51 protein-coding genes (1 of these 51 running past the window's edge) are annotated in these 56811 nt (G+C 56.8%); 26 read left to right on the forward strand and 25 right to left on the reverse strand.

What is annotated here, in order from left to right:
• The 8 genes from ACMGEE_RS02625 to ACMGEE_RS02660 all read left to right on the forward strand — a co-directional run.
• On the forward strand, positions 1-979 hold the 3' portion of the coding sequence (locus tag ACMGEE_RS02625) for an MFS transporter (protein ID WP_301729569.1). The gene continues 335 nt to the left of window position 1, outside the view; only the last 979 of its 1314 coding nucleotides appear in the window; its start codon lies off the left edge, out of view; its stop codon occupies positions 977-979.
• Between the two features lie 20 nt (positions 980-999).
• Complete coding sequence (gene otnC / locus ACMGEE_RS02630; protein ID WP_253454251.1) at positions 1000-1638, forward strand: 3-oxo-tetronate 4-phosphate decarboxylase; 639 nt, start codon at positions 1000-1002, stop codon at positions 1636-1638.
• 27 nt (positions 1639-1665) lie between these two features.
• A complete protein-coding gene (locus ACMGEE_RS02635; RefSeq protein WP_436829623.1) occupies positions 1666-2811 on the forward strand; it encodes a lactonase family protein in 1146 nt (381 codons plus the stop codon).
• 49 nt (positions 2812-2860) lie between these two features.
• On the forward strand, positions 2861-3568 hold the full coding sequence (locus tag ACMGEE_RS02640; protein WP_436829624.1) for a hypothetical protein: 708 nt from the start codon (positions 2861-2863) through the stop codon (positions 3566-3568).
• Positions 3569-3696: 128 nt separating this feature from the next.
• Complete coding sequence (locus ACMGEE_RS02645) at positions 3697-5055, forward strand: c-type cytochrome (protein WP_436829746.1); 1359 nt, start codon at positions 3697-3699, stop codon at positions 5053-5055.
• Positions 5042-5551, forward strand: a complete 510-nt coding sequence (locus ACMGEE_RS02650) for a sorbitol dehydrogenase family protein (protein ID WP_253454258.1) — start codon at positions 5042-5044, stop codon at positions 5549-5551. Before ACMGEE_RS02645 ends, ACMGEE_RS02650 begins: the two co-directional genes overlap by 14 nt.
• Positions 5548-7182 carry a GMC family oxidoreductase gene (locus ACMGEE_RS02655; protein ID WP_369894744.1) on the forward strand — a complete coding sequence of 545 codons (1635 nt, stop codon included), beginning with the start codon at positions 5548-5550 and terminating at the stop codon, positions 7180-7182. Before ACMGEE_RS02650 ends, ACMGEE_RS02655 begins: the two co-directional genes overlap by 4 nt.
• A gap of 387 nt (positions 7183-7569) precedes the next feature.
• On the forward strand, positions 7570-8280 hold the full coding sequence (locus ACMGEE_RS02660) for a hypothetical protein (protein ID WP_436829625.1): 711 nt from the start codon (positions 7570-7572) through the stop codon (positions 8278-8280).
• A gap of 143 nt (positions 8281-8423) precedes the next feature.
• Here ACMGEE_RS02660 and ACMGEE_RS02665 read toward each other — a convergent pair whose 3' ends face one another.
• The gene (locus tag ACMGEE_RS02665) at positions 8424-10796 is read right to left on the reverse strand and encodes a membrane-bound PQQ-dependent dehydrogenase, glucose/quinate/shikimate family (protein ID WP_301250871.1); all 2373 of its coding nucleotides are present in this window, start codon (positions 10794-10796) and stop codon (positions 8424-8426) included.
• 506 nt (positions 10797-11302) lie between these two features.
• Positions 11303-12454, reverse strand: coding sequence for a glycosyltransferase family 4 protein (locus ACMGEE_RS02670; protein WP_394148650.1), 1152 nt, complete (start codon positions 12452-12454; stop codon positions 11303-11305).
• A gap of 998 nt (positions 12455-13452) precedes the next feature.
• Here ACMGEE_RS02670 and ACMGEE_RS02675 point away from each other — a divergent pair.
• Positions 13453-14349 carry a LysR family transcriptional regulator gene (locus ACMGEE_RS02675; RefSeq protein ID WP_253454264.1) on the forward strand — a complete coding sequence of 299 codons (897 nt, stop codon included), beginning with the start codon at positions 13453-13455 and terminating at the stop codon, positions 14347-14349.
• 60 nt (positions 14350-14409) lie between these two features.
• On the opposite strand, the gene ACMGEE_RS02680 is transcribed toward ACMGEE_RS02675, so the two are convergent.
• From ACMGEE_RS02680 to ACMGEE_RS02710, 7 genes are all read right to left on the reverse strand, one after another.
• The gene (locus ACMGEE_RS02680; protein ID WP_253454265.1) at positions 14410-16059 is read right to left on the reverse strand and encodes a methyl-accepting chemotaxis protein; all 1650 of its coding nucleotides are present in this window, start codon (positions 16057-16059) and stop codon (positions 14410-14412) included.
• A 105-nt stretch (positions 16060-16164) separates the two neighbouring features.
• Positions 16165-16695 (reverse strand): PadR family transcriptional regulator, encoded by a 531-nt coding sequence (locus ACMGEE_RS02685; RefSeq protein WP_369894747.1) that lies wholly within the window; start codon positions 16693-16695, stop codon positions 16165-16167.
• A gap of 64 nt (positions 16696-16759) precedes the next feature.
• The gene (locus tag ACMGEE_RS02690; protein ID WP_253460984.1) at positions 16760-17542 is read right to left on the reverse strand and encodes a siderophore-interacting protein; all 783 of its coding nucleotides are present in this window, start codon (positions 17540-17542) and stop codon (positions 16760-16762) included.
• Between the two features lie 257 nt (positions 17543-17799).
• Entirely contained in the window at positions 17800-19116 is a 1317-nt protein-coding gene (locus ACMGEE_RS02695) for a PQQ-dependent sugar dehydrogenase (RefSeq protein ID WP_394148646.1), read from the reverse strand.
• Between the two features lie 9 nt (positions 19117-19125).
• Complete coding sequence (locus tag ACMGEE_RS02700; protein WP_253454268.1) at positions 19126-19551, reverse strand: DUF2231 domain-containing protein; 426 nt, start codon at positions 19549-19551, stop codon at positions 19126-19128.
• A 117-nt stretch (positions 19552-19668) separates the two neighbouring features.
• Positions 19669-20382, reverse strand: a complete 714-nt coding sequence (locus ACMGEE_RS02705; RefSeq protein ID WP_436829626.1) for a GNAT family N-acetyltransferase — start codon at positions 20380-20382, stop codon at positions 19669-19671.
• Between the two features lie 72 nt (positions 20383-20454).
• Entirely contained in the window at positions 20455-20883 is a 429-nt protein-coding gene (locus ACMGEE_RS02710; RefSeq protein ID WP_253454270.1) for a thiol-disulfide oxidoreductase DCC family protein, read from the reverse strand.
• Between the two features lie 110 nt (positions 20884-20993).
• Between ACMGEE_RS02710 and ACMGEE_RS02715 the strand changes: the two genes are divergently transcribed.
• Complete coding sequence (locus tag ACMGEE_RS02715) at positions 20994-22763, forward strand: sensor domain-containing diguanylate cyclase (RefSeq protein ID WP_253454271.1); 1770 nt, start codon at positions 20994-20996, stop codon at positions 22761-22763.
• Between the two features lie 101 nt (positions 22764-22864).
• Here ACMGEE_RS02715 and ACMGEE_RS02720 read toward each other — a convergent pair whose 3' ends face one another.
• Complete coding sequence (locus ACMGEE_RS02720; RefSeq protein WP_301250878.1) at positions 22865-24256, reverse strand: NAD-dependent succinate-semialdehyde dehydrogenase; 1392 nt, start codon at positions 24254-24256, stop codon at positions 22865-22867.
• Between the two features lie 116 nt (positions 24257-24372).
• On the opposite strand from ACMGEE_RS02720, the gene ptrR reads away from it, so the two are divergent.
• The gene (gene ptrR / locus ACMGEE_RS02725; protein WP_253454273.1) at positions 24373-25236 is read left to right on the forward strand and encodes a putrescine utilization regulator PtrR; all 864 of its coding nucleotides are present in this window, start codon (positions 24373-24375) and stop codon (positions 25234-25236) included.
• 47 nt (positions 25237-25283) lie between these two features.
• Positions 25284-25829, forward strand: coding sequence for a sterol desaturase family protein (locus tag ACMGEE_RS02730; protein ID WP_369894751.1), 546 nt, complete (start codon positions 25284-25286; stop codon positions 25827-25829).
• On the opposite strand, the gene crtB is transcribed toward ACMGEE_RS02730, so the two are convergent.
• The 7 genes from crtB to ACMGEE_RS02765 all read right to left on the reverse strand — a co-directional run bounded on the left by crtB (position 25726) and on the right by ACMGEE_RS02765 (position 33843).
• Positions 25726-26682 (reverse strand): 15-cis-phytoene synthase CrtB, encoded by a 957-nt coding sequence (gene crtB, locus ACMGEE_RS02735; RefSeq protein WP_436829627.1) that lies wholly within the window; start codon positions 26680-26682, stop codon positions 25726-25728. The two genes, ACMGEE_RS02730 and crtB, sit on opposite strands and share 104 nt — an antisense overlap.
• Entirely contained in the window at positions 26679-28160 is a 1482-nt protein-coding gene (locus ACMGEE_RS02740) for a phytoene desaturase (RefSeq protein WP_436829628.1), read from the reverse strand. The genes crtB and ACMGEE_RS02740 overlap by 4 nt, the downstream gene beginning before the upstream one ends.
• Positions 28160-29320: a lycopene beta-cyclase CrtY gene (gene crtY / locus ACMGEE_RS02745; protein WP_436829629.1), complete on the reverse strand. Its 1161-nt coding sequence runs from the start codon at positions 29318-29320 to the stop codon at positions 28160-28162. The genes ACMGEE_RS02740 and crtY overlap by 1 nt, the downstream gene beginning before the upstream one ends.
• A complete protein-coding gene (locus ACMGEE_RS02750) occupies positions 29317-30588 on the reverse strand; it encodes a glycosyltransferase (RefSeq protein ID WP_301250882.1) in 1272 nt (423 codons plus the stop codon). The genes crtY and ACMGEE_RS02750 overlap by 4 nt, the downstream gene beginning before the upstream one ends.
• Positions 30585-31628, reverse strand: coding sequence for a type 2 isopentenyl-diphosphate Delta-isomerase (gene fni / locus ACMGEE_RS02755; protein ID WP_436829630.1), 1044 nt, complete (start codon positions 31626-31628; stop codon positions 30585-30587). Before fni ends, ACMGEE_RS02750 begins: the two co-directional genes overlap by 4 nt.
• A 21-nt stretch (positions 31629-31649) precedes the next feature.
• On the reverse strand, positions 31650-32561 hold the full coding sequence (locus ACMGEE_RS02760; RefSeq protein ID WP_253454280.1) for a polyprenyl synthetase family protein: 912 nt from the start codon (positions 32559-32561) through the stop codon (positions 31650-31652).
• 592 nt (positions 32562-33153) lie between these two features.
• The gene (locus ACMGEE_RS02765) at positions 33154-33843 is read right to left on the reverse strand and encodes a hypothetical protein (RefSeq protein WP_436829631.1); all 690 of its coding nucleotides are present in this window, start codon (positions 33841-33843) and stop codon (positions 33154-33156) included.
• Positions 33844-34333: 490 nt separating this feature from the next.
• Between ACMGEE_RS02765 and ACMGEE_RS02770 the strand changes: the two genes are divergently transcribed.
• Genes ACMGEE_RS02770 through ACMGEE_RS02780 form a run of 3 tightly spaced genes read left to right on the forward strand, consistent with a single transcriptional unit; the run spans position 34334 to position 37258 of the window.
• The gene (locus tag ACMGEE_RS02770) at positions 34334-35095 is read left to right on the forward strand and encodes an alpha/beta fold hydrolase (RefSeq protein ID WP_301250888.1); all 762 of its coding nucleotides are present in this window, start codon (positions 34334-34336) and stop codon (positions 35093-35095) included.
• A gap of 22 nt (positions 35096-35117) precedes the next feature.
• Positions 35118-35792 carry a heavy metal response regulator transcription factor gene (locus ACMGEE_RS02775; RefSeq protein ID WP_370734023.1) on the forward strand — a complete coding sequence of 225 codons (675 nt, stop codon included), beginning with the start codon at positions 35118-35120 and terminating at the stop codon, positions 35790-35792.
• On the forward strand, positions 35789-37258 hold the full coding sequence (locus tag ACMGEE_RS02780) for a heavy metal sensor histidine kinase (RefSeq protein ID WP_436829632.1): 1470 nt from the start codon (positions 35789-35791) through the stop codon (positions 37256-37258). The genes ACMGEE_RS02775 and ACMGEE_RS02780 overlap by 4 nt, the downstream gene beginning before the upstream one ends.
• A 170-nt stretch (positions 37259-37428) precedes the next feature.
• On the opposite strand, the gene ACMGEE_RS02785 is transcribed toward ACMGEE_RS02780, so the two are convergent.
• From ACMGEE_RS02785 to ACMGEE_RS02800, 4 genes are all read right to left on the reverse strand, one after another.
• Positions 37429-40503 (reverse strand): efflux RND transporter permease subunit, encoded by a 3075-nt coding sequence (locus ACMGEE_RS02785; protein WP_436829633.1) that lies wholly within the window; start codon positions 40501-40503, stop codon positions 37429-37431.
• Positions 40487-41650: an efflux RND transporter periplasmic adaptor subunit gene (locus tag ACMGEE_RS02790; RefSeq protein WP_436829634.1), complete on the reverse strand. Its 1164-nt coding sequence runs from the start codon at positions 41648-41650 to the stop codon at positions 40487-40489. Before ACMGEE_RS02790 ends, ACMGEE_RS02785 begins: the two co-directional genes overlap by 17 nt.
• Before the next feature lie 98 nt (positions 41651-41748).
• Entirely contained in the window at positions 41749-42921 is a 1173-nt protein-coding gene (locus tag ACMGEE_RS02795) for a sensor histidine kinase (RefSeq protein WP_436829635.1), read from the reverse strand.
• Positions 42918-43613 carry a response regulator gene (locus tag ACMGEE_RS02800; RefSeq protein WP_436829636.1) on the reverse strand — a complete coding sequence of 232 codons (696 nt, stop codon included), beginning with the start codon at positions 43611-43613 and terminating at the stop codon, positions 42918-42920. The genes ACMGEE_RS02795 and ACMGEE_RS02800 overlap by 4 nt, the downstream gene beginning before the upstream one ends.
• 120 nt (positions 43614-43733) lie before the next feature.
• On the opposite strand from ACMGEE_RS02800, the gene ACMGEE_RS02805 reads away from it, so the two are divergent.
• From ACMGEE_RS02805 to ACMGEE_RS02815, 3 genes are all read left to right on the forward strand, one after another.
• Positions 43734-44516, forward strand: coding sequence for a MipA/OmpV family protein (locus ACMGEE_RS02805; protein ID WP_125290026.1), 783 nt, complete (start codon positions 43734-43736; stop codon positions 44514-44516).
• Positions 44517-44621: 105 nt separating this feature from the next.
• Complete coding sequence (locus tag ACMGEE_RS02810; protein ID WP_436829637.1) at positions 44622-44996, forward strand: helix-turn-helix domain-containing protein; 375 nt, start codon at positions 44622-44624, stop codon at positions 44994-44996.
• 440 nt (positions 44997-45436) lie between these two features.
• Positions 45437-46519, forward strand: coding sequence for a mechanosensitive ion channel family protein (locus ACMGEE_RS02815; RefSeq protein ID WP_253454289.1), 1083 nt, complete (start codon positions 45437-45439; stop codon positions 46517-46519).
• Between the two features lie 160 nt (positions 46520-46679).
• On the opposite strand, the gene ACMGEE_RS02820 is transcribed toward ACMGEE_RS02815, so the two are convergent.
• Both ACMGEE_RS02820 and ACMGEE_RS02825 read right to left on the reverse strand, forming a co-directional pair.
• On the reverse strand, positions 46680-47939 hold the full coding sequence (locus tag ACMGEE_RS02820) for a diguanylate cyclase domain-containing protein (protein WP_436829638.1): 1260 nt from the start codon (positions 47937-47939) through the stop codon (positions 46680-46682).
• Positions 47940-48409: 470 nt separating this feature from the next.
• The gene (locus ACMGEE_RS02825) at positions 48410-48793 is read right to left on the reverse strand and encodes a nuclear transport factor 2 family protein (protein WP_369894759.1); all 384 of its coding nucleotides are present in this window, start codon (positions 48791-48793) and stop codon (positions 48410-48412) included.
• A 295-nt stretch (positions 48794-49088) separates the two neighbouring features.
• Here ACMGEE_RS02825 and ACMGEE_RS02830 point away from each other — a divergent pair, with 295 nt between their 5' ends.
• The 5 genes from ACMGEE_RS02830 to ACMGEE_RS02850 all read left to right on the forward strand — a co-directional run bounded on the left by ACMGEE_RS02830 (position 49089) and on the right by ACMGEE_RS02850 (position 53079).
• On the forward strand, positions 49089-49727 hold the full coding sequence (locus ACMGEE_RS02830) for a TetR/AcrR family transcriptional regulator (protein WP_301250900.1): 639 nt from the start codon (positions 49089-49091) through the stop codon (positions 49725-49727).
• Positions 49728-49794: 67 nt separating this feature from the next.
• Complete coding sequence (locus tag ACMGEE_RS02835; protein ID WP_369894760.1) at positions 49795-50376, forward strand: TetR/AcrR family transcriptional regulator; 582 nt, start codon at positions 49795-49797, stop codon at positions 50374-50376.
• Positions 50377-50431: 55 nt separating this feature from the next.
• Positions 50432-51535 (forward strand): alkene reductase, encoded by a 1104-nt coding sequence (locus tag ACMGEE_RS02840; protein WP_369894761.1) that lies wholly within the window; start codon positions 50432-50434, stop codon positions 51533-51535.
• A 57-nt stretch (positions 51536-51592) separates the two neighbouring features.
• The gene (locus ACMGEE_RS02845; protein ID WP_369894762.1) at positions 51593-52336 is read left to right on the forward strand and encodes an SDR family oxidoreductase; all 744 of its coding nucleotides are present in this window, start codon (positions 51593-51595) and stop codon (positions 52334-52336) included.
• 263 nt (positions 52337-52599) lie between these two features.
• The gene (locus ACMGEE_RS02850) at positions 52600-53079 is read left to right on the forward strand and encodes a glutathione peroxidase (RefSeq protein WP_253454291.1); all 480 of its coding nucleotides are present in this window, start codon (positions 52600-52602) and stop codon (positions 53077-53079) included.
• A gap of 162 nt (positions 53080-53241) precedes the next feature.
• On the opposite strand, the gene arsH is transcribed toward ACMGEE_RS02850, so the two are convergent.
• Complete coding sequence (arsH, locus tag ACMGEE_RS02855; protein ID WP_301250905.1) at positions 53242-53940, reverse strand: arsenical resistance protein ArsH; 699 nt, start codon at positions 53938-53940, stop codon at positions 53242-53244.
• Positions 53941-54026: 86 nt separating this feature from the next.
• Here arsH and ACMGEE_RS02860 point away from each other — a divergent pair, with 86 nt between their 5' ends.
• Genes ACMGEE_RS02860 through arsC form a run of 3 tightly spaced genes read left to right on the forward strand, consistent with a single transcriptional unit; the run spans position 54027 to position 56119 of the window.
• Positions 54027-54347 (forward strand): transcriptional regulator, encoded by a 321-nt coding sequence (locus ACMGEE_RS02860; RefSeq protein ID WP_301250906.1) that lies wholly within the window; start codon positions 54027-54029, stop codon positions 54345-54347.
• Between the two features lie 44 nt (positions 54348-54391).
• Positions 54392-55681, forward strand: coding sequence for an arsenic transporter (locus tag ACMGEE_RS02865; RefSeq protein WP_301250907.1), 1290 nt, complete (start codon positions 54392-54394; stop codon positions 55679-55681).
• Between the two features lie 12 nt (positions 55682-55693).
• Positions 55694-56119 carry a glutaredoxin-dependent arsenate reductase gene (arsC, locus tag ACMGEE_RS02870; RefSeq protein WP_436829639.1) on the forward strand — a complete coding sequence of 142 codons (426 nt, stop codon included), beginning with the start codon at positions 55694-55696 and terminating at the stop codon, positions 56117-56119.
• Between the two features lie 34 nt (positions 56120-56153).
• On the opposite strand, the gene ACMGEE_RS02875 is transcribed toward arsC, so the two are convergent.
• Positions 56154-56690, reverse strand: coding sequence for a GNAT family N-acetyltransferase (locus ACMGEE_RS02875; RefSeq protein WP_436829640.1), 537 nt, complete (start codon positions 56688-56690; stop codon positions 56154-56156).
• Between the last annotated feature and the right edge of the window lie 121 nt (positions 56691-56811).

Consider the following 56811-nt stretch of genomic DNA (forward strand, 5'->3'; position numbering starts at 1 on the left):
ATCGGGCGGCTATCCGGGCTGCGCCAAGGTGGTTTACTCCTGGTTCGCCAAAAAGGAGCGCGCCACCGCCAGCGGTATCTTCGATGCTGGCCCGCGCGCGGGCAGCGCCATCGCCCTGCCGCTGGTCGCCTGGCTGATCAGCACCTGGGACTGGGAAACCTCGTTTATCGTCACCGGCGCGCTGGGGCTGATCTGGGTAGCTATCTGGCTGGTTTTCTACCGTGAACCGGAGGAGATGAAAGGCCTGAAGGAGCAGGAGCGCCAGAATCTGCTGGCCGACCGCAGCGTACAGACGCTGGGGAAAAACGAAAAAGTGCATATCGCCGGTCTGTTCCGCTACCGCACCGTCTGGGGAATGATGATCGGTTTCTTCTGCATGAACTTTGCTACCTACTTCTTCGTCACCTGGTTTCCGACCTACCTGACCATGGCGCATGGCTTTTCGCTGAAGGAGCTGGGCACGCTGGGCGCGATCCCGGCGCTGATGGGCATCCCCGGCAGCCTGCTGGGCGGCCTGACCTCTGACTGGCTCTATCGCCGGGGCTTTTCGCTGACCACCGCCCGTAAATCCTGCCTGATTGGCGGCATGCTGCTTTCTTCGGTGATCGCCTTCGCCGCTTTCACCAACAGTATCCCGGTGATCCTGACGCTGTTCTCACTGACCTACGCAGGCCTGGCCTTTACCGCCGCCAATATCTGGACCCTGCCCGCCGACGTCGCGCCCAGCGCGGGCTATGTCGGCACCCTGGGCGGCATTCAAAACTTTGCCGGCAATCTGGCCGGGATCGTCACCGCCTCCTTTACCGGACTGATGCTGACCCTCAGCCACGGCTCTTTCGTGGTGCCGCTGCTGGTGGCGGGCGGTATCTGCCTGTTCGGCGCGCTTAACTTTATGTTCATCATGGGCAAAGTGGAGCCGCTGGCGATAAAAAAAGACGAAACGGCCGGTAAGGTAATGACGGCCGATCACAAAATTTAACCCGGATGCGGAGAGAAGCAATGACTACTGAACAGCAGCTGCGCGAAGAGATCTGCCAGGCAGGCAGAAGCCTTTACGAGCGCGGCTATACCGTCGGCACCGCAGGAAATATTAGCGCTCGTCTGGAAGATGGCTGGCTGATCACCCCTACCGATGCCTGCCTGGGTCGCCTGGTGCCGCAGCAGATCGCTAAGGTCAGTCGTGAAGGCGAATGGCTGTCGGGCGATAAGCCTTCGAAAACGCTGCTGCTGCACCGTCAGGTTTACGACCGTAACCCGGAGGTTCAGGGCGTGGTGCATACGCATTCCACTAACCTGGTCGGGCTGACGCTGGAAGGGGTCTGGCAGCCGGAATGCATTCTGCCGCCGATCACGCCTTACCAGGTGATGAAGGTCGGCCGCATTCCGCTGATCCGCTACTGCCGTCCCGGCGCGCCGCAGGTGGCGGAACAGGTGGCTCAACTCGCCTGCGAAGTGCGCGGCGTGATGCTGGAACGGCTTGGCCCGGTCGTCTGGGGCCGTTCGGTGCTCTCCGCCTGTTTCGCGCTGGAAGAGCTGGAAGAAACCGCCCGCCTGTGGCGGCAGGCAGCGGTGAAACCCCAGCCGCTCGGCGACAGCGACGTCGCGGAACTGTGCGAAGTTTTCGCCGCGCGCTGGTAAGGCTTTTTACCCTACAAGGAAATAATAATGAAAAAAATTTACGCAGGCGTGCTGCTTTCTCTGGCAGCCCTGACGGGCGCGGCTCAGGCGCAAAGCCTGGTGTATGTTTCCAATGCCGAAAGCGGCACCGTTACCGGCTACCAGCTGGATAAAGCGAAAAAAGCGCTGGTGCCGATCGGCAGTTTCCCGGCGGGCGCAAAGGCGATGTCTTCCGTTGTCTCACCCGATAAGAAAATGCTGTATGTCTCGGTACGCAGCAAGCCTTACAGCGTGGTGGCTTATCATATCCAGCCCGATGGCCAGCTGGTTAAGGCCAGCCAGTCGCCGCTGCCGGAGAGCATGGCCTATATCTCGCTGGATAAGCAGGGGCGCTTTTTGCTGAGCGCCTCTTACGGCGGCGATCTGTTCAGCATTAATCGCATCGACAGCAACGGTCAGGTGCAGGCGCAGCCGGTACAGGTCGTGCACACCGGCAAGCGCGCGCACGCTATCCAGGTCGATCCCGGCAACCATTTCCTGTTCGTCACGCTGCTGGGTGCCGATCAGCTGTTGCAGTACCGTTTTGACGCCGCCAGCGGCAAGGTAACGCCCAACGATCCGCCTTTTATTAACATCCAGAGCGAAGCGGCGACCGGCCCGCGCCATTTTGTTATCGCGCCCAACGTGGACAAACAGGGCAAGCGCAGCCTCTACGTGCTGACCGAGATGGCGGGCAATATCAGCCAGCTGACGCTGAACGCCGACGGCACCACGACGCCGATCGCGACGGTAAATTCCGTCTCGCCAAAGGAGGATATGCAGCGCGGCGAAGCGCGACCGCTAACGGGTGACGACGATCTGCCGCCTTCGCATAAGCCACGCATCTGGCAGGCGGATATCCATATCACGCCGGACGGCCGCTTTCTTTATTCCACCGAGCGCACCAGCAGCACCCTTTCCTCTTTTTCCGTCGATCCCCATGACGGGCATCTGACTTACCTCACCAGCATTAAAACCGAGCAGCAGCCGCGCGGCTTCGCTATCGACAGCAGCGGGCGCTTTCTGATCGAGTCCGGACAAAAATCGACCCAGCTTTCGCTCTACTCTATCGATCCGTCCTCCGGCGCGCTGACGCTGAACGGCCGTTATGCCACGGGCAAAGGCGCCAACTGGGTATCGCTGGTCGAAGAGTAATTACTACGGGCCCGGACGGGCCTGAATGGCAGTCATAACAGGAGAGAGTATGAAACGCAGACATCCCTTCCTTTCCGCCCTGTGCGCTACGGGCCTGTTCGCCCTGACGGTACCAGCCGGACACGCCGCGGAAAAAGTGGTCGCCACCGATCTGGAGCCGCTGCATCACGTGATCCTGGAAAATCAGTACGTCACCGTGATGCGCGTCATGATCCGGCCCGGCCAGTCCACGCTGTTTCATGAGCAGCACCTGGATTATGTGAACACCCATATCAACGGCAGCCTGGTGCATATTTCCTATCCCAACGAGCCGGCTAAAGATACCGAGATGAAAACCGGCAATGTGAAGTTCGGCGCGCATCAGGGCAAATCCGATACCGATAAGGTCACCAACACCGGCACCACGCTGAACCATCAGGTGGCTTTTGAGATTAAACAGAACGGCCCGCAAAACTTTGGCGGCGCGACCCGGCCTGAGCTGCCCGAATTCCAGCAGGTGCTGGATAAAAAAACGGTCAAGGGCTGGAAAGTCACTCTGCAACCGGGCGAAAGCACCACGCTCTATAGCCAACACGGGCCGGGCGTCCGCGTCTTTTTTACCGAAGGCCGCATGCTGGAATCGGTGCCCGGTCAGCCTAACCACAATAAAGAAGTCTGGCTGCATCGCGGCGACGCCATCCTGACCCAGCCAGGCCAGGTAGAACTGATCAACGGCGGAGAAACGCCGCTGATCTTTAACGATTACGAGCTGCTTTAACCCGATTGAGGGCACGCGGCACGGCCGTTTGCCCCTGTCCATGATGACGAACCGCCCGGCTACAGGGCGGCAGCATTTTTCTTTTTACAGGAGCATGTCAGGTGAGACGATTAAGTCTGCCTTTGGCGATGAGCCTGATCCTTTTCACCGGGATAACGTCTGCCGCCGTGCAGCCTTCGGGTGATCAAGATCTTATCGCTAAGGGAAAATATCTTGCGCTGGCCGCCGACTGCGGCGCCTGCCACACGTCGCCACAGCAGGGCGCGCCGATGGCGGGCGGCTATGCGATCCACTCACCGCTGGGTGATATCTATGCCAGTAATATTACGCCTTCAACCCGTTACGGCATCGGCGAATACAGCGAGGCGGAGTTTGCGCGGGCAGTGCGTGAAGGCATCGATAAACAGGGGCGCCATCTCTATCCCGCTATGCCTTATACCGCCTACAACAAAATCAGCGACGAGGATATCCACGCGCTGTATCACTATTTTATGCACGGCGTTGCGCCGGTAGATCGCGCCGCGCCGCAGACGCACCTGCCTTTTCCCTTCAGCATCCGCGCGTCAATGCTGGTCTGGAACTGGCTGTTTGCGGAGAACCAACGCTTTGTGCCGCAGCCGGATAAGTCGCCGGAGATCAATCGCGGCGACTATCTGGTCAACGCGCTGGCCCACTGCGATACCTGCCATACGCCGCGTAATTTTTTGCTGGCGCAGGACAACGATCGCGCCTTTTCCGGCAGCAGCCTGGGTAGCTGGTATGCGCCCAATATCACGCCTGATGCGCAGTCCGGCATCGGCAGCTGGAGCCACGACGAGCTGGCGCGCTACCTGAAAACCGGCCATATCGCCAAAGCCCAGGCCGCCGGGCCAATGGCGGAAGCGGTTGAGCACGGTCTGGCGCATCTTAGCGATGGGGACATCCAGGCGATTACCGCCTGGTTGCGCCAGGTTCCGGCGGTCAACAGCGGCACCGGCCGCGCGCGCGACAGCTATGGTCAGGCTTCGGATGCCGAACAGCGGCTGCGCGGCCAGAGCGGGCAAAGTGATGCCGGCTGGCAGGTTTTCAGCGGCAGCTGTGCCAACTGTCATCAGGCCCAGGGTCAGGGTAACGATCGCTACCCTTCCCTGTTTCACAACACGGCCACCGGCGCGCCTCAGCCCGATAATCTGGTTTCCGCCATCCTGTTTGGCGTTCGGCGGGATGATATCGCTATGCCCGCTTTCGGCCCTGATGCCGAATTTACCAATCGCCTCAGCGATCGGCAGATTGCTGACGTCAGCAACTACGTACTGAAAAACTTCGGCAATCCGGCGGTAGTCGTTACGCCTGAACGGGTGAAGCAGCTGCGTGAAGGCGGCGATACGCCTTTACTGGTCAAATTAACCCGTCCCGCCGCGTTACTGGGGTTACTGCTTGTGGTGGTACTTATCGTCGCGGGCCTTGTATTACGTCGTCGAAACAGGAGGCAACATGCAGCCCACTAATCCCGGCCGCCGCCGGCTGCTGAAAGGCATGGCCGCGCTCTCCCTCAGCGCCTGCTGCGCCACTCTTTTTCCGCGTCAGCTTGCCGCACAGCCCGCTGCCGCCGATTTTAACGCGCTGTCCGCTTTTCTGGTCAGCCGCCCGGTCAGCGCCATTCTCAGCCAGCGTTATTATGCCGCGTTGGAGCGTCACTATGCGGACTTCCCGTCCCGCTTCGCCGCGCTGGCGGATTATCTCGCCGAACGGCGCTTTGCCCACGTCGATGACTTTTTGCAGGCCACGGCCAGCGATACGCCGCTTTTCCGCACCGCCTCGCTGATTATTGGCAGCTGGTACACCGGCGTGGTCGGCGAAGGTGCGAAAAGCGAACTTATCGCCTACGCCGACGCCATGATGTATCAGCCAACGCAGGGCATTCTGGTGGTGCCGACCTATGGCAGCGGCCCGGATTCCTGGGGCAGCAATCCCGAAACGGTTAAAATGGAAGGTCAGCAATGAAAAATATCGATGCCGATGTGATCGTCATTGGCTCCGGCGTCATGGGCGGTCTGGTCGCGACCCAACTGGCAAAGGCGGGAAAATCGGTGATTATTGTCGAAGCCGGCCCGCGCGTTAAGCGTCAGGAAATCGTCGAGCGCTTTCGCAATTCGCCTTTTAAGATGTCCCTCACCAATATGAAACTCCAGGGCGTAGGCTCACCCTATCCCGATTTGCCCCACGTCCCTTCAACCTATGGCGACTACTTACAGCAGGCCGGCCCGGTAAAATACCCGACCAAATACTTGCGCGTGGTTGGCGGCACCACCTGGCATTTTGGCTCCGCGCTGTGGCGCATGATCCCGAACGATTTCAAACTGCAAAGCCTGTATGGCCGCGGTCGCGACTGGCCCATCGCCTATCAGGATCTGGAGCCCTGGTACGGCGAGGCCGAACGAGAGCTGGGCGTGTCCGGCATGGACGGCCAGGATGAGAGCGGACACGGCGGCGAAGCCTGGCCGCCGCGCTCCACGCCTTTTCCGATGAAGGGGCTGGAGCCCAGCTATCTTTTTAAACGGCTTTCCGTCCTGCTGGGCAAAGGCGGCTATCATCCGGTGATGGAGCCGAACGGTCGCGCCACGCGGCCTTATGGTCAGCGCCCGGCCTGCGCGGGCAACAATAACTGCAATCCGGTTTGCCCAATCGCGGCAAAATATGACGGCTCAATGCATATTGATGAGGCGGAGCGTCACGGCGCGAAGCTGCTGGATAACTCGGTGGTTTATAAAATAGAAGCCGATGAGCAAGGTAACATCAGCGGCATCTGGTATCGCCGTCCCGATGGCAGCAACCATCACCTGACCGCTAACTACTTTGTGCTGGCCGCCTACGGGATTGAGTCGCCCAAGCTGCTGCTGATGTCCGCTTCCGAACGCTATCCGCACGGCATTGCCAACAGCTCCGACCAGGTGGGTCGCAATCTGATGGGCCATACCGGCATCAGCATGAACGTAATGATGAATGAGGATGTCTGGCCAGGCCAGGGGCCAACGGAACTGCTGGTTTACCTCAACAATCGCGACGGTGATTTTCGCAAGGATTTCCCCAGCTATAAAATAAAAGTGCGTAATACGGTGCCAACGGCGGACTATGCGGCCTCGCTGATTAAGAAAGGCGTGCTCGGCTCAAAGCTGGATGAGGAATTAAAAAGGATGTCGGCGCGTTCGCTTAATTTCGCTATCGACTTTGAGACGCTGCCGCTCGCGGAAAATCGTATCGTCCCCAGCAAAACCAAAAAGGACGCAATAGGGATACCTGTACCAGAAATATATTACAGCGTCACCGACTACTGGCACGCAGGAAAAGAACAGGGCCTGAAGGATTTTGATAAATTTGCTCAGCTACTAAATGCGCATATATCAAAAATTGATACGGGTTATCAGGATCGCCAGCATATTATGGGCACCACAATTATGGGCGATAATCCGGCTGATTCCGTGGTTAACAGACAGTGCCAGAGCCACGACCACCCTAACCTGTTTATCGCCGGCACCAGCGTGATGCCTTCTGCCTCCTGCATGAACCCGACGCTGACCGGCGCCGCGCTGAGTCTGCGCCTGGCCGACTATATGCTGAATACCGTTAAGGTTTAAATTAACGGGTTAGCGTTATTATACGGGCAGCATTAATACCGACTGCCCGTTATTTCCTGTGCGGCCCATTTGAGCATTTGGGCGTTTGGGCATTTGGGCATTTGGGCATTTGGGCATTTGGGCATTAATATGAATCTGCTTCAGAAAAAAATGTAAATCTCATGGCAGTGTTGCAAAAAGCTGAAGCCATCTCGAATATCCAGTGTTAAACTCCCTGGCAGCAGTAAATTCCTTTTTCATTCTTCTCTCGCCGCAATAATATAGCGGCAGGACAGAAAAAGGAGTTCTGCTATGTTTTACGATCGCGTTGCGTTAAGGAAATCGCCGCTCGTGTCCGGGAAGGAAAAACGAGCGCGCGCAAGGGCTAAACCACAGGGAGGAGAGCCGATGAGCAGGCAGGTTAACCGTTTTGACCGGCTGGAACAGGATACGCATCAGATAAAGCTCAATTTAGCGATATTAACCGAGCGGGCCGAAACTTTCGTTACTAAAAACGATTTTAACGCGCTGGCCTCGCGTGCCGATAACTTCGCCACTAAAAGCGATATTCACGAGCTGGCTTCGCAAGCCGAAACGAATACGATTAAAAGCGACCTACAGACGCTGATTGCGCGTGCCGACACCTTTGCGACTAAAAGCGATATTCGCGAGCTGGCTACGCGAGCCGAAATGCACGCTGTCAAAAGCGATCTGCAGGTACTGGCTAAACGCGCCGACACCTTTGCTACCAAGAGCGATCTGCAGGTGCTGGCTGAACGCGCCGACACCTTTGCCACTAAAAGCGATCTGCAGATGCTGGCTGAACGCGCCGACACCTTCGCCACCAAAAGCGATCTGCAGATGCTGGCTGAACGCGCCGACACCTTCGCCACCAAAAGCGCTCTGCAGGTGATGGCTGAACGTATGGAGACCTTTGCCACTAAAAGCGATATCCTCGGACTGGCTACGCGTGAAGAGCTGGCTGAGGTCAGGAACGATCTGAACCTGTTGCGGGTCGAGATGTATAAAGCGCTAACCGGACAGACTAAGTGGCTGACGGCCTGCATGTTTACGGTAGCGATCCTGAGCCTGACTGCTGCAAAGCTGATTTTTGTCTGACGGAGCGGACGTAAAGCTGCGGTTTTTTGCTGACGGAGCGGACGTAAAGCTGCGGTTTTTTGCTGGTGTGACGGTGATGTCGACATCGTTATGAACAAATGAATAACGGACGGCATCCTGCCGTCCGTGTTTTTATTACGCCACTATTGCTTCAGGCGCCAGGCGACAACGCTGTCCCCTGCTTTGGTGCCCAGCGAACCGTGACCGCCTGCGGCGATAATCACATACTGCTTGTTATCCGCGCCCATATAGGTGGCTGGCGTCGCCTGACCACCTGCCGGCAGCTCGGTTTGCCACAGCAGCTCGCCCGTATTGATGTCGTAAGCGCGGAAGAAGTTATCCGCCGTTGCGCCATGGAACACCAGATCGCCCGCCGTAGTCAGCGGCCCGCCGTGCGCCACCATGCCCATAGGGAAGCCAATCGGGAAGCGGCCCGGCAGGAAGGTGGTTTTCAGGTTTTTGGTAGTGCCCACGCGGCGCAGCCATTCGGTTTTACCGGTAGTCAGATCGACACCGACCATACGGCCCCAAGGCGGAGCAATGCACGGGATCCCCAGGCTGGAGGCGAACTGCTGAATATGGATCGCGTAATCCCCTTCAAAGTTCTCGTTCCAGTATGGCGTGCCGTCTTTAGTAAACAGACGTTTGTTTTCCGTTTCCGGGGTACGCTTGATCAGGTTGTACTTGTAAGCCAGACGTACCGGCGAAGCGATCAGAATTTGACGTTCCGGATCGATGGCCACCGAGCCCCAGTTAAATACGCCGATATTGCCGGGGAAGACAATGGTGCCCGCTTCGGTAGAAGGCGTCCACGGGTTGCCGTCATAGCGCATAGATTTAAATTCGATGCGGCAGGCCATCTGATCGAACGGCGTCAGCCCCCACATCGACTTCTCTTTCAGCGGATCCGGGATAAAGTTCAGCGCCGAAACGGGCTGAGTCGGCGAAAACTTCTCGCCCTGCACGCCGCCTGTAGTAGAAACATCTACCTGATTAACAGGATAGACGGCCTGACCGGTCAACCGGTTCAGTACAAACAGGTTGCCGGTTTTGGTTGGCAGGATCACCACTGGCTGACGGCTGCCCTGATAGTCGATATCCAGCAGCGAAGGCTGGGAAGGATTATCACGATCCCACAGGTCGTTTTTGGATGACTGGAAGCGCCACTTAAAGGCACCGGTTTTTAAATCCAGCGCTACCAGGGTATCGCGGAACTTCTCTGTATTGCTGTTAGCGTCGCGGCGATTGCCCAGCTCGTCTGGCGATGCGTTGCCGAACGGCACGTACACCAGGCCATTTTTCAAATCGGCGCTCAGCGTAGCCCACGCAACCGGCGTGTCCTGAGGATAGGTCTGGCCTGCCGGCAGCGGCTGCGTCTGCTGCGGATTAGCCGGATCGAAGTTCCAGACCAGGCGACCACTGGTGACGTCATAAGCACGAATAACGCCGGATGGGTTACCGCTGTTAAAGCCGTTATCCATCACCGAGCCACCAACGATCACCAGGTTACCTGCAACCAGCGGTGCAGCGGTCTGCATCAGCGCGTGTGGACGAATGTTGCCCATATTCGCACGCAAATCAACGATGCCGTTTTCGCCAAAGTCAGCGCATGGCTTGCCGCTGTCCGCATCCAGCGCGATCAGCTTAGCGTCGGTCGTCGCGTTAAAAATGCGCTTGCGGCACATGGCCGGCGCTTCTGCTGCTGACGCTGGCTGCGCTTCTGGCGCATAATAGCTGACGCCGCGACAGGTCTGGTGCTGCTGCAGATAAGAACGATCTTTCGCAGGCTGATATTTCCACTTCAGCTCGCCGGTTTCCGGATTCAGCGCGTGAACTTCATTATGCGGCGTACAGAAATAAACGGTGTTGTTCACCTTCAGCGGCGTGGCTTCAAAAGTGTACTCCGTCGCATCCTTTTCGGTGCGCAGATCGCCGGTGTGATAGGTCCAGGCCACTTCCAGATTACTGACGTTATCCTTAGTGATCTGCTTCAGATCGGAGAAGCGCAGGCCGTTGCTGGTGCCGCCGTAGGCCGTCCAGTCATTGCTCGCCACGGCGGTATCAACCGGGGTGCGTTTGTTGGTCAGCTTGCCTGCCTGCGGATAAGGGTCATAGAAAGCCAGACCGATAACGAGAGCGATAATAACGATAACTGTCGTGCCGAGAAAAGGATGGAAGCCGGCAGGTTTAGCTGCGCCCTGCGCTTTTGACAACGGGCGTACAATCCAGGGTAAAGCCAGCCAGACGCCGAGCAGGCCAATAATGTCGCCGCGCGGGATCCACTGCCACTTATCAAAACCAACCTCATAAATGGTCCAGGCGACCACCAGCCACATTAAAATTGCATAAATCGACAGCGCAATTTTTTTATTTTTGAACAGCGCAATAGCCGTCAGCAACAGGCCAATCGCTATCACCACATAGAATGGCGACCCGCCCAACAGCAGCAATTTCCCACCCATGTAAAGCATAGCAATACCGACGATTGCTATAACAATACTCGTTAGCTTTATCATTTTCGTCTCTCGAATTAACCACAGGGATAGTTGATTTCAAATTACAATTACGCAACGTAAAATTAACCAAATTCAGTCAAAAAGAAAATACCATTTAATTAATGTATTTTAGGTGATAATTCAGGAGCGGAAGGATTATGTCGCGTACGCATTGCTGTCTGCATAAAGCGGGTAGTTCAGTTATGCGTTGTTGAGTGCATAAAGCGGGCATAACGGGTACGCATTACTCAGTGCATAAAGCAGGCATTTCAGGTATGCGTTGCTGAGTGCATAAAGCAGGCATTTAAGGTAGGCATAACTGAGTGCATAAAGCAGGCATTCCGGGTACGTATCACTGAGTGCATAAAGCAGGCATTCCGGATACGCATTACTGAGTGCATAAAGCAGGCATTTAAAGCGCGGAAATCGTCAGCGTTTGTTTATTGCGCATGCTGAAAAGGGATAAGGCGGCGTTGTACAGACCGGGAGACTGAGCATGCTCCCGGCGTTGTTTAAGCGTGGTGAGGTTATTTGCTGTAAAGCTTCTTCAGCCTGGCCTGATACGCTTCTACGTTATGCTCAGACTGGATCCTGGCGATAGCCGCATTGGCTTTATCGTGGATCTGTTCAGGATGGCGAATAATATCCTCAATAATGTTTTTCATGCGGTCGACCGTTTTACGACGCAGGGCATCGCGCTCTTGCAGAGAAGTAATGGCATAGTCGCAATCGTCGTTCAGCGGATGGCTAATCAACCAGCCCGCCTCTTGCGGATTGATTTCCGGCAGCGCACGCACGTTAGTGGTGATCACCGGACAGCCGCAGGACTGCATCTCCAGCACGGAAAACCCATAGGTTTCAGCCCAGGTTGGCAGCAGGCCGACATCCGCTTTTTGCAGCAGCTGCATCACTTTATCATTCGGCATGGCGCTGTGATGCTCGAAAAGATCGTAGCGGGCAATGGTCGCTTCCGTCTCACGGGCAAACGCCGGATCGTCCTGATAAGGGCCGAACGCGTAGTTGTTCGTTTTCTCAAGATCGCCTATCAGCGTAACTTTGATTTGTTCCGGCTGGATAGCGTTGGCGGCCAGCAGTTCGCCGAAGGCCTGCACGATTTCGCCGCCGCCTTTGCGATAAAAGTCTTTGCCAATAAAAACAAAATGAACCGGGTCGGCGGCATTACGCGCCGGTCGCTCGGTCATATAGAGCTTTTGCGGCGGATGCATAACCACCATCTTGTCGCGCAGCACGCGCGACAGCTCCGGGCTGTCGTTGAACAGCTTCATTTCCATCTTATAGGCCGCGCCGGAAAGCGCGATCAGCGCTAAACAATTATTGGCTGTCAGCGCTGAAGAGAGCCGTTGCAGCTTTGCGCGATTGTCCTCTTTGCTGCCGTTTTTAGGCGGCAGGATGCGTGGCAGCTCGGTTTCAAACGTCGCCACCCATTTACGGTCGGTTATTGCTATCTCGTTGAAAACGTGAAAGACATCAATGTTTTTTTTCTGCGAACCGACCAGCGGTCGAAACAGGAAAATTTTGTCTTTTTTAAGAAACTTCATGTTCAGAAGATTTATATAAGAATAAATATTCTTGTTTTTGAAGTTCACATATTCCACGTCAGCATCAACAATTATCGTCCGTTTCTCCGGGTAGTTATCGTTAGATACGCCGACTCTCATACCGCCACCTCATAGAAAATAATGCTAACCGCACTGAGTAATGTTATTAGAATTCAAATTTGCCCTGGTATTCATTCCATGACGCCCCGGTACTCCATCACATCGGCCGTCGCAAGTAAATACAGGCATATTCTTAATATCAAAACTGGCAAAATAGTTGCTGCTAAAAGCGGTGATGCTTACGCAGGTAATAGTTAATATTTAGTTAAAATTTGTCGTCAATCTGGCGAAGCACTCCGGTTAATACTGGCTGCAACAATATACACAGAAAGACACCCAGTGAAATAAAATATTACATTTACCGTCTCATATTTTTTTTTGGAAAGTAAGAAGCCAGGCATCACGGGCCTGCTGGCGCATTACAGCCTCCTTCTCTGACACAAGGGCTCTATCCAACACGTAAAATAGAGACCAGCCTTAATCAGAAAAAAGTAAACAAAAGGTTAAAAAAATTGAGTAAGATCAATAAAAATATAACAGCCGCTTATATAAGATTTGGTCGACCCGAACCGGACCAGGACTTTTCTTCTGCCCTACATTTAAAGTATTAGTATTTGTAAAAATGATGTCCGGTTAATATCTGCGCCACTGCCGCTTTTATTTGCTCACCTGAGATAGGTTGTAGCGATTTTGTAATTAAGATAGTTCTGTTTTCATCGAGAGCACTTTCTGGATTGCGCCGAATTTCCCGGGCAAAAAGAGAGGTAAAAAACAGGGTAACTGAATAAGAAATTTCTGATTAAAAAACGCCGGGGCAACATTCAGATTAGCGGAAAAAAGCGCCTGAAAAGTACCAATAATGACCAGAATAAAGCGAAAATGCCGCACGCGCGACGGATTCAAAAACCTGGCCCGCTTTTGCCGTAAAGATAAGCCTGCCTTTTTTGCAGTGCTTTGATTTAATTTAGAATTACTCAGGTGAATGGCAGGAAGCCGTCGCACCCCGGCCCCAGCCAGGTTACACTTGGTTCCCTGCCTTGTTCACCTCTGAGATAGCCATGCTGAAAGAAAATTTTAACGACCTTATCTCGCTGATGGTGATCGCTCGCGAGAGAAGCTTTACCCGCGCGGCGGCCAGGCTGGGCGTTTCCCAGTCCGCTTTAAGCCATGCCATACGCGGGCTGGAGGAGCGGCTGCAGCTGCGTCTGTTAACCCGAACCACGCGCAGCGTCGCCCCTACCGAAGCGGGCGAACGCCTGATAAAAACCATTGGCCCGCACCTTGAAGAGATTGAAAACGAGCTGGCTGCCCTGCATGAACTGCGCGACAGGCCCTCAGGCAATATTCGCCTTAACGTGGGCGAGCACGCCCTTACCTTCGCCCTGTGGCCCGCAGTAGAACAGTTTTTACAGGCGTGGCCGGAAGTGAATATCGAAATTATGTCCGATAATTCCCTGACGGATATCGTCAGCGGCCGTTTTGACGCGGGCGTACGGCTGGGCGAACAGGTTGCAAAGGATATGATTGCCGTCAGGATCGGGCCGGACTGGCGGATGGTTGTAGTGGGCTCGCCCGCTTATTTCGCTCGCTACGGCAGGCCCGCTACGCCACAGGATCTGCAGCAGCACAACTGCATCAATATGCGCCTGCCGACCATGGGCAGCATCTATGCCTGGGAGTTTGCCAAAGCGCAGCGCGAAATCCGCGTGAAGGTGGACGGCCAGCTGACGCTGAATAATCTGCAAACCCGAATTAAAGCTGCCGTGGCAGGGATTGGCCTGGCGATGGTGCCTGAGGATACCGTTGAGGAAGCGGTTAAGGCAGGCCAGCTGGAAAAGGTGCTGGAAGAGTGGTGCGCTCCTTTTCCGGGCTATTACCTGTACTACCCCAGCCGCCGCCAGCATACCTCCGCCTTTGCGAAGTTTGTTGAGGCGGTTCGCTACAGCGAGATCTGACGGCAAACGCAAAGGCCCGAAGACAGATCGGGCCTTTGATTAATAACGTTTAAACGCCGGTCAGAAGGCTTCCCAGTTATCCGTTGAGGCGGTCGCCAGCACCGGCGATTTCAGCGCTGTCACGCCAGAACGACGGGCTACCTCTTTCCTGCCGGCCAGGCGAAACACGGCTACCGCTTCGTTCAGGCGAGCGGCCTGCTCTTCCAGCGAGGCGGCGGCTGAAGAAGATTGCTCCACCAGTGCGGCGTTCTGCTGCGTCACCTGATCGAGTTCCGACACCGCGATGCCGACCTGACTGATGCCCCGGCTCTGCTCCTCAGAGGCAGAGGAGATCTCATCCATGATATCGCGTACCTGCTGTACCGAGCTAAGGATACCGCTCATTGACTCTTCCGCCTGTCCGGCCAGCCGGGAACCGTTGTCAACGCGGGCCGAGGATTCAGCGATCAGCGCGTTGATATCTTTCGCCGCTACGGCGCTGCGCTGCGCCAGGTTGCGCACTTCTCCCGCCACCACCGCAAAGCCACGGCCGTTTTCGCCAGCGCGGGCGGCTTCTACCGCCGCGTTCAGCGCCAGAATATTGGTCTGGAAAGCGATGCTTTCAATTACGCCGGTGATTTCCGCGATTTTTTTAGAGCTTTCCTGTAGCCCAAAGATGCTTTTTATCACACCGTCCACGATAGCGCCGCCCTTCTCCGCCGTTTGCGCGGCAGAAAGCGCCAGCTTCGCCGCCTGATGCGAATTGTCCGCGTTCTGCTTCACCGTGGCGGTGATCTGTTCCATGCTGGCGGCGGTTTGCTCCAGCGAGGCTGCCTGCTCTTCCGTACGGGATGAGAGATCGTTGTTGCCCGCCGCAATTTCGCTGACGCCGGTTAAAATCGTATCCGCGCCGTTGCGCACGTTACCCACGGTTTTCACCAGCGACTGTTGCATTACCGCCAGGCCGGAAAGCAGATGGCCCATCTCGTTACGGGCGCGCGGATCGACCGCTATCTGCTCCGTCAGATCGCCCTGTTCAATAGCGTTGATATGCCCCAGCGCGCGCGCCAGCGGCTGGATCAGCACGCGTTTGATCACCGACCAGCTCACGATCACAGCGCTCAGCACCACCAGCAAAATAGCGCCCATCAGCCACAGCATCTGCGTGAATACCTGCTTGCTTTCAGCGGAGGTGGTCTTTGACAGCTGGCCAACGGCGGCGCGCCAGCGATCGTAATCGCCCTGCATAATCTTCTGGTTGCCCGCAACGTTAATGCTGAACAGGCCGGTTAAATCGCGGCGTGAAGCGATTTCCATCAGCTGATTAAGCTGTCCGGCGTACGCCTGGTAGCTTTGCGCCAGCCTGCTGTTAAGCGTGGCATCGAGTCCGGGAATAACCGGCCCGTTCTGGTAGTTTTTAAAATCGCGATCGGCCAGCGCCAGCTGCGCTTTGCCGTGCGCGACCATACCGCCCACTACGCTGCTGGTCGGCCCCTCTTTTTGCAGCCAGATCACCACGCGGTTAACGTCCGCACGCGCCGCGTTAAGTTCATACCAGGCATTGGTCAGCGCGGTCACCTGATCGCTGGCCGTCGAGGCGGTTTCGAAGCTCTCTTTATTGTGATCCAACGCGCTGAGGAAGAGGATGCCAGCGACAAGCTGTAGGGTGCCGAAGGCAATGATCGTGCTGAGCAAGAACGAGGAGGTTTTGATTCGGGAAAAAACGGACATAGCCACACCTGATTATTGTTTCAGAAGCGACTTATATCGGCAAGGTTACCGGTAACATTAGAAAAAAAACGTGATTATTTATGTTGATAGCCAAACGGGCCTGTATCAGCTGCGCTCGATTTTACGCGCGGCTTCATCCAGCGCATCGATGATGTCGTACAGCGTCTGCTGCGGCAGCGCCGACTGGGAAAGGCGCATATTCAGCGCCATACGCATATTGTTGATGGCCCGCTCCACTTCCGGAATGCTGCGGTTATTGACGAGGATCGCCATCGAGCTGAGTCGGTTAATGATGTCATGCAGCGTTTCCTGCCCTTCTGCCAGCTGGCGCTCTCCTTCCCGGGTCAGGCTATAGGCCTTGCGCGCCGCCTGCGGATCGCGGGATTCGATGCATTCCATTTCCTCCAGCAGCGTCAGGTTGGGATAAATAATGCCGGGGCTGGGGCTGTATTCGCCTTTGGATAGCTCTTCAATCGTCTTGATTAGCTCGTAGCCGTGTGCGGCGCCCTGCGCGATAAAGTGCAGCAGCAGCAGGCGAACGTCGCTGGCGTCCAGCATCTTTTCGCGCCGTTTTCTCCGCGCGGCGCTGGCCGGGCCGCCGGATAAGTCATATTGAGAACTGCGCTGTGATTTCATCGCCTGCCCGAGCCTGTTTGAAGGGGATTGATAGTAAGTTAGCCCCCTGAAAAATACAACAACCCTACTTATCGTGCCAGTAAGCCACCGCACGGACGAAATCGGCGTCGCGCTCGCGCTTGCCGATAAAGTAGTCGCTGAGCTGCTTCACCGCCGCGCCTTCGCCCGTCAGCCAGATAAAGTAGTCGTCCGTCGGTAAGGCAACCTTATCCAGGTCGGCGATAAGCGATCCGACGCCAGCCTGCATTTTGCCGCTACCCAGCCAGACGATTTCCACGTTTGGCGGATCGCCAAGATAGGCTTTGCCCTGCGCTGCGTCGACAAAGGCATAAAGCCTTACCGGCCTGTCCCCAAGCGAGGTCAGCCGTCGTTTGAACGCGGGCAGCCCTGTTTCATCGCAGACGTAAAGCTGGAAAGCGTAATCCTCCGGCACGATCAGCGAGCCGCGCGGGCCGCCGATAGCCAGCCTGTCGCCAGGGTGCGCCGTAACGGCCCAGTCGCTGGCTACGCCCGACTCGTGCAGATAAAAATCCAGCGTCAGCCTGTTTTTCTGCGCGTTAAAGTACAGCGGCGTGTAGTCGCGCGCCAGCGGACGAATGCCGTCTTTCCAGACGATGCCCTCTTCCGTGACCTGGGGCAGATAAAGCTCGCCGGTGGCGGGATCCGGGAAAAAGACCTTAACGTGATCGTCGAAGCCCGCCGAATTAAAACCGGCCAGCGCTTCGCCGCCGAACTCAATGCGGTAGAAGCTGTTGGCTACGAAAGTTTTCGCAATCACTTCTACCGGACGAAAACGCAGTTCATTTCTTACGCGACGGGGAGCGCGACCTGTTTTTTCGGTCAAAATAATTCTCCTGACGGGGGCTGGCCCGTAATAGTAAACCGTAATTATTCTCAATAGCGGAGGAAAATATATCTATGATATATCTTAACCGCAAGCGGATATTTGCTCAGCGTCTGACCACCCGCACAAATAGTCCCTGGAAAACCGCGCAAAAAAAGCCGCCGGGCAGAATGCCGGGCGGCTTGATAGTGATGACAAATTTAAAAGGACGCGCCGCCGTTTTTACAGCGCCACCACGGCGGCAGAGGTTGATAATAAAGTTAAGGCGCAGTCGCGCCGGTGACGCGCCAGACCACGTTTCCGGCATCGTCGGCAATCATCAGGCCGCCCTGTTTATCCATGGTCAGGCCTACCGGCAGGCCGCGAACCGATTTTTGATCGTCAGTGAGGAAGCCGGTGACCACCGGCTCTGGCTGACCCTGCGGCATACCGTTGCGGAAGGCGACCCACACCACCTGATAGCCGTTCAGCGGCTTGCGGTTCCAGCTGCCGTGCTCGCTGACAAAAGCGCCGCCACGGTATTTCTCCGGCAGGTTGGTGCCGGTATAGAACCACAGTCCCAGCGGCGCCACGTGCGAGCTGAGCGCATAGTCAGGCTTAATCGCTTTTTTCACCAGATCCGGGCGCGGCGGCTGCACGCGTTCGTCCACGTGCTGGCCGAAATAGCTGTAAGGCCAGCCGTAAAAGCCACCTTCCTGTACCGAAGTCAGGTAGTCCGGCACCAGATCGGCACCGATTTCATCGCGCTCGTTAACGATGGCCCACAGCTTGCCGGTTTGCGGCTCCCACTGCATCCCGGTGGGGTTGCGCAGCCCGCTGGCGTAGATCCGGCTGGCGCCGCTAGCCGCATCGACTTCCAGGATGTCGGCCCGACGATACTCCGCGCCGATGCCGTTTTCAGTGATATTACTGTTGGAGCCGACGCCAACATAGAGTTTGCTGCCGTCCGGGCTGGCCAGCAGCGACTTGGTCCAGTGATGGTTAATAGGCCCGCCCGGCAGCTCGGTCAGCTCGGTGCCGGGATCGGTAATCTTCGTCGCGCCGCTCTCATACCGATATTTCATCAGCGAGTCGGCATTCGCCACATACAGCGTGTCGCCGATCAGCTGCACGCCAAACGGCGAACGCAGGTTTTCCAGGAAAGGATATTTTTGCCAGCTTTTGCCGTCGCTGCTGCGCAGCAGCGTTATGCGATTGCCGCCGGCGCCGCCCTTGCCGGAGGCCTTTTGAACCAGACCGGTCACCAGCTGCTTCGGCTGGCTGGTCGGCGCTGCCGGAGCGCTGCCTTCCACCACCAGGATATCGCCGTTTGGCAACGTGTAGAGCTGGCGCGGATGCTGAAAACCGTCCGCAACTTTCTCTATCTTCAGGCCATCCGCGACTTTGGGCTTTTCACCCTCCTTCCATGACGTACCGTTCGGGACCTTCATGGGCGGGACAAGGAAGTTTTTTGCCGTCGGCAGCTCCGGATTTGCACCGGTTTGCTTTGCAGGATCGATTTTAGCGCCGTCGTCACAGCCGGCGAGCAGCAGCGAAACCGATACGGCCAGCAGTGAGAGTGTGGTTGACGTTTTCATAACTCCTCCTTAAGCGGTGCGATCGCGCACGGCGAGCTGCACGTTGGCGAACAACATCAGAACCACCGCCAGGGTGGAGAGAATAACGCCGGCAGGCACTACGGCCCACGCGTCGCGGCTGTGTATAAACGCGTTAAAGATTTCCAGGATAATAGCCAGCAGATAAGCCCAAAAATGCACTTTTATCGCCGATCCCTGCGGATAAGAGACGCCTACCCAAACCTGCACAAGGTTAATCAGGCGAGGAATAATCGCGATTATCAACCCGATAGCGATCAGCCAGCTCGCCGCCTGCGTCCAGAAGATTTCGGTACTGTAGAGATAAATAATGTCGAAGATCCAGCCCGCCACAAAAAAGCCGAGCGGGACAGGATGAAACAGCGAATAAACGGCCACCGCAAAAGTCGAATGGCGGGATGTTACCTGGGAAGTCATTTACCGGCTCCTTAAACAGGGAAAATGCGCGCGGCCCGAAAGCAATGCGGCAGCGCAGACTGTAAAAGGTTAGTAAAGTTAATGACTTCTTGTTTAATAATATGAAGAAAATTAGGATTATGCCCGCTGCTGGCGTAAATCGGCCAGCGAATGCCGCTGCACGCCTGCCGCGTCAAAATTGCTGACGTCCAGCCAACGCTCAAAGGCTTCGCGCAGCGCGGGCCATTCTTTATCAATAATGGAAAACCAGGCGGTATCGCGGCTGCGACCCTTATAGACGATGGCCTGACGGAACAGCCCTTCATAGCGAAAGCCGAGGCGCTCCGCTGCCCGCCGCGAAGGCGCGTTGAGGCTGTCGCACTTCCATTCGTATCGACGATAGCCCAGCCGATCAAAGGCGTAACGCATCAACAGAAAATGGCTTTTGGTAGAGAGCGGCGTGCGCTTCAACGCGGGCGAAAAGGTCACGTATCCCACCTCCATCACGCCGTGCGCTGGCTCAATTCTCATCAGCGCCAGCGTGCCGACCGCGCGGCCGCTTTGTCGATCAATCACCGCGAAATGCAGCGGATCGCGGCTGGCTTCGGCCCGGGCAAGATAGTCACGAAGCTCCTCCGCGTTAAAAGGGCCGGCAGGCAAATAAGTCCAGTCCCGATCGTCTTCGGCGCTGCGCCACGCGGCCAGCAGATCCTCATAGTGACGGGCGCTTTCCAGCGGCTCCAGCACGCAGAAGCGCCCCGCCAGCGCCATACGTTCAGGCAAAGGGCGCGGCGTCCATTCGGGAAGCGGTTCACCAACCGGCTGTTGAAATTCATTTAATCGCACGGACAATTTTCACCTCAGGCAATAACTACATTGATTTTCCAGCATAACCTGCCGCACAACGAAAGCCAGTAGTGTTTGTTACCTGTCGATAAACCGGCCCGGATAGTCCGCCGGCGGTTTTTGTCGCTCATTAAATCGGCCAAACAGCCGATAACGGTTTTGTGCGATCAGATTGTAGCAGCGGTCGCTGATGAACTTTGGACAGAAGCGCAGTACCGAAAGCGCTCGCCACGGCCACGGCAGCCCAAGCATAACGCGGAAAATAGCGTCGGCGCGCAGATAAACCTGCCCCCGTTCAAGCAGCACAATGGTATTGATTTCGTCAGGCGACATACCGGCGGCTTTCAGCAGGGATTTGCCTTTTTCAGTCTGAACCGCGGCCAGGCGTACGGTGCGGCGTCTGTCATAGCGCAGCAAAAAATTGACCCAGCCGTTACAGAGTTTGCACACGCCGTCATAGAGCACAATGCGCTCCTGCGACGGCAGAGTTTCAGCAGTATCGGACATAGCATCACCAAAGTCAGATAAAAATAAAAAGCCGCTTGTATGCGACCAGACCTTAAGCCTGGCCTGAAAAGCGGCATACATCCATTTTGAATCGTTTCAGGAACACCAGAATGCCGACTCCTCAAGGCGAAACCCGCTACCAGCTGGCGTTAGAGATGCTGACAGCAGACGACGCGGGACGGGATGAAATTCTCAGCAAGTTCACCCGGCTCACCAGCGAGCTGCTGAATATTCCCGGTAGCTTCGTGTCGATTATGAACGAGCACCAGCAATACATTAAGGCGGCGCGGAATTTCTCGCTACAGCAAAGCTCGCTGGAAGACGCGCTCTGTCGGCACACGCTCGCCAGCGGCGAGGTCATGGTCTGTCCCGACACCCATCTGGACGAACGGTTTAAGGCGCACCCGCTGATTAAAGACTCGCCCTATATCCGTTTTTACGCGGGCGCGCCGCTGAAAATGCGCGACGGCGCCATTGTCGGCACCCTGTGTGTTACGGACGTGCTGCCGCATATTTTCACTGAGGAACAGGTGAAGCTGCTGGAGCTGCTGGCGGAGATCATGACCGCCTGGCTGGACGCCTGGTATCACACCAGCCTGCGTGACGTTGTCACTCTTTTGCCCAATCGTCAGAGCCTGCTGCGTGATTTGGAGCAGCTGGAGGATGGCGGCATTATTCAGCCCTATAGCCTGGTACTGATTGACTGCATTGATATGGCACGCGCCTACGACATCGCCCGCGCGCTGGGGATGTATGCGCTGGAAGCTCTGCTGCAAAACATCGCCGCCCTGCTGCGTACGCGCCTGCAGCTCAGAGACGATGACCGGCTTTATACCGTGTCGAAAGGCCGGTTTGCGCTGCTTTCCGCCGGTAAAACGTCCGGCTGGCCAAAACAGCTGAGCGAAAAGCTGGGTCAGGTACGCGCGCGTATAGGCGAAGAGATTGCTATCGATCTGACTCTTCACCTGGGCGAAGTCTCTTTTGCGCCTGCGCTCTGCCCGCCGGTTGAAGCGCTGCGGCGCGGCGTCAGCGCGCTGCATGAGGCTATCGGCCAGGGCCTGCCCTACGCCGCTTTCGATCTGGAGAGCGATAACCGCCGCAAGCTGGATTTTCTGCTGCTGCACGATCTGGCGGAAGCGCTGCGCAGCGAAGGCGGGCTTTATCTGGTTTATCAGCCGCAGATCTCGTTGCACAGCGGCCTGCCGGTAGGCATGGAGGCGCTGCTGCGCTGGCAGCATCCCCGCCTCGGCAACCTGCCGCCGTTACAGTTTCTGCCGCTGGCGGAGCAAACCAACCTGATGGCTGGCGTCACCGACTGGGTGATCGTCAGCGTGCTGGCGCAGCTTAAGCTCTGGCGGGCAAAAGGCATTAACCTGCCCGTGTCGGTCAACGTCAGCGTCAGCGATCTGGCCCGTGAAGGCTTTGCCGACTGGCTGGAAAGGATGCTGCTGCGGGCGGGCCTCTCCAGCGATTTGCTGAGTATCGAGTGCCTGGAAACGGAAAAGCTGCTGGAAAGCCCGGATGCGATGCGCGGCCTGAATCAGCTCAAGCTGCGCGGCTTCACGCTGGCACTGGACGATTTCGGCAGCGGCTACAGCAATATTAACTATCTGAAGCGCATTCCAATGGACGTCATCAAGCTGGATCGTTCGCTGATCGCGCCGCTTGCTGCCGACGGCGGCAGCCAGATTGTGGCGCGCCACGTGATAACCATGCTTAAGGAGCTGAACTATATTGTGCTGGCGGAGGGCGTGGAGGATGAGGAAACGCTGCTGATGCTGCGCGGATTCGGCTGTGATGAAATTCAGGGCTACTTTTGCAGTAAACCCCTTCCGGCGGAAGGGGTTGAGCAATGGCTTAAGAGCGGGAAAACGCCTTAGATCAGGCGCCTGCGCAGACGATCGGCTCAGGATGCAGCCCAAAGGGTCAAATCAGGCGCCTGCGCAGACGGACAGCTCAGCGTCCTGCCCAAAGGATCCAATCAGGATTCTGCCCAGACGGTCTGCGCGTTGGTAAATTCCCGAATACCAAAGTGGGACAGCTCGCGACCGTAGCCGCTGTGCTTAACGCCGCCAATCGGCACGCGCGGGTCGGAGAAGCTCGGCGTATTGATAAACATGCCGCCGGTTTCCACCTTCGCGGCCAGCCTGCGGGCTTTCGCCACGTCGCGGCTCCACAGGCTGCCGCCCAGGCCGAACTCGGAGTCGTTAGCCAGCGCAATCGCGTCGTCCGCGTCCTTCGCCACAATCAGCGAAGCAACCGGGCCAAACAGCTCCTGCTTAAAGCTGGTCATGCCGGGTTTGACGTTGCTCAGCACGGTAGGCGCATAGAAGTTCGCCTTGCCCTGCATCACGTGGCCACCCAGCAGGCACTCCGCGCCTTCGGCGATGGTAGCCTGAACCTGAGAATCCAGCTCGTCGCGCAGATCGAAACGGGCCATCGGGCCGATATAGGTCGCCTCGTCACGCGGATCGCCCACCACCAGCTCTTTTACCGCCGCCACGAATTTGTCGCGGAACTCGGCAAAAACGGCCTCCTCCACGATAATCCGCTTAGCAGCCATACAGACCTGGCCGCCGTTCATAAAGCGACCCGCCACCGCGCCTTTCACCGCCGCATCGATATCGGCGTCGGCCAGCACGATAAAGGCATCGGAACCGCCCAGCTCCAGCACGCTTTTCTTCACCGCCGCGCCCGCCAGCGCCGCAATAGCCGCGCCTGCGCGCACGCTGCCGGTCAGGGTCACGGCCGCGATGCGTGAGTCTTTGATAATAGTAGCGACGGCGTCGTTATCGGCATTCAGGACGCTAAACAGTCCCTGCTGCACGCCCGCTTCCGCCAGCACGGATTGCAGCAGCAGCGCGCTGCCCATAATGCTTGGGGCCGGTTTCAGCAGATAGCTGTTGCCCGCCATAATAATCGGCACCGCGCCGCGCAGCACCTGCCATACCGGGAAGTTCCACGGCATCACGGCCAGGATCGGGCCAATCGGCAGATAGTTGACGTGCGCTTTTTCGTTTTCAACCAGCGTGGCTTCCGGCGCCAGGATTGTTGGCCCCTGTTCCGCATACCATTCACACAGGCGCGCGCATTTTTCCACTTCGGCCAGGCTCTGGGTAATCGGCTTGCCCATTTCGTCGGTCATCATTTCCGCCAGCGCGCGAGCATGTTTACGCAGGCTGGCCGCCATGTTCAGCAACAGCTGGCTGCGTTCCGCCACCTCGCTGTGACGCCAGTGCTGAAACGCGCCGTGGGCCTGCGCCAGCGCGGTTTCCACCTCGGCGGCGGTAGCGAAAGGCGTCTGGCGAATGATGTCGCCGGTAAAAGGGTTACGGGATACGGCGCCCGCCTGAACTGCTGATGAAGTCGTCATAAGATCCTCCGTCGGCCTCTCAGGCCGGTTGGTGATAGTGACGCTATCTTAGCCTTGCGCATCCTTCCTGAAAAATGAATAATAATGAAAATATCCTGCTCAAAATGAGAATGTTTATGGATCTGACTCAGCTGGAAGTGTTCCGCGCCATCGCGGAAGAAGGCAGCGTGACGGCGGCAGCGGGTAAACTGCACCGCGTTCCTTCTAATATTTCTACCCGCCTGCGCCAGCTGGAGGACGAGCTGGGCACGGCGCTGTTCAGCCGCGAAAAACTGCGCCTGCATATTACCGACGCGGGCCGCACGCTGCTGGATTACGCCAACCGCATCCTGGCACTGACTGAGGAGGCGCGCCTTCAGGTTTCCAGCCAGCATCCTGCCGGCGTCTTTACCCTTGGCGCGATTGAGAGCACCGCCGCGGTGCGGCTGCCGCCGCTGATTGCCCGCTATCATCAGGCCTGGCCGGAGGTAGAGCTGGATCTCTCTACCGGGCCGTCCGGCGCGATGACCGACGGGCTGCTGGCGGGCGAGTTCAGCGCGGTGTTTATCGACGGGCCGCCGAAGCATCCGCAGCTGGAAGGTATCCCGGTTTTTAACGAGGAGATGGTGCTGATCTCTTCGCTGAACCATCCGCCGGTCACCTGCGCCAGGGAAATTTCAGGTGCCACTATTTACGCTTTCCGCGCCAACTGCTCCTATCGCCGTCTGTTCGAGAACTGGTTCGCCCGTGAAAACGCGTCGCCCGGCAAGATTTTCGAGATGGAGTCCTATCATGGCATTCTTGCCTGCGTCAGCGCGGGCGCCGGGCTGGCGCTGATCCCGAAAAGTATGCTGGAGAGTATGCCCGGCAGAGACAGCGTCAGCGCCTGGCCGCTGAGCGACAGCATGGGCGAGCTGGCGATCTGGCTGGTATGGCGCAAAGGCAGCGGCTCCGCCAATCTGCGGGCGATGGTGAAGATGTTAGAAGCCGTGCAGGAGTAATAGCGCTGAACTACGCTTAACCCACCTGATACCGGATGGAAAAAACTATGTTGTGGCTGTACAACACATTGATTGTGCTGGCGACTATCGCCGCGATGGAGATTATCGCGGCGCTGGCGCACAAATATATTATGCACGGCTGGGGCTGGGGCTGGCACCTTTCCCACCACGAGCCGCGCAAGGGCTGGTTTGAAGTAAACGATCTGTACGCCGTGGTGTTCGCCGTGCTCTCTATCGTGCTGATCTATCTGGGCAGCATCGGCTACTGGCCGCTGCAATGGATCGGCGCAGGCATGACCGCCTATGGCCTGCTCTATTTTATGGTGCACGACGGTCTGGTGCACCAGCGCTGGCCTTTCCGCTACGTGCCCCGCCGTGGCTATCTGAAACGCCTGTATATGGCGCATCGTCTGCATCACGCGGTGCGCGGCCGGGAAGGCTGCGTCTCTTTCGGTTTTCTCTATGCGCCGCCGGTAGATAAACTTCAGGCTACGCTGCGCCAGCGGCACGGTCGCCGCCGCCGCCGGGACGCTGCCACAGGGCCGCAGAACGAGGCGGCGCAGCCTGCTTCCCGCGAGAAGCCAGCGCGCTGACCGCCCCGCCCGCCAGCAGGCCCAGCTTTTCCGCCTTGCTGGTGCCCTGGCGGCGATCCCAGGCTTTGCTGCCGGCGCGATCGACCTTCACGCCGATTTCCCGATAGACGCCGCGCGCGGTGGCAATAGCCCAGGCGGAGCGCAGCGGCAAACCGGCCAGGCCCGCCTCGGCCGACGCATAGTAAGGTTCAGCCGTCGCCACCAGCCGCTGCGCCACTTTCGCCAGCCGGTCGCGACTGGCCGGTTGCGCATAGTTTTCCAGCGTCAGTCCTTCTTCAGCCAGCCAGTTAATTGGCAGATAGCAGCGGCCGTTTCCGGCGTCCTCAACGATATCGCGGGCGATATTGGTCAGCTGAAAAGCCAGCCCCAGATCGCAGGCCCGATCCAGCACCGCTTCATCACGCACGCCCATCACTCGCGCCATCATCAGGCCGACCACGCCCGCTACGTGATAGCAGTAGCGCAGCGTATCGTCCAGCGTGGGGTAAAGATCGCCACGCACGTCCATGGCGTAGCCTTCCAGATGATCGAACGCCTGCTGCTGCGGAATGGCATGGGCCAGCGCCACCTCCTGAAACGCGGCGAAAGCGGGATCGCTCATCGGCTCGCCCGCGCAGGCGCGCAGCGTTAACGCCTTCAGCGTTTCCAGCCTTTGCAGCGGCGTGCTTTGCGCGGCGGCGGCCTGAAAGCCCAGCTGCTGATCGTCGATCACGTCGTCGCAGTGGCGGCACCACGCGTAAAGCATCAGCGCGCTGCGCCGGGTGGCCGGATCGAACAGTTTGGCGGCGGTGTCGAAGCTTTTCGATCCCGCCGCCATGGTTTCCGTGGCATGGCTGAGCAGCGCCTCATTCATCGTGCCCTGTCCTCCAGCATCAGGCTGGCGGTCACTTTCGCAGAAGCGATCACGCCGGGAATGCCCGCGCCGGGATGAGTGCCCGCGCCGACCACATAGAGGTTATCGATTTTGCTGTCGCGATTGTGCGGCCGGAACCAGGCGCTCTGCGTCAGCAGCGGCTCTACGGAGAAGGCGGAGCCCAGATGCGCGTCCAGCTGGTCGCGGAAATCAAACGGCGTAAAGATGCGCTGCGTCACCAGCTGCTCGCGCAGGCCTGGCATGTAGTGCTCCTCCAGATAGGCGAAGATGCGATCGCGCAGGCGCGGCCCCTCCACGTCCCAGTCCAGGTTCGCCGTTCCTAAGTTAGGCACCGGCGCCAGCACATAGAAGCTGCCGCAGCCCGGCGGCGCCAGCGAGGGATCGGTTACGCACGGCGAGTGCAGGTAAAGAGAGAAGTCATCCGCCAGCTTGTCATGATGGAAAATCTCCTCAATCAGCTCTTTGTAGCGCGGCCCGAAGCAGACCGTATGGTGCGCCAGCTGGCTGTGCGGATTGTTCAGGCCAAAATAGATCACAAACAGCGAGTTGCTCATACTTTTTTTCTTCAGCGCGGCGGCCTGCGCAGCGCCATGAGGATGATGACCAAGCAGTTTGGCGTAGGTTTGCACCACATCGGCATTGGAAGCGACGGCCGCGACTTCAATCCGTCGACCGTCGGCGGTGATCGCCGCCGTAATATGGTCGCCTTCCGTTTCCAGCTTTTTAACCGGCGTGTTCAGTTCAAGTTGACCGCCCAGCTCGCAAAAAAGTCGGGTCAGGCCCTGGATCATCGCGCCGGTGCCGCCGCGCGCAAACCAGACGCCCCATTCGCGCTCCAGCGCGTGGATCAGCGTATAAATGGACGAGGCCGCAAAAGGATTGCCGCCCACCAGCAGCGAGTGAAAAGAGAACGCCTGGCGCAGATGTTCGTTTTTAATAAACTTCGACACCATGCTGTAAACGCTGCGCCACGCCTGTAAGCGGATTAGCTGCGGCGAGACTTTAACCATGTCGCCGACCGAGAGAAAAGGCACGCTGCCGAGCTTAAGGTAGCCTTCTTTGAAGACCTCGCGCGAGTAGGCATGAAAGCGGCGATAGCCTTCTACGTCATCCGGATTGAACCGTGCGATCGCCTCTTCCAGCTGCTGCTGATCGTTGTCGTAATCCATCACCTCGCCCGACTCCCAGCAGAGGCGGTAAAAAGGCTTGACCGGCAGCATATCGATAAAGTCTGCGGTGCGCCGTCCGGCCAGCGTAAACAGCTCTTCAATGGCCGAAGGATCGGTGATCACCGTTGGCCCGGCGTCAAAAGTAAATCCTTGATCTTCGTAAACATAAGCGCGGCCGCCGGGCTTATCTCGCGCTTCCAGCAGCAGCACGGGCACGCCCGCCGTCTGTAAACGGATAGCCAAAGCCAGGCCGCCAATACCGGCGCCAATTACAAGTGTTTTTTTCATCAGAAAGCTCGCAGCCGGGGAGATTTTTTTAACACGGCCAGCAACGCCTCGCCGACCGGTACCGGGGGCTTGCCTGTAAGGATCCGTGCCATATCTAAAGGTTTGAGACGACCGGCGTAAAATCTGGCGATCAGCCCATCGTCTAACTGATAGAAGCGCTGCATAACCTGCCAACGCCGCTCCGGCCGTCCGGCCAGAAACAGCATCCGGTTGAGGATGCGAAAGAAGCGCTGACGCCGCCACTGCCGGGCCATAAACTGCCCGATTAGCGGGTGCAGCCGCTCGTGCGTCGGCCTGCCGTTGTCGGCAATCAGGTCGGCCAGCGTCGCCGCCAGCGGCAGCGAGTAGCCGGTAGTAGCATGAAAGAGGCCCGCGCGCAGACCGCTGCAAAGCTGTTCCCGTTCCTGACGGAAAGCCCGTGGCTGCCCCTGGAGCGTGATCGGCAGAACGCCCTGCTCTTCGCGCTGGAGATGTTGCAGCGTCCAGCCCTGATCCTGCGCATAGTCGGCGATCCGCTGCCGCGCCTCGTTGGCGTCCAGCGCCGTACTGTCCTGATAGTGTGTGTCCTCGATCAGCAGCGTGTCTGCCGACAGCGGCAGCGTATAGACGAAACGGTAGCTCTGCTGCTGATCCACGGTGGCATCCATCAGCACAGGCCGCGTCAGTCCGTGCGGCGCCGCCAGCCGCCATTCCTGTCCCAGAAAGGCCTGTAGCCCTACCGTCAGCCAGGGGCTGGGCTGATAGCCGCGCCCGTCAATCACCGCAGCGGCGTGCAGCGTGCTGCCGTCCGCCAGCGTGACGCCGTGTGGCGTGATGTCGCTTACCTCGCACGACGTTAAGAGATTTTCGCCCAGCGCCGTTTCCAGCGCCTGCGCAAAGCTTTCCGCCGTCACGCTAAGGTAGTCGCCCGGCAGCGTGCGCGTGTAGCGAGGAAAACGCACCTCGTAGCCCTGCCAGCGGTGCGCCACCAGCGGACGCAGCCATTCATGCTGTGCGGACGTTAAGTCATCTTCATGAAAAGACCAGGTGTGATTGCCGCCCGTGCGCTCGCCCGCCTCCAGCATCAGCACCTTTAGCCCTGGCTGCCGCTGGCGTAGCCGCCAGGCTATCAGCCCGTTGGCCAGCCCGCCGCCCACCAGAATTACATCCCATTTCGTCATCCTGTCGCCTTAATCCTTTCCGAACGCGAACCCAGCGCCTGTTCTACGATATCCGCCGCCCTTTGCGCGCCGCCTGCCTGACTTAGCTGGCGCTGCGCCTCTTTCATCCTGCTGTGACAGCCTTTGTCCTGCAGCAGCGCGGCCAGCTGTTTCGCCATCGTTTTGCTGCTGGCGAAACGGGAAACGCGACGGCCCAGGCCATTCCAGACAACGCGCGAGGCGACGCCGGGCTGATCGAAAGCGACAGGCACCGCCAGGATCGGCGTCGAGCTGCTGACGGCGTCCGCCACGGTATTCAGGCCGCCGTGAGTGATCACCGCCTGCGCCTGCTGCAACACGCTCAGCTGATCGGCAAAATCCGTTACCCAGTAGGCGCCGCAGGCTTCCAGCTCCGCCTCCTGGCCGGGCGTCAGGCCGCCGCAGTGGGCGATCAGCAGCTGGACATGCAGACGACGGCAGGCGCGAGCGATGGTCCTGAACAGGCGGAAGCGGTGCCCCTGTAACGTGCCCAGCGAGGCGAAAACAAAGGGGCGCGAAGAGAGCAACGGCCAGAAGCGCCGTTCCGTGGTGGTCGGACGCAGCGGCCCGACCTGGTAAAAATGCGCCGGCAGCGCGTGGCGCGGAAAATCCAGCGCGGGCACGGTCTGGCTGATTTGCGCCAGCGGCGACAGACATTCATGCAGCCCCGTGCGCGGCGCCAGGCCAAAGCGCTCGGCGTGGCGCGCAATTACGCGGCCGTGGCTGCGCATCATCCAGTCATAGATGCGCTGGCTGGTGCGAAACAGCTTTTGCGCCCGCGGGTCGGTGCCGTAGCCAAACGACATTACCGGCAGCGGAATGCCCGGCTCGCGGTTGACCGGCAGCGCGCAGGCGACGGAAACAAAAGGCAGCGCCATGCCTTCCGCTACCAGTCCGCCAGCCGCCTCCATCTGATCGACGATCAGCCCGTCGACCCGCAGCTGCTTTAATACGCGCGGCAGCTCGCGGCACAGCATATCCGTGGCGCGGGACATATCTTTAATCAGCGCGAACAGCGACATGCCGGCAGGCGAAGCGGCCAGCCTGAGCGTGCGGGCCAGGCTGCCGGGCGGATGGGAATCCTCACCGACGGGCTGAAAAGCGATGCGCGGATCGTTGAGCAGCGCGCCCGCCTCCGCCTGATGAATAAACGTAACCTGATGACCCCGGTCAATCAGCGCCTGCGCCAGCGCCTGTAAAGCCTGCCAGTGGCTGTACAGCGGCGGCGCAACCACGGCGTAATGACTCATGCTTCGCTCCTGTTGCGGGAAAGCTTTGCCTGGCGCAGTTCGTTCAGGCTGGCGCTGCCGGTGCAGAAGCAGGCGATCCTGAGCTGGGCGATAACGGTCTGGAAGTGCGTGACGGTCGCCTCATAAGAGGCATTGGCGCTGGCGAGCACCGCCGCTGCCTGCCCCACCAGATCGGCGCCCAGCGCCAGCGCTTTTGCGACGTCGATACCGTTGGCGATACCGCCGGAGGCGATCAGCGGCAGGGTCGGCAGCGCGGCGTGAACGCTGCACAGCGCGTCGGCCGTTGGAATGCCCCAGTCGGCAAACGCCATCGCCATGGCGCGCATTTCAGGGCGCGACGCTCTTTCCGCCTCTACCGCTGCCCAGCTGGTGCCGCCAGCGCCCGCGACGTCAATCATCGCGACGCCCGCCTCGCTCAGACGGCGCGCCACCGCGGGTGAAATACCTGCACCGACCTCTTTCACCACGACCGGCACCTCAAGCTGCTTCACCAGCAGCGCGATGGCGTCCAGCACGCCGCGCCAGTCGCGGTCGCCGCCTTCCTGTAGGGCTTCCTGCAAGGGGTTAAGATGCACGATCAGCGCATCCGCCTGGATCATATCCACCGCGCGACGGGCATAGTCCAGCCCGCGCTGGCCGTGGATCTGCGCCGCGCCAAGATTAGCCAATAGCGGCACATCCGGCGCTATCGCACGCAGCTCGCTGGTCAGGCCAAAGCTGACGTCGCTTTCCAGCGCCACGCGCTGCGAGCCGACGCCCATCGCCAGGCCCAGCGTCTGCGCGGTACGAGCCAGATTAAGATTGATGTCGCGGGCGCGGGCCGCGCCGCCGGTCATCGAGCTGATCAGCAGCGGCGCGCGCAGCTGACGGCCAAACAGCGTAGTGCTGAGATCGATGTTGTCCAGATCCAGCTCGGGCAGCGCGCAGTGCTCAAAGTGCCAGTGTTCAAATCCGGTGCGGCTTTTACGGGCGTCGGCAGCCGGGTTGAGTACGATATCAAGATGATCGTTCTTACGCTGTATAAGGTTCGCGTCCTTCATTCACGCTCCGTTTGTGAATACTTAGCTAAAGGTCGCCAGCTGCTGGCTGAACCAGCTATGCATAAAACGCCGCGTCGCCAGACCGTGCTGGCAGACGGAGAGATGCTGATCGGCGCTGTGCAGATGCTCGTGCAGGCGTGAGCGCACCGCCTCGGCGCCCAGCAGCGCCACCAGCGTCGATTTTCCGGCGTCCTTGTTAATATCTTTTCCCGTGCCGCTACAGCCGTCCGCCAGATCGTCGAGCAGCTGAAAAGCCTGGCCCAGATCGCGTGCGAAACAGCCCAGCTTCTGGCGCACGGCTGGCGTTGCATCCGCCGCCAGCGCCGCTATTTGCAGTGTGGCGCTAAATAGCATGCTGGTTTTCAGGTCGTTGGTATCGGCTATTGCTTCTTCGCTGCGCGCCGTCGCGCCTTCGTTAAGATCGCGGAACTGTCCCTGCACCAGCCCTTGCAGACCCACGGCGGCGGAAAGCTCCGCCACGGCCTGGGCACGACAGGCATCCGACAGCCCTTCGGCGCCAGCCACCACGCCAAAAGCGTTGCTGAGCAGCGCAACTGCCGCGAGGATCGCCACGTCCTGGCCGAACTGACGATGGATAGTGGGCCGTCCGCGCCGCAGCGCCGCGTTATCCATACAGGGAATATCGTCCAGCATCAGCGAAGCGGCATGAACCATCTCCACCGCACAGGCGAGATCGAGCAGTCCCGGATGATTTTTGTCGCAGCCCAGGTCGTATGCCGCCAACAGCAGCAGCAAAGGACGAATACGTTTGCCTGGCGCCAGTGCGCCTTCACGCATCGCCGCGCCAACCCGGTCGCGTTCGCCACCCGCGGGCAGGAGCTGGTCAAGACGCTGATGCAGCGCGTCGCGCAGCGCCCGCAGCTCGCTTTCCTGACTCAGTGATTCTTTCGCGTTGGTTATAGTTGCCGTCACTGGTTTTCCCGTCATAACGAGTGAATTAAGAGACCGTCGTGGCCCGCTCGCCCTTTTTTCGTCGTCGGGGCGACGACGGTCATGCTCATAAGAGCTAACGCTATTTCCGTTAAGCCTGGATGATGCTTAGCGAAAAAACAAAAACATTGCATTAATACTTTTAAAAACAAGTAATTAATCAGCAAGGCCCGCTATTTTTGGCTTTTATGTCTACAAAATAGCTAAACAGACAGCTTCTTTACTGCCTGTTGACATAAAAAAACCCGCCTGGCGGGCTTTTTTAGTGTAGTTCAATTAACAAGATAGCGAAGGCTATTGTTCTTTATGGGTAAAAATTGGAACCCCGTGCTCAGGGCTGGCGGAAAATCCATCGGCACGGAGCTTGTTATATGTGCTGTACGTACAGGTTTAGCGGCGGCCGAGCCGTAAAGTGCTGTTAAGTGCATAGCGGTATGGATCGTGGGCTTGAACCTGCGGGCTATAAATGGGATGAACCGCCGGTTAATACTGGCGGTCGTTTTATTGGCTGTATAAGCCGCTTTAGTGGTCATCACCACCTGATTAAAGCGCGCATGTCATCGTCAGCTTTATATCAATCCCAGGCGCAAGCTTCACACATATGATCCACATCCAGTCCCAGCTGCGTAAGAAATGCCCCCATGATGACTATTTCTGCCACAAATGCTAACCCATCGCTTAAGAAAAGCGCGGCCAGCTGCGCTGAAATAACAGTGCCCATAATGACCCAGTTATACCAGGCGAAATTTGTTTCAAGCGCGCCGAGAAATTGTCGAATACCCGTCAATTTCCAGATAGCGCTGAGCAGGTTGAAAACCGCCTGACCTGTCGCGCGCGCGCCCTGCGCATTACGGAACGCCTGAAGTAACAGCTGCAAGCCATTTAGCTGCGCTGCATTCAACTGACTGGCAATCTGTGCCGCCGCCCGTTGAGCCGGTGCTCCCGCTATGCCGCAATACTGTAGCCCAACAGACAGGACGTCACAGATGACGGTAATTTCCCACATAGTGCATTCACTAACGCCCGTCTTATTTGGTGCAGAGTCAAGTTCCACCTCTGCGGCGGCGGCGGGTTCTGCTGATTCAATGTCATAGCGGCCATTTACCAGATCGTACATGTCATGCACCGCTTTATCCCTGTCAAAAGTCTGCCCTGGGGGAGGCGGATTATCTGCAAGAAGTTGATCGAGATGGGGTAATACGGTTGCCCTGAAAGTATCAAAGTCCTGATCTTTCAATTGATCGGATGCGGTTGGCTCAGTCATGACTGGCTATCCTCTGATGAGATATAAACAATTGATAAGTATTAAATAATTAATTGTTATACGGAAAATATTTGAATGAAAATTAATCAGACGGATGTACTTTAAAAGGAATCATTAATAATTCTATAGGATGGTCGTTGGTGTGCAAGTCAAGGGGCCGCTTTAAGTGATAGTCGTCCTCACCTGGCCAAGGGTCGCATGAAAGCAGACAAAGAAAACTCGCTATGTCTTTATCAGCAGGCTAACGGGAGCCGCACCGCAAATGCGGCTTCCCGCGAGGCTATATAAGCGCAACGGCTTTCGGCGACATACGCCTGTCAGAGGTCACCGCTATTTCAGCCTTGCGCGAATCTGCCTCTGCCGTTAATCAGTACCAGATCACCTACATCCCCTTCCCTCCGGCGTCATTTTTTTGTCATCACTCCCTCACCCTGATGTCAGCGCCGGTTTCGTATCCTGTAGACGAACTTTCCTAATCAGGAGCACGATCATGAAACTGAAAAAAGTTGTTCTTGCAGTGAGTATGCTGGTGGCAATCGCAGGCGGCACTGCGCAGGCTCAGGCGCAGCCGGTCAAGAATATTGTGCTGGTTCACGGCGCTTTCGTCGGCGGCGCGGGCTGGCGCGCGGTGTACGATCGGCTGACGCATGATGGTTATAACGTGACGCTGGTGCAGGAACCGCTGACCAGCTTTGCGCAAGACGTGGCCGCGACGCGTCGCGTTCTCGATCGACAAAACGGCCCGGTGATTTTAGTGGGGCACAGCTACGGCGGCGCGATTATCAGCGAAGTGGGCAACGACAATAAAGTGGCTGGTCTTGTGTATATTGCCGCGCACGTGCCGGAAAATGGCGAAACCGAAGCCGATAACGGCAAAAAAATCCCCAATAGCGCGCATCCGTTTGTAAAATCGAGCGATGGCTATCTCTCTATTGCCCCGGAATATTATCATGGCGATTTCGCTGCCGACCTGCCTGCCGCCCAGGCCGATTTCGAAGCCCATGCGCAGATGCCGACCAACGCGGCAGTGTTCACCGCCAACATTCCCCATCCGGCATGGAAAACGCGACCCAGCTGGTACATGGTGGCGAAAGCTGACAAAATTATCAGCCCCGATCTGGAACGTCTGTACGCCAAACGCGCACACAGCCATACGGTGGAAATTGCCGGTGCCAGCCACTCGGTGTATCAGTCGCATCCTGATGAGGTTGCGCGGTTGATCGAGCAAGCCGCGCAGCATGCACTGCCTTAACAGAGTTCACAGGGAGAAGCGCATGAAAATTTTAGTGATTGAAGATGAAGTCAAGGCACGCGAATACATGCGCAAAGGATTGACGGAAGCGGGGTTTATCGTCGACGTGGCGGAAAACGGCCAGGACGGCCTGTTTTACGCGCAGGAGCATCATTACGATTTGATTTTACTCGACGTAATGATGCCCTGTATGGATGGCTGGCAGGTGATGACGGCGCTCGATAAACAGATCCACACGCCGGTGATCTTCCTGACGGCCAAAGGCACGCTGGAAGACCGTATTAAAGGACTGGAGCTGGGCGCGGATGATTATCTGGTCAAGCCCTTTTCGTTCGCCGAGCTGCTGGCACGCGTCCGCACGCAGCTGCGACGCGGCAGCCTGCAAAAGCTGCCGGATGTGCTGACGCTGGCCGATTTGCAGCTCGATATTGTTAAACGCCGCGTCGAGCGCGGCGGTCAGCGAATCGACCTGACCAACAAAGAGTTCAATCTGCTGCATCTGTTTCTGCTGCATCCTGGCGAAGTGCTGACCCGCACCCTGATTGCTTCCCGCGTGTGGGATATGAATTTTGACAGCGACACCAACGTGGTGGATGTGGCGGTAAAACGCCTCCGGCAGAAAATTGATGGCCCCTTTGCCCAACCGTTGATCCATACCGTGCACGGCGTGGGCTATCGCTGCGAAGCAGAACCGTGAAAAAATACTCTCTCGCGGCGCGTCTGTCGCTTATGTTAAGCGCCACGGTGATGGCGATTTTTGCGCTCATTGGCCTTGCGCTTTATCACTCGCTGGCCATACAAATTGGGCTACGCGACGATGGCGCATTGCTGACGCGTATCGATCAGATCCGCACGCTGTTACGCGATGAAGATGCCATTACGCTTATCCAGCAGAAACCGCGTTTGTTTGCCAATATGCTGGGTAACACCGAGTCTTTACTGGTGCTGCGTTTTCCCGGCCAGCCACCGCTGATTGCGGTCAATCCCGGCCGGCGCCCTCTTCCCGTTATTACGCCTGTCGCCGCTGACCAGCCGCTGACGCTGTCGTCCGTTCATCACTTTGCCAGCGACGACGGCACGCCTTTTATCGCGGCGTCGGCACTCACGCCCACGCGCGACGGCAGCGGACAGATTGAGATCGTCACCGGTCGCCTGATGAACAATCGCACGCAAACGCTGCACGGCTACCGTAATCAAATTATCCTGGCGACTTCCCTGGCTGCCTTACTGGTGGCAGCCATAAGCGTCTGGCTGGTGCGGCGCGGTTTATCCCCACTCCGCCGCCTGACAACCGAGGCGAACGCGATCGATGTGCGTCATTTGTCACGCCGTATGCCCGATCAGGCTCAGGCTGAACTGCAGCCGCTTATCGCTGCTTTTAACCAAATGCTCGGTCGCCTTGAAGGCGGCTACCAACAGCTGAGCCAGGTTGCTGCGGATATGGCGCACGAGCTGCGCACGCCGATCGGTACGCTGATCGGCCAGACCGAAGTGGCGCTGAGCCAGACGCGCAGCCTTAGCGATTATCAGGCGTTATTAGGCTCCAATTATGAAGAGCTGGAGCGTCTCGCCAGGATGATCGACAACATGCTGTTTCTTGCCAGGGCGGAAGACGCCAGCCAGTCGATAGCTATTCAGCGCATCGATCTGGCGCAGCCTGGTGAGAAATTGCAGAGCTATTTTGACAATATGGCGGAAGAAAAGGCGATGCGGCTTGAGATAAGGCTGGATGGCGAACTGTCTGCCGACCCGCTGCTGGTGCAACGCGCGCTGGCGAATCTGATAGCGAATGCGCTGAGCTATGGCGAGCGTAACACCACAATCCACGTCTATAGCAAGGCGCAGCCGCACGCCATCGAACTGGTAGTGGAAAACAATGGCCCGGTGCTGAGCGCCGAGTACCAGTCGCGCATTTTTGACCGTTTCTGGCGCGCTGACACCTCACGTCATCAGGGCAGCAGCGGGCTGGGATTGTCTATCGTGCGCAGCATTATGCGATTACATCAGGGAAGCTGTGAGGTAAACAGCGAGCACGGCGTCAATCGGTTTACGCTGCGCTTTCCCGCTAACGCTGCGAATGCCGTCGTCGACGTTTCTCCCGGCCATAGTGGTAAGAACAGCGAACGGGCAAAAAGCCCGGCTTCAGCTGCATCAGGATCCTGAACGGTGGCGCGTACGTCATGCACAGGCTGCGATAAGCCAAATTCGCCATCGGGTTTCGGGCATTACCCGATGTCAGTTGCAGACCCTGAAGAGCGCTGTTTCCCGGAAAGCGCCGTTCTGAAAGCTGGCCTCCGTCCGTAAAGAGAAGCCCGGACAGGGCCAGCTTTTATCTATCCTGCTTCAGCGCCAGAAGATTTTTTCCGGCTGGCCCGGCGCGCTTCCGTCTGCATCACCAGACTCAGGGCCGCCGGCAAAACGGTGAGCGTCACCAGCGTCGCCACGATCAGCCCGCCGATAATCGCCAGCGCCATTGGCCCCCAAAAAATCTGACGGGAAATGGGGATCATGCCCAGGATGGCTGCGCTGGCCGTCAGAAGGATTGGGCGGGCGCGGTGAGAGGCAGCGGCCTGAATGGCGGCGTTATAGTGCATACCTGAGCGTCGGTTATTGTCCGCCTCAGTGATGAGTATGACCGCATTGCGGATAATCATGCCCGCAAGCGCAATGATGCCCAGCAGCGCCACAAAGCCCATCGGCGTGCCTGTCGGCAGCATAGCCAGCACGATTCCGGGCAGGCCAAAAGGTGCCATCAGCAGCGCCAGAAGCATACGGGAAACGCGCTGTAGCTGAACCATCAGCAGCACCAGCATACAGAGCAGCGTGACCGGCAGAATAGCAAATACAGAGCTGTTGCCCTTGTCGGACTCGGCTACGGCTCCGTCCTCGCTGAGGCTGTAACCCAGCGGCAGTCCGGCCCTGAAGCGGTCAATAACCGGCTTCAGCCCGGCCGATACCCTTTCGGCGCGCAGACCAGGTGCAAGATCCGTCTGCACGGTGATAAACGGCAGGCGCTGACGCCGCCAGATTACGGGATCCTCAAGCCCCCACTGCGGCGTGGCCACCTGCGCCAGCGGGATTTTCGCGCCCGTTTGCGCTGTCAGAAGCAGCCCGGACAGGCTGTCAAGACGGCGCCCTTCATCGTTGCCCTTGAGAACGACATCAACCAGCCTGTTCCCGTCACGCACGGTGGTAATCAGCATTCCCGACCACAGCGTGTTCAGATAACGGGCAATCAGCTCGGAAGAGAGGCCCGCTGCCCGCGCGGCCGACTGATCCACCTTCAGCGTGACAACCCGTTCAGGCTCGCCCGCCGTCTGGTTGACCTCACGCGTCAGCGGAGAGGCGCCAAGCGTTGCTGCCAGTCGCTCTGCCTGCGCCCTGACCTGCTGGTAGTCAGGCCCGCTGACGCGGTAGCGAACGGGCCAGCCTACGGGCGGCCCCAGCTCAAGAGGAGCAACCCGCGTGGTGATGTCGCTAAAATCCCGCGCAAGCACGCCATCAAGATAGCGCCGCAGTCTTTCTCTGGCCGCCAGGCTTTTGGCCACCACCACCAGCTGAGCGGTATTTTCATCATCAAGTAAAACGTCCATCGGCAGATAAAAGCGCACTGCTCCGGTGCCGACGTAAGACGAGTAGTGGTCAACGTCGCGGCTGGCTGATACGGCTTGTTCCAGCCGCTCTGTCTGACGTAGGGTCGCCTCCTGAGAGGCATTCGCTGGCAAAGACAGGCTGACCAGAAGCTCGGGCCGATCCGAGGCCGGGAAAAACTCGCCCTGCATCCGGGTCATACCCGCACCTGCCAGCAGCAGCGCCAGTAGCGCAAGGCCAAGCGTCAGAAGCCGGTATCGCAGAACGCGGGCGAGCAGGCGGCGATAAAGCCCGCCGAGGCGACCAGGACCGGCGGCGTGTTTCTGCAGGGTGCCCGGTAGCAGCCAGCTGCCGGTCAACGGTGAAAACAGCACGGCCACTATCCATGAGCTGATAAGCGCAATCAGCACCACGGCAAACAGGGTATAGCAGTATTCTCCCGCGCTTGAGGCGGCAAAGCCGACCGGAATAAAACCGGCAATCATGACCAGCGTACCGGTCAGCATCGGAAACGCCGTAGAGGTGAACGCATAGGTTGCCGCGCTGGCGCGTGAATCGCCGGCTTCAAGCCTGGCCACCATGGTTTCCACTGTTATCATTGCATCGTCAACCAGCAGCCCCAGGGCGATAATCAGCGCGCCGAGCGAGATCCGCTGTAGCCCAATACCGGCAAGGTGCATACAGATAAATGTCATAGCCAGCACCAGCGGGATTGCTGCCGCCACCACCAGGCCGGCACGCAGGCCCAGTGAAACAAAAGACACGGCCAGCACGATGATCACTGCCTCTACGAGCACGTGCATAAATCCGCTGACGGCCTCATCCACCACGGCGGACTGATCGGCAATACGCGTCATCTCAATACCGTGCGGCAGCCGTTCGGCCTCGCCTGCCATGCGCGCGCGCAGCGCCTGGCCGAAAGCAAGCATATTCCCGGTCTGCGCCATCGAGACGGCGAGCCCGATCGCAGGCTGTCCGTTGACGCGATAAAGCGGCGCAGGCGGCTCTGTAGGTCTGCGCACGACGGCGGCAATCGCTGTAAGAGGGATATAGCGTCCGTTTACCCGCAGCGTCACCGTGCGCAGGCTCTCTTCGTTTTTGAAAGCCCCGCTGACTCGCAGTGCTATAGTGTCATCGGCCGTACGCACGGTACCCGCTGGCTCTACCACGTTCTGCGCGCGAAGCGCCTCAGCGACCTGCTGTAAATCCAGCCCCATCGATGACAGCTTACGCGGTGAAAAGGCCACCACCAGCTGCTCTTCCTGCTCGCCCAGCAGCTGAATTTTACCCACGTCCGGCAGGCTCATCAGATCCCGGCGAATGTTGTCCACCCGATCTCTTAATTCCCGCATGGAAAAACCCTCTGCGGTAAACCCGTAAATAGTGCCGAAGGTGTCTTCAAAATCATCGTTGACGGCAGGCCCCTGCACGCCCTGCGGTAAAGAAGGGGCGGCATCCTGCATTTTTTTACGTACCTGATACCAGATGTCGGCAACCTGCGCAGGGGGCGTATCATCGCGAAGGTTTATAAAGATAACGCTGCGCCCGGCGTGCGTCTCGCTCTGGACGTAGTCAAGCCGGGGGATCTCCTGCAGTTTTTTCTCCAGCGCGTCGGTCACCAGCCTGACCGTATCGCTGAGGTTCGCGCCCGGCCATTGGGCAGAAACCACCGCTGTTTTGATGGTAAATGCGGGATCTTCAGTCCGTGAAAGCTGCTCATAGCTTATGATGCCCGCAGCCATAATGAGCAGCATCAGGAAGGCAATTAACTGCTGCTGCTTCAGCGCCCAGGCAGAAAGGTTAAAGCTCTGCTTCATCCTGATCCTCCTTGCTCCAGGCCACGCGCTCGCCGTCACGCAGGCTTCTGACGCCCGCTGTAACGACCCGCTCCCCGGGCGCGATCCCGGCGCGTATAAATACGGAATCTGCCGAATAGCCTGCGATATGCACGGCTCTCCGACGGACCCGATTGTTAACCGCATCCAGCACAAATACGGCGGGATCGCCTGCCTGGCGCGTCAGGGCCGACGCCGGAAGCACCATAACCGCCTCAGCTGCCGTTTCTGCGGCTGGCAGCGTGACCGTGACGCTGGCGCCCATCGCCATATCGGGCGGTGGATTATCCAGCGTGACCCGCACTCGCCAGCTTCGCGTTTGCGGATCGGCCTGCGGACTGATATCGCGCAGATGCCCCAGCGCGCTTACGGTCGGATCCCGCAGCAGCGCAAGGTGAAAAACGGCACCGGGCTGGCGGGATACCATTGCGGGACTGGCAACGTCAAACACGACGTCGCGGCCATTGCCAGCGGCAACGGTAAATACCGTTTCCCCGGCGCTGACAACCTGCCCTGCTGATGCGCTGACGCCCGTCACTACGCCGCTGGCAGGCGCGGTAAGGGCCGTCCAGCGCAGGTTTTCCTTCGCATTTTTCAGCGCCGCCTCGCTGCTCTGCGTGCGCGAAAGCGCCGCCTGCCAGTCAGCCGTGGCCGTATCCAGCTGAGCACGAGCGATAGCACCGGACGGCATCAGAAGACGCATTCGATGCAGATTAAGCAGCGTCACTTTTTCTGCGGCCCGGCTGCTGCTGACATCAGCCTGCGCGCTGATAACCTGGTTCAGCGCCGCCGGACTGTCCAGCACGGCCAGCGTGTCGCCCTGGCTGAACCGGCTCCCGACGTCGGCACTGCGCGTCAGTATGCGGCCCTCCAGCCTGAAACTCAGGGAGGTTTCATCATGCGCGCGGACTTCACCGGTCAGCGTCTGCTGAGCAGGAGCCGTGCGCGGGCCGATCGTCATCCATTCAACCGGACGCGGTGCGGGTGGATTTTGTTGTTTTTGCCGATCGCAGCCGGTCAGCATAACAGCCATCAGCACAAGGCCGAGCAGCAGTAAGACACTATGATGTCGCAGATCCAGCAGTTGCCAGGCCCCCTGTTTTATCAGGCCTGGAAGGTTGTCTGACATGGCGCAGTTCCTCAATTGAGTTTTGCGCCATTAAACCTCGCCATTATCAAGAACCCGGCCACATTCCATCAAGGGAGTGTCAAGACCCTCAGCAACCGTTATACATCGTGAGGCAGCACGATCCGCATTCTTAATCCGCCCTCAGGCGGCAGCGTGGCGTCCAGCGTTCCGCCGTGCGCCTGACAGATAGCGCGTGCAATTGAAAGGCCCAGCCCGCTCCCGCCAGAATGCCGTGCCCGTGAGGCCTCTCCGCGCGTAAAGCGCTCAAACATGACTTCAAGAAACGCCGGCGGCACGCCGGGCCCTTTGTCCTGAAAAATAATCTCATAATGCCCGTCTGTGCTGCGGCTGCTCAGATACAGGCTGGTGCCGGAACCCGCATAGCGCAGCGCATTTTCCAGCAGGACGGTAAAAACCTGCCCCAGACGAAACGGATCGACGTTAAGCAGCGTTTTTTCAGCCAGTTCGGCAACCGGATGAATGCCTGCTTCATCAAGCTGGGATTTTATCCACTGCAGGCGATAGCGCAGGATCTCGGACGGACAGCAGCGAACCCTTTCCAGGCTAAGCTGCCCGGCGTCCGCCAGTGAAAGCAGCTGCAGTTCATCAATCAGCCTGCGCAGGCAGTTCAGCTGGCCCATGATCATGGCAAGCTGTCGCCCATCCGCGCTGAACACGCCGTCAAGCAGCGCCTGTAGCCGAACCATGGCTGCGGTCAGCGGGGAGCGCAGCTCATGCGCCATAGCGACATGTGAGGCGCGAAGCTCTTTTTCATAACGCGCAAGCTGGCGCGTCATGGCGTTGAAGTTTTGTGCGAACTGCACCAGTTCTGCTGGTGCCGACGGCGTCAGCGCAGCCTGCGCACCGAAGTCACCTTCCGTTACCTGTTCAGCTGCGCCTCTGAGCTGGCTGAACTGAGCCGACAACGGGCGGGCATGGCGCAGCCCGAACCAGGCAATGAATGGAATCGTCACCAGCACCAGGACGCCGACGGTGATCCAGTCCGAAGAGGCGATGGAGGGATCGGAATAGCCGATACCCCACCAGCTATCAATGATCTGATGAAAACGCGCCGGATTAAGATTAGGGTTTTCACGCAGAACCAGGAATTCCTGCAGTATCGCGTGGGGCATATGCCAGGTGATCCAGAGATACTGAAGCGTAAAGCGCAGCCACATGCACAGCGCTATCAGGACAACGGTACCGATGGCAAGCGTCAGAATGCGAACGCAGATCCAACGCCACAGGGTTTGCAGCTGTGGATTTTTCATGGCTGCCGGAACCTGTAGCCGACGCCGCGTACGTTAAGAAGAACCTCTTTCATGCCGGCCGCCTCAAGTTTTTTGCGCAAGTTGTAGATATGTGTATCGACCACGCGTTCAAGCGCGTCGCTTTCAGGCAGGCACCGCTCCAGTAAAAACTGACGGCTGAGCGCACGAACCGGGGCGCGCATCATCGTCACCAGTAATAAAAACTCGGTTGGGGTCACGTCCACGTTGATTAGATCATCAATACCGCGCGTAACGGTTACGGTCATGGCCGAAGTATGAACCTCCAGCGCCTGCCAGCGCAGCACCTCCTCTTGCTGAACCGCTGGCTGACTTCGCCGCAGCACGGCCTGCACGCGCGCCACAACCTCTCCGGGATGGTAGGGCTTGACCACGTAGTCGTCGGCACCGTAGCGCAGCGCGCCGATGCGATCGGGCATGTCGCCGATGGCCGTTACCATAATCACAGGAACGTCACTGCTGCGCCTGATTTTTGCCAATACCTCCGTACCGTTAAGACCCGGCAGCATCACGTCCAGCAGGATCAGATAAGGGTGCCAGCGCCCGGCTATTTCCAGGCCCGACACCCCGTCCCCGGCCGCGCGAACTTCGTAGTTTTCGCGGCGTAAATAGGCTTCAAGCACCTCAACCGCATCTGCGTCGTCCTCAATAATAAGAATTTTTTTGTTTTGCATGGTTCACCTTGACACTTTCTTCACAATTCCCTGGCCGTTTATTGACACACCCACAGGATACTCCGGGTTGTCGATACGGGTGTATCGGCAAAGTGGAATGAACCCATAAGAGGTAAGGTGATGATAACCAGAAAAGCACTGCTGTATATGGCCGGTCTGGCCCTGACAACTTCAGCGACGGCCCGCGCGGACAGCGGTGATGCCCAAAATAGCGTGACCGTCGGCGTCGGCGCACAGTCTGCGCCCCGCTACAGCGGCTCGGATCAAACCCGCCTTCAGCCGGTTCCGGTTTTCCAGGCCCGACACGGTGCCTTCTTTGCGGATGCTCAAAAAGGCATTGGCTACGATTTACAAAGCAACAGTGGACTCTACCTGGAACATACGCTGGGCTACAACCTCGGACGAGATGACAAAAATTCAGACTGGCGTGACGGCGGTAAGAGGCTGAAGGGCATGGGCAAAATCGATCCCACGGTCAATACAGCGCTGGCCATCGGCTGGCAGGTCACGCCATGGCTCAGCGCCGAGGGCAAAGCGGTTCTGCCGTTCAGTGACGATCAGGGCGTCAATTATCAGGCATCCCTGACCCTTCTGCCGGTGCAGAGTGAAAGCGATACCGTCGCGCTGCAAACCGCGGCATTATTTGGCGATGCCCGCTATATGAATACCTGGTACGGCGTCAGTCAGGCGCAGAGCCAGCGCAGCAGGTTTACGCGCTACCGCGCGCCGGGCGGTTTTTACGGTATTGCAACCTCTCTGATCTGGAGCCACCAGTTTGATCCTCACTGGGGAACGCTTATCAGCGCGGGCTATACCTGGCTTGGCGATCGCGTAGCCGACAGCCCTGTTGTTTCCCGGCGCAATGAAGCAACGGGCACGGTCGGCTTTACCTATACATTCTGATGCTTTCTGCGCATAAGCGTTTCCAGGCCGCGCCTCATTGCGTACCTGCCCGTGCAGGCTCGTATCGATATTTATCAAACCTGGGCAGCCAGCGGGAATAACAATATGCTGTCGGACGACGTATTTTTTACGGGGCTGGTATGTTGGATAAGAGAAAACTTAACCAGAAAAGTCACCGTTCAGGAGGTGGCGGCCCGCTACGGTTATTCAAAGTGGTATCTGAACCGGTGCTTTGTGCGCTACGCCGGTATCAGCCTGGGTGCTTTTATTCGTCTGGAAAGGATGAAGGCCGCCGCTGATGAGCTTGTCAGCGGCGACCAGCGAATTATAACTATCGCCCTGCGCTATGATTTTGAGTCGCAGCAGACGTTTACGCGGGCATTCAGCCGACAGTACGGTATGCCGCCCGGCGCGTTCAGGCAGGTTATGCGCAAAGCGAAGCCTGAACATTCAGAGAACGCTCACGCCCGAACATGCTAGCGGCTGATTATCATTCCCTTTCATCGCTTTCAGTATTGCCCTGACATGCCTGCTCTTCCTTCTCTACGGCTGCCACGCTCGTCTGAATTATCGCGAAGGCTGGTTTTGCTTATCGAATCCGGCGGCGATCTGACGCTATGCTTCTGGTGAGCCTCCTTCCGTCAGGCCACCGCTCAAGATCTATACGATACAGGCATGGTCGCCCGGCTTACTGGCTGATAAATAAAAATTGTTATAAATTTCAATTAATTAAATAAAAAACTCATCTGAATTATCGGTTTTGTCCGATTTTTTTACGTTTACTGCGTCAGTTAACAGAATTTTTCATAAACTCATCTGCGTAAACCATTTACGCTGCAGATAACCGTGAAGACAGCGGTTACTGGATGTTTATGACTTCGCTGACAGCCTGTGGTTGTTGCTGGATATAAGGGAAAAGAATGCCATTACTATTCGATGAGTTATCTGGCGCGCCATCGTGGGTGCCTGCTTTATTGCTCGTCACGCTCTCTTTCGCTGCGGGGGCCGTTGCGCGATTTATCATTCTCAGGTTCATCCGCTACTGGCAGAATCGTGACAGGAAATTATTTAAATCCCTTGAAAAGCATCTTCGCGGATCAATTTTTCTTTTCATCCCGCTGATGTTAATCAACGTCGGGCTTAATTATATTAATATTCACCCGCACTATCTTGATCTTATTACAACGATTATTAATACCTTCATTATACTTTCGCTTTGTTCTATCCTGATTCGTTTGACTAATGTCGTGCAGGATATGCTTTTTATCCGCTATGACATTAATCTTTCTAATAATCTTCGTGCCCGTAAAATCCGTACGCAGATAATATATGTAAAAAAGGTCGCTATCGTCCTGCTCGTGACGCTGTGTGTTTCACTGATCCTGCTCAGCTTCCCCGGCGTGCGAAAATTCGGCACCACAATTCTGGCCGGTGCCGGGGTGGCCGGAATAATAATTGGCTTTGCCCTGCAAAAGTCGCTCGTTAACCTGTTTGCCGGTATTCAGATAGCCTTCACCCAACCGATTAAAATTGATGATGCTGTAGTGGTTGAAAAAGAATGGGGCTGGATTGAGGAGATAAACCTGACGTATGTGGTGGTGCGTATCTGGGATCTGCGCCGGCTGGTTCTGCCCATCACCTACTTTACAGAAAACGCCTTCCAGAACTGGACGCGTAATAACGCCCAAATATTAGGCACCGTTTTCCTTTACCTTGACTACTCCATGCCGTTAGAACCTCTGCGTCAGCATTTCGAAAAAATCCTCAGTGAAACAAAGCTCTGGGATCAGGAAACTCAGGTGCTGCAGGTAACGGATACTGATGACAGAACCATGACCATCAGATTATTGATGACGGCACAAAACTCCCCCATGGCCTTTGATTTACGCTGCCACGTGCGGGAAAAGATGATTGAGTTTATTCAGCAAAACTATCCGCAGTGCCTGCCTAAAACCAGGGCTACACTGGCCGATCCGCTGCTTGACGGCCCGGGAAGTCGATAACTAATCGCGTTTTTTTCTGAAAACAGAGAGTGGGACGTACAGTGCCCGTCAGGGCGCGGCACAAGCATTCGGGCAGCTGTGCTTCCGCTTCTCGCTTTCAGGCGCCGGCTTTATGCCAGGCAGACACCACAAGAGATCGCAGAACAGAGCCAACGCTATGCTAGTGACGTAACGGCTGCGCCGCAGGCTCGAAAAACTGATATGACCCATCCTGTCGTGCTTTCGCCTGGTACATCGCTTTATCGGCATTTTCAAACAGCATGTTGGCCGATGCCGCCCCGAATCGTGCGAGGCTAATGCCAACAGACGCCCCAATGCGTACTTCTGTGCTATTAATAGCAAATGGCTCTTTCAGGCTGTTAATAATGCGCCGGGCGATGGCAGATGCCGCCTTGCGGTTGGTACACTTCGCGGCTACCACAAACTCATCCCCGCCCAGACGCGCCACCGCATCGCCAGGGCGCATACAGCGTCGTAGCCGCTCGCTTACCAGCTGTAGCAAAACATCCCCTACTGCATGCCCCATCGAATCATTGACCGCCTTGAACCCGTTCAAATCGATAAACAGGACGGTGGTATAGGCCAGATCTTTTTCCTGCGCAAGCATGTGGCTCACCCGGTCGTTGATCCAGGCCCGATTAGGCAACCCGGTTAACGTGTCGCGGGTGGCCAGTTTTTCGAGCTTGCGGATCCGCTCTTTATCATGAGTAATATCCCGCGAAACCAGCACGGCGCCGATGTTCTTGCCGGTGGAAGGGTCGCTGACGCCGCAGGCCTTGGTGCCAAGCGTAATGTAGTGACCGTCGCGATGCCGCTTACGCACCTCGACCACATCCGACCGCACGCCACCGTTGAAAAGGAATACCAGTGCATCCGTAGCGGATGCCCGGTCATCGGGGTGCAGGAAATCCACCACCAGTTGACCTTTCATCTCATCGGCTGACCAACCTATCATTTTGCTGTAAGAAGGCGAGATCGAAACGTACCTGCCGTCTGCGTCGCAATGGGCGATCAGGTCAGTGCTGTTTTCAATTAACAGACGGTATTCCGCCGCCGTGCGCAGCGCTTCCTCCAGGGCTTTGCGCTGCCCGGTTATATCAAAAATGAAGCCGCTATATTGCAGGCAAGGAACATTGGGTGGACAGTCAGGCAGGCCTGAAACAATCACACAGCGTGTCGTGCCATCCAGACAACGGATTGGCACTTCGATATGAAAAGGCGTGACGCATTCCAACGCCGCAGTCAGTTGCAGCGCGATCTGCGCATCATCATCAGCCTGTGCGAGCCTCAGCCATGCACTTAGCGTTACGCCTTCCAGTGTGGGTATAAGGCCAGCAGGGCTTTCCTGACTGGTGATGCAAATGCCCTGGGCGTCTGTGGACCAAACGGCGGAAAGAGTAGGTTTGATCACAGTGTTCATGGTGGTCGGGTCCGTTGTTGGCTGATGCCGCAGTTTCTACGGTGCCATTTCACCTGCCGGAGCGGGAAATTATCTATGGCAAAACTCAAGGGTCAGAAGCAGTAGACTGCGTTTATCGGCCAATTCGCCCATAACCTTTAATGAATATTGCTTGATTAAACGGCTGTAGAGCCTGCAACTGTCGCGTTATGCCTGAATTATACAATGCGTAGGGATTTTCGACTTTTCCCGGCATCGTTACGTTATGTAAGGCAGCCTGAGGTTCTGCGTCACCTGCGAAAACTAATGCGGCAGTACATTAGCTGTTGGGGGGATGGTCAGCACATTCAGATGCTTTTCTGTCTCTGGCGTACTGCCGTTTTCACGGACGAATTTATAGAGGTTGTCGACAGATCCTGGCTCAGTTTTTTCCTTATGGGTTTCGCCGCGCCTGGCGGACAGACACGACGAATGTGGAAGATTGGCTGAGATCAGGAAGCGGCGTGGGTATGGTAAATTTTGCTCACCACCGTCCAGCGTCCGTTGACCTTCAGCAGGTTGAAAAAGTCCGTGAAGCGAAAGCCTGAAATATCGTCGGTATCGATACGCGCGCTTGCCGCCGTGCCCACGATGTCAACGCGTACGATGGCGGCCTTCGCCTCCGGTGAAGGGCGGAACGCGCTATCGATAGTGTCGAAAAGGCCCTGAATCGGCCCGCCTGTAAGATTTGCATCGCCGTCAACGCCAAAAATCGTGGCCCGCTCGCTGAAGGCGGGCTTCATGATCTCACTTTTTGCCTGCTTTCCGCCTTCGTTGTACTGGCTGAGTACGTCCACAATGGCGTTATATTCCTGCACGTAGGTTGCGTCGGTCATAGCATCTGTCTCCGGTAGTGTTGTGTCGGTCATCCGTACGGATGCCCGTGATTCGGTTCAATCGCTTTTTTATGACGAACAGCAGCAATGATAGCCATGCCAGTCAGCACATCGCCGCGCTGTAAAAAGTCTTCGGCGCTGAAGCTGCCCTGCCCGTCACCCGGGAAGCCGGGAAAAAATCAGCGTCGCGGCAAAAGCGAGTTCTGACATGGGCTCTACATAATTATGTAGTGACCACTATATAATACTCCTATTGTATAGTGACCGCTATGTAATATGTCAAGAGAATGGTTATATGCCCGACGTGAAAACGAAAAACGCAGGTGTCAGTGGTGAAAAGCCCAAAGGCCGCCCGCGCAGCTTCGATCGTGACAGGGCCCTGCTCAGGGCGCTGGACATCTTCTGGCGTAAAGGGTTTGAGCCGGCCTCGGTTGCCGAACTCTGCGCTGCCATGGAAATCAATCCGCCCAGCCTTTACTCCGCCTTTGGTAACAAGGCGAAACTTTTTCTGGAGGCCGTAAGCTATTATGAAAAGGTTTACTGGAAGGCAACCTGGGAGCGGCTTGAAGAGGAGCCGGATATCACGCAGGCAATTGATAAATTCTTCAGCGAAGCGGCTGACATTCTGCTTTCGCCTTCCGCTCCCTGCGGCTGCATGGTCGTTCTTGCGGCCATCAACGTCTCTCAGGAATCCTCTGACGTTGTAGAGGCCGTGAGCGTGCTCAGGCAGGAAGGGAAAGACCTGTTTGAAAAGCGACTGCGCCGAGCCGTACGTGAGCAACAGCTGCCGACCGATACCGCCACCGCTGCACTGGCTACTGTCCTGAATACGCTCCTGGAAGGCATGTCGATCGAGGCGAAAGACGGTGCCACACCGGCAAGCCTCAGGGCGACCGGGCAATATGCGTCGCGTTTGTTGCCATGCCAAAAATAGCGATCGCACAAAATGTACCCTGCCGCACTAGACGACCGGTCAATTTTAACGTTATGCTGATCGGACTATGAAAAAACAAGCGACAAACGTGCGTCAGCACATCATTGATGTTGCCCGGACGCTTATCACACATAAAGGCTACAGCGCCGTCGGCCTGGCTGAGATCGTCAAAGCCGCCGGCATTCCTAAAGGCTCGTTCTATTACTACTTCCGGTCCAAGGAAGAGTTTGCTGAAGCCCTGCTGGAACATTACTTCACCCATTATCTCGTTCAGGTTGAAGAGCAGCTACGCGGCAGCGAACCCGCCAGAGAGCGGCTGCTGCGCTACTTTGCGTTCTGGAAGGCGACCCAGGGGGCTGACCTGCCGGAAAGCAAATGTCTTGTCGTCAAGCTTGGAGCAGAAGTCTGCGATCAATACGACAGCATGCGAAGCGTTCTGGCAAAAGGAACCCTTGAAATTATCGGCAGGATTACGGCGTGCATACAACAGGGGCAAAACGATGGCTCCCTCTCAGCCAACAGGGATGCAGAGGCCCTTGCTGAAGAGCTTTACCAGCTTTGGCTGGGCGCTTCGCTGATGGCAAAAATTCACGAGCCCGAACAGGCGTTCGACAAAGCAATGAGTGCGACAAAGCGGCTGCTCGCGTAGCCGCCTTTTTTTCTGCCAATTTACTAGACGACCGGTCAATTATTCAGGAGTAACCATGACTGACAACAGTACCCGAACCGATCTTTTCTCTCCCGTGACTATGGGGAAACTTCAGCTGGCTAACCGTATTATTATGGCGCCGGTAACCCGCAGCCGCTACGGTGAAGATGGCGTACCGAATGAGTTACATGCAACCTACTACGCCCAGCGCGCCAGTGCCGGACTGATTATTTCAGAAGCCACAAACATCTCAGCTCAGGGCCGCGGCTATGCAGCAACGCCAGGGATCTGGAGCGAAGAACAGGTGGCTGGCTGGAAAAAAGTCACTGACGCCGTTCATGCAGAAGGTGGAAAAATTGTCTGCCAGCTCTGGCACGTAGGCCGCTTTTCCAGCGTTGAGCTGCAACCCAACGGCGAGCGTCCGGTTGCGCCTTCTGCTATCAAGGCTGAAGGCCAGACGTATACCGTCAATGGCTTCGTGCCGGTTTCGACGCCGCGCGCGCTCGAAACCAGCGAAATTCCGGGCATTATTGAGCAATACAAACACGCCGCAAAAAACGCCCTTCGCGCAGGGTTTGACGGCGTGGAAGTGCATTCTGCAAACAGCTACCTGCTCGATCAGTTCCTGCGTGATTCAACTAATCATCGCACCGACGCCTGGGGCGGCTCGATTGAAAACCGCGCACGCCTGACGCTGGAAGTCACTGAAGCGATTGTTAATATCTGGGGCAACGATCGCGTGGGCATTCGCCTGTCACCGGTTACCCCTGACGCAGGCAACACGCCGCCGGACAGTAACGTAATGGCAATGTATGGCTATCTGATCCAGCAGCTGAACCGCTTTAAGCTGGCCTATCTGCACTTTGTTGAAGGTGCAACGGCAACCTCCCGCGAGGTGCCTTCTGACGTGGATATGGATGCACTGAGCGCGCAGTTCGACGGTCTGTTTATCGGAAACAATAACTATGACCTGGAGATGGCCATCAGCCGCCGCAATGCCGGGCTTATCGATGCCGTCGCTTTCGGTCGCCTGTTCATTTCTAACCCGGACCTGGTTAAGCGACTGCGTTATGGCGCCGGGCTGACCATCGCGCCAAAAGAAGCCTATTACGGCGGCGGCGCGAAAGGTTACACCGACTGGCCGCAAGGAAATTACTGATCAATAAAAGCGGCGGGATCTTCCCGCTGCCTGTTCCTGACAGGGAAGGATAAGAAAATGAATTATTTGCAGAACAAAACGGCTGTTATTACTGGCGCGTCATCGGGCATTGGCGCCGCAACCGCGATGGAACTTGCGCGTCATGGCGTGAATATTGTTGCGGCCGCGCTGGATCAAAGCGGCCTTGATAAGCTGGTAAAGGATATTGAGTCCGCTGGCGGCCATGCTTCCGGTCTGGTGACGGATGTGACACGTCTGGAAGATACAAAGGCGCTGGTCAAGCATGCTACTGAAACCTTCGGTACTGTTGATATCCTGATTAACAACGCCGGACTGATGCTGTTTTCAGCCTGGAGCGACATCGCGTGGGACGACTGGAACAAGATGGTCGACGTAAACATCAAAGGGTATCTGAACGCGATTGCGTCCGTCCTCCCGGTTATGCTCGACAAAAGTGCCGGACAGATCCTGAACATGGCTTCTGTCGCGGGCCACCAGGTTGACGCCGGCGCGGGCGTGTACAGTTCGACCAAATTCTTTGTCCACGCCATGACGGAATCTATGCGTAAGGATCTGGGCGTGAATAAGGGCATCAGGGTAAATACCATCAGCCCGGGCGTTATTAACACGGGATGGGCTGACAAGGTGAGCGATCCGCAGGGGCGTAAGGCGGCACAGGAACTGACCAAAATTGCTATCAGCCCGCAGGATGTAGCAAATGCGGTTGTCTACGCCCTTAACCAGCCTGAGAATGTCACGGTCAACGATCTTATTGTCTCCCCTACGAAGCAGAACTGGTAAATCAATACTGGCAGCCTGCTGGCTGCCACTTCTGCTCTGTCGTAACCGGGCTTATATTGCCGACAGGCTCTGGCTGACGGTTCAGCGGGCAGCATGATATCAATGCGGATAGCGTCGCCCGGCATATCAGATGCGGGCCTTGCCCCATGCGTCTGTCCCCTGCGTGCCGGGAACAGACGTGAGAAATATGCCATTCTGCTCGACGGGCAACTATCCTGTCTTACACAATCCATCTGCAATATGAGTATTCTGAGGATGTCGATATGACCACGTTTTACCAACTTACCGCCACCAGCCTGAGTGGCCAGCCGATCCCTATGGCCGACTACGCTGGCAAGCTGGTGCTCGTGGTCAATACCGCCAGCCATTGTGGCTTTACGCCACAGTACGCGGGCCTTGAATCGCTCTATAAGCGGTACGCCGCCCAAGGGCTGGTGGTGCTGGGTTTTCCCTGCAATCAGTTTGGTAAGCAGGAACCCGGCAGTGCTGACGACATCGCGCAGACCTGCCACATCAACTATGGCGTGAGCTTTCCGATGTTTGAGAAAGTGGCGGTCAACGGCGCCCTGGCGCACCCGGTGTTTCGTTACCTGAAAGCCGAATTGCCCGGCGTGCTGGGTGGGCGAATCAAATGGAACTTTACTAAGTTCCTGATCGGACGCGACGGCAAACCACTTAAGCGTTTTGCACCGATCTCTACCCCAGAGAAAATGGAAGCCGCGATCCTTGCTGCACTGGAATAAGCGCTTCAGTTAAATTATAAAGGCTGTGCGGCAGCCTTTATAAGGTAGCGTAGCGATGGTAGAAATGATAAGTGTGAGTTCAACGGGTCGATGCAACGCTATCCTTAATCAAGGGGCGGCATTACTGAAACCCCATGTTGTGAATTAACAACAAGAGAAATGTTATATTTTTTCCTGATTAACGCGAGATGAAAGCTCCTGATGGCTTTCTTTTCGTTCGCTGTAGCGATCGGCAAGGTAACCCATTTGCCCCTTGAGCAGCAGCGTGATTTTAAACAGCTCCTCTGCAACATCAACAATACGATCGTACCAGGACGAGGGTTTCATCCGCCCGTCCTCATCGAATTCCTGCCAGGCTTTGGCCACTGAAGACTGGTTAGGGATGGTGAACATCCGCATCCAGCGCCCCAAAATGCGCATCTGGTTCACGGCATTGAAGGACTGAGAACCGCCGCAGACTTGCATAACCGCAAGGGTTTTTCCCTGGGAAGGACGAACGGCTCCTTCGCTTAAGGGTATCCAGTCGATCTGCGCTTTCATTACTGCGCTCATTGCCCCATGCCGCTCCGGGGAACTCCACACCATCCCATCACACCATCTGACCAGCCCGCGCAACTCGACGACTTTAGGGTGCGTATCCGGAACATCATCCGGTAGGGGTAGCCCTGATGGGTTAAACAGTCTGACCTCCGCCCCCATTGCAGTCAGAAGGCGGCCCGCCTCTTCTGCTGCAAAACGGCTGTAGGAACGCTCTCTTACTGATCCATAGAGAATCAGAATGCGTGGCGGCTCCTGTAGCTGCAGGTGTTCAGCGATGTGCTGATCAAAGCAATCAGCATTCAGGGCAGGAAATTGTTCCATTTTTTCTCCTTTGGAAGGATGTGGCGATTTTAAACTTAACACATATGGTTTAGCATATGTGCATGCTAAAGGAAACGGAGTAAAAAATGCTACAGCCTGTTCAGCTTTTTAAAATCCTGTCGGATGAAACCCGCCTTGCCATTGTTATGCTGCTCAGGGAATCAGGCGAACTGTGCGTCTGCGATATCTGCGCGGCAACCATCGAATCACAGCCTAAAATATCGCGCCATATGGCTATTCTGCGCGAGGCAGAACTTGTTCTTGACCGTAGAGAAGGCAAATGGGTTCACTACCGCCTGTCACCGCACATACCGGCATGGGCGGCTGAAACGATAACGGCATCCTGGCAGTGTATGCGGGAAGATGTGCGTGAATGGCTGACAAAATCAGCTGACACCTCCTGCTGATATAATCAATCACATACATATAAACATATATAAAGGAGTCTAAAATGCTTCTGGCAGGGGGTATCTTTTTACTGACGCTGATACTGGTCATCTGGCAACCTAAAGGGCTAAGTATTGGCTGGAGCGCAAGTATCGGAGCCGTGCTGGCGTTGCTAACGGGGGTTATCCACATTGATGATATCCCTGTTGTCTGGAATATTGTCTGGAATGCGACGGCGGCATTCATTGCTGTGATCATTATCAGCCTGCTGCTCGATGAGTCCGGCTTCTTTGAATGGGCTGCGCTGCATGTCTCACGCTGGGGCAATGGACGTGGCCGACTGCTGTTTACGTGGATACTATTGCTCGGTGCTGCTGTTGCAGCGTTGTTTGCCAACGATGGCGCAGCGCTAATCCTGACCCCGATTGTGATTGCGATGTTGCTCGCGCTGGGGTTCAGCAAAGGCACGACATTGGCCTTCGTCATGGCTGCGGGGTTTATCGCGGACATCGCCAGTTTGCCGCTGATCGTCTCTAACCTGGTGAATATTGTCTCAGCGGACTTCTTCGGCCTCGGTTTTACGCAGTACGCCTCTATTATGGTACCCGTTGACCTGGTAGCCATTGCAGCCACGCTAATCATGCTGCATCTTTTTTTTCGCAGAGATATCCCGGCGACATATGACATTTCACTGTTAAAGACACCAGCCAGTGCAATTAGGGATCCGGCGACGTTCAGGGCTGGCTGGGTAGTACTACTATTCCTTCTGGCGGGGTTCTTTGTACTGGAGCCGCTAGGCATCCCCGTTAGTGCGATAGCTTCAGCTGGCGCAGCAGCGCTGTTTATTGTGGCTAAGCGAGGGCATGCGATTAATACCGGGAAAGTGCTGCGAGGCGCGCCCTGGCAAATCGTGATTTTCTCATTGGGCATGTATCTGGTGGTCTATGGCCTGCGCAATGCGGGGCTCACGGGGCATCTTTCAGGCGTGCTGAATGTGCTGGCAGATAAGGGCTTATGGGCGGCCACGTTTGGTACTGGCTTTCTGACTGCGTTCCTGTCATCGATCATGAACAATATGCCGACAGTGCTTATTGGTGCGCTGTCGATTGACGAAAGTGCAGCGACCGGCATCGTCAAAGAGGCGATGATTTATGCCAACGTGATTGGCTGCGATTTAGGCCCTAAAATAACACCAATAGGCAGCCTGGCCACCCTGCTATGGCTTCATGTGCTGGCACAGAAAGATATGACCATCACCTGGGGATATTACTTCCGCACCGGCGTTATCATGACCCTGCCTGTGCTGTTTGTCACTCTGGCCGCGCTGGCGTGGCGACTCTCTGTCACTTTGTAATGAGATAATGATATGAGCAATATTACCATCTATCACAACCCGGCCTGTGGCACCTCACGTAATACGTTGGAAATGATCCGTAATAGCGGTAACGAACCGACCATTATTTATTACCTCGACACCCCACCGACCCGTGATGAGATTATTAAACTTATTTCAGATATGGGGATTACGATACGCGCATTGCTGCGAAAGAACGTAGAACCTTATGAGACACTGGGGCTTGAAGATGAGTCATTTACTGATGAACATTTGCTCGATTATATTCTTCAATATCCGATCCTGATTAACCGTCCGATAGTGGTGACACCACTAGGAACACGGTTGTGCCGTCCATCAGAAGTAGTGCTGGATATTCTCCCCGATGCGCAAAAAGGCACGTTCGTAAAGGAAGATGGCGAGAAAGTCGTAGATGATGCCGGTAAGCGACTGAAATAAACACCAAGGGGGTGAATGCCCCCTAACTCCTGCCTCAGGGCAAAATACCTGAATCCCCTGGCAGTGTGCTGCTCCCTTCGCCTAGGTTCCGTTGCATTAATACCGTGTCGAGCCAATGGCCATGCTTAAAGCCTATATCTTTCAGCGTGCCGATTTCAGTAAAACCAACCTGCTGATGGACTTTTAGCGAACCTTGGTTATTACTGTCGCCGACAATGGCAATCATCTGCCGGTAGTCGTGAGCTTCTGCCCAGGCAATGACATGCCGCAGCAACGCTTTTCCCACGCCCTGACGCTGCGCAGCCGGATCAATATAAATTGAATCTTCGAGGGTGTGGCGGTAGGCATAGCGTTCACGGTAGTGGGTGAGATAACAATAACCTATGACCTTTTCTTCATGTAGCGCGACCACATACGGCAGCCCCTGACTGCGGATTTTGCTCAGTCGGGCAAACATTTCATTGATATCTGGTGGTTCAGTTTCAAAGCTAGCGGTACCGTGAGTAACATGATAAGCATAAATTTCGCATATGGCGGAAATATGCTTTTCTTCTGCATTAACGATTTTCATTGGCCTGTTCCTGTAGGCAATTTTTTCAAGACTATCTGAAGAGCCAGAGATAAGGTAAACGTAAAAGCTTATGGCCCGGTAAAATAGGTCAAGGGAAGATAAAAAATTATCAGGAGAAAAT

Origin of the sequence: Erwinia artemisiae, from assembly GCF_051400835.1 — a bacterium.
GTDB lineage: Bacteria > Pseudomonadota > Gammaproteobacteria > Enterobacterales > Enterobacteriaceae > Erwinia > Erwinia aeris.

What these genes read in the sequence shown, in the direction of transcription:
- crtY (WP_436829629.1), bottom strand. Translation starts at nt 29,320, where the DNA reads ATGACGAAATGGGATGTAATTCTGGTGGGCGGCGGGCTGGCCAACGGG.
- ACMGEE_RS02805 (WP_125290026.1), top strand. Translation starts at nt 43,734, where the DNA reads ATGATAACCAGAAAAGCACTGCTGTATATGGCCGGTCTGGCCCTGACA.
- ACMGEE_RS02810 (WP_436829637.1), top strand. Translation starts at nt 44,622, where the DNA reads ATGCTGTCGGACGACGTATTTTTTACGGGGCTGGTATGTTGGATAAGA.
- arsH (WP_301250905.1), bottom strand. Translation starts at nt 53,940, where the DNA reads ATGGAACAATTTCCTGCCCTGAATGCTGATTGCTTTGATCAGCACATC.
- ACMGEE_RS02765 (WP_436829631.1), bottom strand. Translation starts at nt 33,843, where the DNA reads ATGACTGAGCCAACCGCATCCGATCAATTGAAAGATCAGGACTTTGAT.
- ACMGEE_RS02800 (WP_436829636.1), bottom strand. Translation starts at nt 43,613, where the DNA reads ATGCAAAACAAAAAAATTCTTATTATTGAGGACGACGCAGATGCGGTT.
- ACMGEE_RS02670 (WP_394148650.1), bottom strand. Translation starts at nt 12,454, where the DNA reads ATGAGAGTCGGCGTATCTAACGATAACTACCCGGAGAAACGGACGATA.
- ACMGEE_RS02710 (WP_253454270.1), bottom strand. Translation starts at nt 20,883, where the DNA reads ATGTCCGATACTGCTGAAACTCTGCCGTCGCAGGAGCGCATTGTGCTC.
- ACMGEE_RS02640 (WP_436829624.1), top strand. Translation starts at nt 2,861, where the DNA reads ATGAAACGCAGACATCCCTTCCTTTCCGCCCTGTGCGCTACGGGCCTG.
- ACMGEE_RS02680 (WP_253454265.1), bottom strand. Translation starts at nt 16,059, where the DNA reads ATGTCCGTTTTTTCCCGAATCAAAACCTCCTCGTTCTTGCTCAGCACG.
- ACMGEE_RS02770 (WP_301250888.1), top strand. Translation starts at nt 34,334, where the DNA reads ATGAAACTGAAAAAAGTTGTTCTTGCAGTGAGTATGCTGGTGGCAATC.
- ACMGEE_RS02850 (WP_253454291.1), top strand. Translation starts at nt 52,600, where the DNA reads ATGACCACGTTTTACCAACTTACCGCCACCAGCCTGAGTGGCCAGCCG.
- ACMGEE_RS02790 (WP_436829634.1), bottom strand. Translation starts at nt 41,650, where the DNA reads ATGTCAGACAACCTTCCAGGCCTGATAAAACAGGGGGCCTGGCAACTG.
- ACMGEE_RS02665 (WP_301250871.1), bottom strand. Translation starts at nt 10,796, where the DNA reads ATGATAAAGCTAACGAGTATTGTTATAGCAATCGTCGGTATTGCTATG.
- ACMGEE_RS02660 (WP_436829625.1), top strand. Translation starts at nt 7,570, where the DNA reads ATGAGCAGGCAGGTTAACCGTTTTGACCGGCTGGAACAGGATACGCAT.
- ACMGEE_RS02750 (WP_301250882.1), bottom strand. Translation starts at nt 30,588, where the DNA reads ATGAGTCATTACGCCGTGGTTGCGCCGCCGCTGTACAGCCACTGGCAG.
- ACMGEE_RS02820 (WP_436829638.1), bottom strand. Translation starts at nt 47,939, where the DNA reads ATGAACACTGTGATCAAACCTACTCTTTCCGCCGTTTGGTCCACAGAC.
- ACMGEE_RS02715 (WP_253454271.1), top strand. Translation starts at nt 20,994, where the DNA reads ATGCCGACTCCTCAAGGCGAAACCCGCTACCAGCTGGCGTTAGAGATG.
- ACMGEE_RS02675 (WP_253454264.1), top strand. Translation starts at nt 13,453, where the DNA reads ATGCTGAAAGAAAATTTTAACGACCTTATCTCGCTGATGGTGATCGCT.
- ACMGEE_RS02695 (WP_394148646.1), bottom strand. Translation starts at nt 19,116, where the DNA reads ATGAAAACGTCAACCACACTCTCACTGCTGGCCGTATCGGTTTCGCTG.
- crtB (WP_436829627.1), bottom strand. Translation starts at nt 26,682, where the DNA reads ATGAATGAGGCGCTGCTCAGCCATGCCACGGAAACCATGGCGGCGGGA.
- ACMGEE_RS02740 (WP_436829628.1), bottom strand. Translation starts at nt 28,160, where the DNA reads ATGAAAAAAACACTTGTAATTGGCGCCGGTATTGGCGGCCTGGCTTTG.
- ptrR (WP_253454273.1), top strand. Translation starts at nt 24,373, where the DNA reads ATGGATCTGACTCAGCTGGAAGTGTTCCGCGCCATCGCGGAAGAAGGC.
- otnC (WP_253454251.1), top strand. Translation starts at nt 1,000, where the DNA reads ATGACTACTGAACAGCAGCTGCGCGAAGAGATCTGCCAGGCAGGCAGA.
- ACMGEE_RS02650 (WP_253454258.1), top strand. Translation starts at nt 5,042, where the DNA reads ATGCAGCCCACTAATCCCGGCCGCCGCCGGCTGCTGAAAGGCATGGCC.
- ACMGEE_RS02875 (WP_436829640.1), bottom strand. Translation starts at nt 56,690, where the DNA reads ATGAAAATCGTTAATGCAGAAGAAAAGCATATTTCCGCCATATGCGAA.
- ACMGEE_RS02655 (WP_369894744.1), top strand. Translation starts at nt 5,548, where the DNA reads ATGAAAAATATCGATGCCGATGTGATCGTCATTGGCTCCGGCGTCATG.
- ACMGEE_RS02840 (WP_369894761.1), top strand. Translation starts at nt 50,432, where the DNA reads ATGACTGACAACAGTACCCGAACCGATCTTTTCTCTCCCGTGACTATG.
- ACMGEE_RS02785 (WP_436829633.1), bottom strand. Translation starts at nt 40,503, where the DNA reads ATGAAGCAGAGCTTTAACCTTTCTGCCTGGGCGCTGAAGCAGCAGCAG.
- ACMGEE_RS02815 (WP_253454289.1), top strand. Translation starts at nt 45,437, where the DNA reads ATGCCATTACTATTCGATGAGTTATCTGGCGCGCCATCGTGGGTGCCT.
- ACMGEE_RS02860 (WP_301250906.1), top strand. Translation starts at nt 54,027, where the DNA reads ATGCTACAGCCTGTTCAGCTTTTTAAAATCCTGTCGGATGAAACCCGC.
- ACMGEE_RS02830 (WP_301250900.1), top strand. Translation starts at nt 49,089, where the DNA reads ATGCCCGACGTGAAAACGAAAAACGCAGGTGTCAGTGGTGAAAAGCCC.
- fni (WP_436829630.1), bottom strand. Translation starts at nt 31,628, where the DNA reads ATGAAGGACGCGAACCTTATACAGCGTAAGAACGATCATCTTGATATC.
- ACMGEE_RS02865 (WP_301250907.1), top strand. Translation starts at nt 54,392, where the DNA reads ATGCTTCTGGCAGGGGGTATCTTTTTACTGACGCTGATACTGGTCATC.
- ACMGEE_RS02645 (WP_436829746.1), top strand. Translation starts at nt 3,697, where the DNA reads ATGAGCCTGATCCTTTTCACCGGGATAACGTCTGCCGCCGTGCAGCCT.
- ACMGEE_RS02730 (WP_369894751.1), top strand. Translation starts at nt 25,284, where the DNA reads ATGTTGTGGCTGTACAACACATTGATTGTGCTGGCGACTATCGCCGCG.
- ACMGEE_RS02835 (WP_369894760.1), top strand. Translation starts at nt 49,795, where the DNA reads ATGAAAAAACAAGCGACAAACGTGCGTCAGCACATCATTGATGTTGCC.
- ACMGEE_RS02685 (WP_369894747.1), bottom strand. Translation starts at nt 16,695, where the DNA reads ATGAAATCACAGCGCAGTTCTCAATATGACTTATCCGGCGGCCCGGCC.
- ACMGEE_RS02700 (WP_253454268.1), bottom strand. Translation starts at nt 19,551, where the DNA reads ATGACTTCCCAGGTAACATCCCGCCATTCGACTTTTGCGGTGGCCGTT.
- ACMGEE_RS02720 (WP_301250878.1), bottom strand. Translation starts at nt 24,256, where the DNA reads ATGACGACTTCATCAGCAGTTCAGGCGGGCGCCGTATCCCGTAACCCT.
- ACMGEE_RS02845 (WP_369894762.1), top strand. Translation starts at nt 51,593, where the DNA reads ATGAATTATTTGCAGAACAAAACGGCTGTTATTACTGGCGCGTCATCG.
- arsC (WP_436829639.1), top strand. Translation starts at nt 55,694, where the DNA reads ATGAGCAATATTACCATCTATCACAACCCGGCCTGTGGCACCTCACGT.
- ACMGEE_RS02825 (WP_369894759.1), bottom strand. Translation starts at nt 48,793, where the DNA reads ATGACCGACGCAACCTACGTGCAGGAATATAACGCCATTGTGGACGTA.
- ACMGEE_RS02635 (WP_436829623.1), top strand. Translation starts at nt 1,666, where the DNA reads ATGAAAAAAATTTACGCAGGCGTGCTGCTTTCTCTGGCAGCCCTGACG.
- ACMGEE_RS02775 (WP_370734023.1), top strand. Translation starts at nt 35,118, where the DNA reads ATGAAAATTTTAGTGATTGAAGATGAAGTCAAGGCACGCGAATACATG.
- ACMGEE_RS02795 (WP_436829635.1), bottom strand. Translation starts at nt 42,921, where the DNA reads ATGAAAAATCCACAGCTGCAAACCCTGTGGCGTTGGATCTGCGTTCGC.